Genomic DNA, 56,871 nt, shown 5'->3' with positions numbered 1-56,871 from the left:
TTGGTAAAAATACCAATTTTAAAGGCAATCCCTTCCACTCGGCTAAGCTCCAGGGAATGGGATGAAACCTCCATGACACAGCTATCCAGTCCATAATCAAGCATTTTTCTAAATTGCCGCTGAATATCAATTGATTCTGGTGTTGTTCTGGATTGAACGACCCTTTCATCTCCCATCAGCGTGGCCAGCGTCCCCATTAATCCAGGCCTTCGGCCCGCTTCCTCCAATATTGCCTTAATCATATAAGTAATTGAGGTTTTTCCATTGGTTCCCGTAACACCAATTACATCTAATATTTCACTGGGTCGATGATAAAAATTCGTTGCAATTTGTGCCATGGCCCTTCTGCAATCTCTTACCCGTATCACGGTTGCATCTTCCGCTTGAATCGGTACTTCGCAGAGGATCGCCTTTGCTCCCCTTTGAATGGCTTCACTTACGTATAGGTGTCCATCCGTTTGAAAGCCCCGAATACATATAAATAAGCTATTTTCTGTAACATCCTTTGAATTATTATGTATGTTGTCTATCTCTAAATCATCATTTCCGTCCAGCTTGACGATATCCAGCCCCTGAATCAATTCCTTTAATATCATAGGTATCCATCCCTTCTATTGCTATTATTAACGTTTCTTGAGCTTTTTAAAAGGCAACATAAAATTAAAGGTTGATTACCCAATAATTTTAGTTGCCCATTTCATTATAAATCCATTAGCTTATATTTTCTAGTATTAAATTTTATGGAAATAGGCTTAATTAAATTCTACACTCACAATGGTTCCAGCCTCAACCTGTTCATTCATCTCTGGATATTGCTTCGTCGCCTGCCCACTTCCTGTAATTTTTAATCTTAACCCAAGATTAGAGAGAATTGTATTGGCTTCACGGATGGTCTTTCCTGTCAGGTCTGGTACGGTAACAGAAGCTGAATCGGTACCTTTCCCTTGTGTAGAGCAAAATAATTGATTTTTCCGGTACTGATGCCCCCGGCTTGGGAAACATATCGACCACAATATCATTCTGATGCTCTTCATTAACGGTTTCTATATCATATTGAAGGTTATGCTGACCTAATATTTCGATGCTTCACTCAGAGACATATCCCGTACCTCCGGAACAGTGACCTTAGGCTTTACAAGCTCCTTTGCCTCTTCTTCATTATAGCTGGGCTGAATATCTAAATATCTTAAGGTTTCCTCTAAGATTTCCTTTGCCGCCGGTGCTGCCGTGGTGCTACCGAAATGGCTTGCTCCATTGGGCTCATCCACTACAACCAAAATAGCCAGCTTTGGATCATCTATGGGAGCAACGCCTATAAAGGAGGAGATGTACAGTCCGGCTGATAGCCTCCATCCTTGGCCTTCTGAGCCGTTCCTGTCTTTCCGCCTATACGATAGCCCGGAATGTAGACTGAATTTCCTCCTCCCTCTGAAACGACAGATTCCATAATTTCAAGCATTTCCTTTGAAGTTTTTCTGAAATAACCTGTCGAATAAAGGTCTCTTCAAATTGATGAATCACCTTACCCTCTTGATCAATCAGTTCCTTCACAAGCCTTGGCTGCATCAATTTTCCATCGTTGGCTATGGCAGCACGGCTGTTAGTAGCTGTAATTGTGTTACCGAAATACTTTGCCCGAAGGACATGGTGGCCAGTTCTACCGGCCCTGTTTGGGGCACCGAATACATAATTGCACTCCGCTCGCCGGGCAAATCAATTCCTGTTGTGTTTGAAAATCCAAAGGCATTAATATATTTATGAAAGGTTTCGGCTCCAAGTCGTTGAGCTAATTCAACAAATACCGGGTTATCAGAATTTTGTACTGCTTCTGTTAGGGTTTGATGCCCAAAGGATTATACCAACGCCAGCTTTTAATGATTCGACCTGCAACATTGATGGTACCGCTGGAATAAAAGGTGCTTTGGGGAGTGGCTACCCCTTCCTCCAAGGCAGCAGAGGTAGTAACCAGCTTAAAGGTAGAGCCTGGCTCATAGGTATCATTAATGACTGGGATTTCGCCACATGGCATACCATTCGTTGAGCTTTTCGTCATCGGTCAATTCCTCCAGCTGGGCCCTTAAAGCTTCATCAAGGGGTACTCTGGCTCATTGGGATCATAGTCTGGCTTAATTGCCATGGCCAATATTTCTCCGGTTTTAACGTCCATTACTGTGGCTGAAACCCTGAGGGCCTGGTTAACTTCAAGGGCATTTTGCACTGCCTTTTCAGCAAAGTGCTGTATTACTTCATCAATGGTTAAAACGACACTTAAACCATCCTCTGGAGGATGATATCGCTCAACACTGAAGGGAAGCTGCCGGCCTGCCCCATCGGTGTTCTTGATCCATCGACCGGGTAAACCGCTTAAATACTTATCGTATTCCAATTCTATGCCGGCCATCCCCCTATTGTCATTGGTAATATGACCTATTATGTAAGAAGCAAAATTACCATAGGGGTAATATCGTTTATTATCATCAGCAATCCAAACGCCCTTCAACTTTGCCTGACGAACCTTCAGGGCCAGGTCGTCATCGATCCAGCGAATAAGTGTAACAATATAGCTTTTTTTAGTTAAATCGGTTTTTTAGCTTTTCTTCATCAAGACCCAATATTACCGACAATTCCTTGGCTGTTTTATCTACATCTTCTATTTCGCTAGGCTTGGCATATACCGTATTGCTGCTGGCACTAATTGCCAATTCCTTTCCATTGCGATCATATATGATTCCTCGCTTGGCAGGAATGGGAATATCCCTGGTCTGCTGGGCATTGGCAAGCTCCTTGTACCTTTCGCCGTTTACGATTTGAATCCAGCCAAGGCGAACGATTAAAGAGAACATCACCACATTTACAACGATAAATATAAACAACAATCTTTTTTTACTTGATATACTAGGCTGAGACAAAGCTCTTCCTCCTTTAAAAATTCAACAGGGCTGTAAATTTATGAACTACCCTCTTTAATGGGCTTATCCTTGGTTGTTCCAGGTTTTCTTCCAGTTTTATGCGATTATTTAATTCATTGGTCAGAAGATCTACCTTGGTTTGATTGATGACAATGTATTGGGTATTTTCGGGGGAAGGATACTGCATTTTCAGCCGTTCTAATGCTTCCTGCTCAATTGCCCTTGACTTTGAAACCCGTTCAAGCTCTATTTTCAGTTTTTCTCTTTGCATTTCCATTTGCTCAAGGGTATTATTTTGAGCATGAACATGATGCCTTAGCTCCGTTATGGCAGCGTATCTTAATAGGAGAAATAAGCTCAATACCAAAAGCCCACAAATTGATAAAGCAACAGCTGCTTTTTCCAAGCGGTAGCTTTTTTGGGGCATACCTTTCTTTTTAGGTGTTGGCTTCTCTCGTCTTTCGGGCTGTAATTGGGGATATTCTTTTCTTATTACTTCCAAATTTATTCATCCTTTCTCCCATTTAGAACAATTCTATACCTTTTCCGCCACCCTTAGCTTGGCACTTCTGCCCTTGGGTTTATTTCCAATTCCTCATCAGAGGGAACGATCGGTTTCCTTGTGATAATTTCCAGCTCCTGCTTTTTGTTACACTGGCAAACTGGAAACTGAGGGGGACAAACACATGGATTTTGCAATTTTTTAAAGGCATTTTTTACAATCCTGTCCTCCAGTGAATGGAAGGTGATGATACAGATTCTACCACCCGGTCTTAAATATTGAGTGGCCGCAATAATGGTTTCTTCGATAATTTCCAGTTCTCGATTGACTTCAATACGAATGGCCTGAAAGGTTCTTTTGGCCGGGTGGGGTCCATCCATTCGGGCTCCCTTGGGAATGGCCCCTTTTATTATATCCACCAGCTGATAGGTGGTTTCTATAGGTTCTGATCTTCTGTGGTTTACAATAAATTGGGCGATACGCTTTGCCCATTTTTCTTCACCATAGTCTTTTATAATTTGATAGAGGGCTTCTTCACTGTAACCATTGACAACCTCCCTGGCAGTCAATGGACTGCGGTTATCCATTCTCATATCCAGGGGAGCATCATGCATGTAGGAAAAGCCCCTTTCCGCTTCATCCAATTGATGGGATGAAACACCTAAATCCAGCAATAGGCCGTCTATTTCTGCAATTTCCAGTTGCTCCAGTACATCTGACAGATGACTGAAATTGCTTCTTACGGCTTTAAAACGATCAGTATAATCTTTAAGCCTTTCACCGGCAGCCTTTAGGGCATTTTCATCCTGGTCAATTCCAATCAGCAGGCCTTTTTCATTAAGTCTTTTGGCAATCTCCAAGGAGTGGCCGCCGCCCCCCAGGGTGCCATCTACGTAAGTCCCCTGAGGCTTTATGTTTAAATATTCAATTGATTCCTCCAACAGTACGGAAACATGTTTAAAATTCATTTTATCACCTTCATTTTAGATTCCCAGCTCTGCCATTTTTGAAGCAATTTCATCATAGCTTAAATTAGCATCGCTGTTATATTCCTGCCACTCAGCCAGGCTCCACACCTCGATACGGGTGGCAACCCCTATCATAACCGCTTCCTTTTCGAGGTGGGCGTATTCCCTTAGGTTATTGGGAATTCTTATTCTTCCCTGATTATCCAGTTCACATTCCGTGGCACCTGAAAAAAAGAATCTTACAAAGGCTCTGGCATCCTTATTGGTAAGGGGGAGCTGCTTTAGCTTATTTTCCATAACCCTCCATTCCTCAAGGGTATAGATAAACCAGACAGTTGTCTAAGCCCTTTGTTAAAATAAAGCTCTCTCCCAACTGTTCTCTGTATTTAGCGGGTATACTGACACGACCCTTTGTATCAATTGTATCATCACACAATTGATACAAAGGGTCGTGTCAGTATACCCGCTAAATACAGAGAACAGTTGGGAGAGAGCTTTATTTTAACAAAGGGCTTAGACAACTGTCTGTTTATCTATACCCTTGAGGAATGGAGGGTTATGGAAAATAAGCTAAAGCAGCTCCCCTTACCAATAAGGATGCCAGAGCCTTTGTAAGATTCTTTTTTTCAGGTGCCACGGAATGTGAACTGGATAATCAGGGAAGAATAAGAATTCCCAATAACCTAAGGGAATACGCCCACCTCGAAAAGGAAGCGGTTATGATAGGGGTTGCCACCCGTATCGAGGTGTGGAGCCTGGCTGAGTGGCAGGAATATAACAGCGATGCTAATTTAAGCTATGATGAAATTGCTTCAAAAATGGCAGAGCTGGGAATCTAAAATGAAGGTGATAAAATGAATTTTAAACATGTTTCCGTACTGTTGGAGGAATCAATTGAATATTTAAACATAAAGCCTCAGGGGACTTACGTAGATGGCACCCTGGGGGGCGGCGGCCACTCCTTGGAGATTGCCAAAAGACTTAATGAAAAAGGCCTGCTGATTGGAATTGACCAGGATGAAAATGCCCTAAAGGCTGCCGGTGAAAGGCTTAAAGATTATACTGATCGTTTTAAAGCCGTAAGAAGCAATTTCAGTCATCTGTCAGATGTACTGGAGCAACTGGAAATTGCAGAAATAGACGGCCTATTGCTGGATTTAGGTTGTTTCATCCCATCAATTGGATGAAGCGGAAAGGGGCTTTTCCTACATGCATGATGCTCCCCTGGATATGAGAATGGATAACCGCAGTCCATTGACTGCCAGGGAGGTTGTCAATGGTTACAGTGAAGAAGCCCTCTATCAAATTATAAAAGACTATGGTGAAGAAAAATGGGCAAAGCGTATCGCCCAATTTATTGTAAACCACAGAAGATCAGAACCTATAGAAACCACCTATCAGCTGGTGGATATAATAAAAGGGGCCATTCCCAAGGGAGCCCGAATGGATGGACCCCACCCGGCCAAAAGAACCTTTCAGGCCATTCGTATTGAAGTCAATCGAGAACTGGAAATTATCGAAGAAACCATTATTGCGGCCACTCAATATTTAAGACCGGGTGGTAGAATCTGTATCATCACCTTCCATTCACTGGAGGACAGGATTGTAAAAAATGCCTTTAAAAATTGCAAAATCCATGTGTTTGTCCCCCTCAGTTTCCAGTTGCCAGTGTAACAAAAAGCAGGAGCTGGAAATTATCACAAGGAAACCGATCGTTCCCTCTGATGAGGAATTGGAAATAAACCCAAGGGCAAGAAGTGCCAAGCTAAGGGTGGCGGAAAAGGTATAGAATTGTTCTAAATGGGAGAAAGGATGAATAAATTTGGAAGTAATAAGAAAAGAATATCCCCAATTACAGCCCGAAAGACGAGAGAAGCCAACACCTAAAAAGAAAGGTATGCCCCAAAAAAAGCTACCGCTTGGAAAAAGCAGCTGTTGCTTTATCAATTTGTGGGCTTTTGGTATTGAGCTTATTTCTCCTATTAAGATACGCTGCCATAACGGAGCTAAGGCATCAGTTCATGCTCAAAATAATACCCTTGAGCAAATGGAAATGCAAAGAGAAAAACTGAAAATAGAGCTTGAACGGGTTTCAAAGTCAAGGGCAATTGAGCAGGAAGCATTAGAACGGCTGAAAATGCAGTATCCTTCCCCCGAAAATACCCAATACATTGTCATCAATCAAACCAAGGTAGATCTTCTGACCAATGAATTAAATAATCGCATAAAACTGGAAGAAAACCTGGAACAACCAAGGATAAGCCCATTAAAGAGGGTAGTTCATAAATTTACAGCCCTGTTGAATTTTTAAAGGAGGAAGAGCTTTGTCTCAGCCTAGTATATCAAGTAAAAAAAGATTGTTGTTTATATTTATCGTTGTAAATGTGGTGATGTTCTCTTTAATCGTTCGCCTTGGCTGGATTCAAATCGTAAACGGCGAAAGGTACAAGGAGCTTGCCAATGCCCAGCAGACCAGGGATATTCCCATTCCTGCCAAGCGAGGAATCATATATGATCGCAATGGAAAGGAATTGGCAATTAGTGCCAGCAGCAATACGGTATATGCCAAGCCTAGCGAAATAGAAGATGTAGATAAAACAGCCAAGGAATTGTCGGTAATATTGGGTCTTGATGAAGAAAAGCTAAAAACCGATTAACTAAAAAAAGCTATATTGTTACACTTATTCGCTGGATCGATGACGACCTGGCCCTGAAGGTTCGTCAGGCAAAGTTGAAGGGCGTTTGGATTGCTGATGATAATAAACGATATTACCCCTATGGTAATTTTGCTTCTTACATAATAGGTCATATTACCAATGGACAATAGGGGGATGGCCGGCATAGAATTGGAATACGATAAGTATTTAAGCGGTTTACCCGGTCGATGGATCAAGAACACCGATGGGGCAGGCCGGCAGCTTCCCTTCAGTGTTGAGCGATATCATCCTCCAGAGGATGGTTTAAGTGTCGTTTTAACCATTGGATGAAGTAATACAGCACTTTGCTGAAAAGGCAGTGCAAAATGCCCTTGAAGTTAACCAGGCCCTCAGGGTTTCAGCCACAGTAATGGACGTTAAAACCGGAGAAATATTGGCCATGGCAATTAAGCCAGACTATGATCCCAATGAGCCCAGAGTACCCCTTGATGAAGCTTTAAGGGCCCAGCTGGAGGAATTGACCGATGACGAAAAGCTCAACGAATGGTATGCCATGTGGCGAAATCCAGTCATTAATGATACCTATGAGCCAGGCTCTACCTTTAAGCTGGTTACTACCTCTGCTGCCTTGGAGGAAGGGGTAGCCACTCCCCAAAGCACCTTTTATTCCAGCGGTACCATCAATGTTGCAGGTCGAATCATTAAAAGCTGGCGTTGGTATAATCCCTTTGGGCATCAAACCCTAACAGAAGCAGTACAAAATTCTGATAACCCGGTATTTGTTGAATTAGCTCAACGACTTGGAGCCGAAACCTTTCATAAATATATTAATGCCTTTGGATTTTCAAACACAACAGGAATTGATTTGCCCGGCGAGCGGAGTGCAATTATGTATTCGGTGCCCCAAACAGGGCCGGTAGAACTGGCCACCATGTCCTTCGGCAAAGTATTTCGGTAACACAATTACAGCTACTAACAGCCGTTGCTGCCATAGCCAACGATGGAAAATTGATGCAGCCAAGGCTTGTGAAGGAACTGATTGATCAAGAGGGTAAGGTGATTCATCAATTTGAAGAGACCTTTATTCGACAGGTTATTTCAGAAAAAACTTCAAAGGAAATGCTTGAAATTATGGAATCTGTCGTTTCAGAGGGAGGAGGAAATTCAGTCTACATTCCGGGCTATCGTATAGGCGGAAAGACAGGAACGGCTCAGAAGGCCAAGGATGGAGGCTATCCAGCCGGACTGTACATCTCCTCCTTTATAGGCGTTGCTCCCATAGATGATCCAAAGCTGGCTATTTTGGTTGTAGTGGATGAGCCCAATGGAGCAAGCCATTTCGGTAGCACCACGGCAGCACCGGCGGCAAAGGAAATCTTAGAGGAAACCTTAAGATATTTAGATATTCAGCCCAGCTATAATGAAGAAGAGGCAAAGGAGCTTGTAAAGCCTAAGGTCACTGTTCCGGAGGTACGGGATATGTCTCTGAGTGAAGCATCGAAAATATTAGGTCAGCATAACCTTCAATATGATATAGAAACCGTTAATGAAGAGCATCAGAATGATATTGTGGTCGATATGTTTCCCAAGCCGGGGGCATCAGTACCGGAAAAATCAATTATTTTGCTCTACACAAGGAAAGGTACCGATTCAGCTTCTGTTACCGTACCAGACCTGACAGGAAAGACCATCCGTGAAGCCAATACAATTCTCTCTAATCTTGGGTTAAGATTAAAAATTACAGGAAGTGGGCAGGCGACGAAGCAATATCCAGAGATGAATGAACAGGTTGAGGCTGGAACCATTGTGAGTGTAGAATTTAATTAAGCCTATTTCCATAAAATTTAATACTAGAAAATATAAGCTAATGGATTTATAATGAAATGGGCAACTAAAATTATTGGGTAATCAACCTTTAATTTTATGTTGCCTTTTAAAAAGCTCAAGAAACGTTAATAATAGCAATAGAAGGGATGGATACCTATGATATTAAAGGAATTGATTCAGGGGCTGGATATCGTCAAGCTGGACGGAAATGATGATTTAGAGATAGACAACATACATAATAATTCAAAGGATGTTACAGAAAATAGCTTATTTATATGTATTCGGGGCTTTCAAACGGATGGACACCTATACGTAAGTGAAGCCATTCAAAGGGGAGCAAAGGCGATCCTCTGCGAAGTACCGATTCAAGCGGAAGATGCAACCGTGATACGGGTAAGAGATTGCAGAAGGGCCATGGCACAAATTGCAACGAATTTTTATCATCGACCCAGTGAAATATTAGATGTAATTGGTGTTACGGGAACCAATGGAAAAACCTCAATTACTTATATGATTAAGGCAATATTGGAGGAAGCGGGCCGAAGGCCTGGATTAATGGGGACGCTGGCCACGCTGATGGGAGATGAAAGGGTCGTTCAATCCAGAACAACACCAGAATCAATTGATATTCAGCGGCAATTTAGAAAAATGCTTGATTATGGACTGGATAGCTGTGTCATGGAGGTTTCATCCCATTCCCTGGAGCTTAGCCGAGTGGAAGGGATTGCCTTTAAAATTGGTATTTTTACCAATCTCACACCTGATCACCTGGACTTTCACCTAAATTTAAGATAATTATCGAAGGTCAAAAAAGAAATTATTTTATCAGACCCAGACTGGGAATATTATTAATATTGATGACTCCCATGGTCAGATCATAGCAGAAGAAATCAGAAATTTAGCAGTTCCCCTTTATACCTATGGAATAAATCAGTCAGCTGATTTTAAGGCAGAGAATGTCAAAATCGGCCTTAAGGGTGTCAGCTTTGAGGTGGTGGGGCCCGATTTCAGGGAAGCCTTTACCCTTAAAATCCCAGCCCTTTTTGCTGTTTACAATGCCCTGGCGGCCATATCGGCCTGCTATGCCCTGGGGATACCTGTTGAATCAATGGTTTCAGCCCTAAAGCAGTTTAAAGGAGTAAAGGGAAGGTTTGAAGTGATCGAAGAAATCAAAAAGGCAGCAGTGATTGTAGACTTCGCCCATACGCCTGATGCCCTGGAAAATGTTTTAAAAGCAGCCAAGACCTTTGCAAAGGATAATAGATTGATTACCGTATTGGGCTGCGGTGGCGATCGGGATAAAACAAAAAGACCCGTGATGGGTGAAATCGCCGGAAGATACAGCGATATATCGATTCTAACATCTGATAACCCTCGAACCGAGGATCCTAATCAAATAATAGAAATGGTTGAACAAGGGATTCAAAAATCCAAGAGCTGTTATTATGTAAGGCCAGATAGACGGGAGGCCATTAAATTGGCCCTTAAGACAGCCCGTAGGAATGATATCGTCATTATTGCAGGAAAGGGTCACGAGACAACCCAAATTGTAGGGAGCCAGGTGCTGCCCTTTGACGACCGGCAGGTTGCAATTGAAATCGCTAGAGAGGAAGGAATTGAGTAATGCTGCTGACCGTTGAACAAATCATCCAAGCCACAGGAGGCCGTCTATTGCAAGCTGGAAAAAACCCTTCAAGTCTGGGAATTTCCACCGATACCCGAACCCTTAAAGTAGGACAGCTTTTTATTCCCCTCGACGGAGCAAATTATAGAGGGCATGATTTTATTCCCAAGGCCAAGACCAAGGGGGCATGGGGCAGCCTTTGCTGCAAAGGACAACCAAATTAATTTGAAGGAACTGGAAGGAATTTTTGTTATCGAAGTGGAAGATATCCTGGTTGCCCTGAGAAAAATCAGTACTTATTATCGTAATCAGTTTCATATCCCCTTTGTGGCGGTAACCGGCAGTACAGGTAAAACCAGCACGAAGGATTTGATCAGCAGCATCCTGTCAGAAAAATATCAGGTTCTAAAAAATATGGGTAATTTAAATAACCAAATCGGTTTGCCCATGACGCTGTTCAACCTGTCAAAAAGCCATGAGGTTGGTGTATTGGAAATGGGGATGTCATCCTTTGGTGAAATTCATAATCTGGTTGAAGTTGTCAGGCCCCATGTGGCGGTGATCACCAATATTGGTATGTCTCATATAGAACACTTAGGAAGCAGAGAGAACATCCTGAAGGCGAAGCTGGAAATAGCCGGCTTCCTGCAAGGGACCGATTATCTGCTGATCAATGGAGATGATCCCTATCTTCAAAAAGTAAAGGAGCAGCAAAGATCCTATCAGTGCATATCCTATGGATTATCGAAGGAGAATGACTTTTATCCCCAACGGGTAATTGATCATGGTGAAGCAGGCTTCACCATCTCCATTAAAATAATGGAAGAAGTTCATGATTTTCAATTTAAATATCCTGGTATTCATAATGTTTACAATGCTCTGGTAGCCCTATGGATTGGACTGAACTTTAAAATGACCCCTGAGGAATTACAAAAAGGTCTGAATCATTATATTCCTTCAAAGATGAGGTTTGAAATCCATGAAAAACATAATCTTAAAATCATTAATGATGCCTATAATGCCAGCCCGGATTCCATGAAGGCATCCCTTAAGGTACTTGATGATATGAAGGGAAAAAGAAAAATTGCACTGCTGGGAGATATGTTTGAAATGGGCAGTTTTTCAGAGGAGGGTCATCGCATGGTTGGCCGGGATTTTGCAAATACCAATATAAATATATTGATTTCTGTAGGAAACATGGCCCGATGGATTGCAGAGGAAGCAGAAACCTTAGCAAATGAAAAATTGATTATCTCAGTTTCTAATAATCAACAGGCCATAGAAAAACTGGAAGAACTCATACAGCCAGAGGATATTATTTTAATTAAGGGCTCAAGAGGTATGAAGATGGAAGAAATCGTTAATTATTTACTAGAGAGGAGCTAATATAATGATACAGCATAAGCAGCTTATTTATACAATTATTATTGGTTTTGCCATCACATTACTATTGGGACCTTTAATTATTCCCTATTTAAAAAGGTTGAAGGTGGGCCAAACGATTCGGGAGGAAGGCCCCCAAAGCCATAAGTCCAAGAGTGGAACCCCCACAATCGGCGGTATTATCATTATTGCGTCAATCCTGATCACTTCCTTGACAGCTGGTGTCATGAATCGTGATCTTTTGGTGGCCCTGGCGGCAACCACCGCCTTTGGCCTAATTGGTTTTTTAGATGATTTTATTAAAGTAGTTTTAAAGCGATCACTGGGCTTAAGGGCCTATCAAAAACTAATACTGCAGGTCATTATTGCCCTATTGCTTGCCGTTTATCAATCCAATGTGTCGATTATGGGTACCAAGGTGATTATTCCCTTTATCCAAGGAAGCTTCACCATTGGCGGTTTAACGATTCCCCAATATCTGGATCTAGGAATCCTTTATAAACCCTTTATCGCCTTTGTTGTGGTGGCCACAGTAAATGGTGCTAACCTAACGGATGGTTTAGACGGTTTGGCCGCAGGTGTAACCTTAATTATTGCTGCTTTCTTTAGCTTAATTGCCTTAAATTGGGGCTATACCAGCCTGGCGATTTTTTCAGGGGCTGTTACCGGAGCCTGCCTGGGCTTTTTAAGGTTTAATTCCCATCCTGCCCAGGTATTTATGGGAGACACAGGTTCCTTAGCCCTGGGGGGAGCTGTAGCAACAGTGGCAATACTAATGAATGTTTCGTTAATTATTCCCATTGTAGGCGGTATTTATTTTGCTGAAACATTATCAGTTATTTTACAAGTGGCCTCATATAAATTAACAGGGAAACGTATATTTAAAATGAGTCCCCTTCATCACCATTATGAATTGAGTGGTTGGGCAGAAACGAAGGTAGTAATCGTTTTTTGGATTACCACAGTCATTCTATGCTTAATAGGAATTGTCGGCTTGAATTAAGAAAGCGGGTGAAAGAATGAATTTAAAAAATAAGGTAGTATTGGTCATAGGTCTTGCCATAACCGGTATTCCCTTAGTTAAGGCATTAGACAAATTAGGGGCAAGGGTCATTGTCAATGATCTAAAGATGAAAGAACAATTAACCGATGCCCTAGATGAATTAAAGGGCCTAAGGGTGGAATACATATTGGGTAAGCATCCTGAAAAAATAGATGACTTGGCCATTGATTTAGTAATTGTTTCACCTGGGGTTCCATTGGAGCTGCCCTTTATTAAGGCCTTACGGGAGGCTGGGAAAGAGATTATCGGAGAAATTGAGCTGGCCTATCGTTTGGCAGAAGGTCAAATCGTGGCCATAACAGGTACCAATGGAAAGACCACCACCACCAGCCTGACAGGAGAAATATTTAAAAATGCAGGAAAAAATACCTACGTAGTGGGAAACATTGGTGTGGCGGCTATTTCTAAAGCCCTGGAGATAAAAAAAGAAGATTACATGGTAATGGAGGTCAGCAGCTTTCAGTTGGAGAGTATCGTGACCTTTCGCCCTCAAATAGCTGCTATATTAAATTTAACACCAGACCACTTGAATCGCCATAAGACCATGGAAAACTATAAAAATGCCAAATTTAATCTATTCAAAAATCAACAACCCTCAGATTTTGCCATCATCAATTACGATGATGAAGCCCTAAAAGAGGAAAGCCAAGGCTTGAAGGCCAAAAAGGTTTTCTTTAGCCGGAAAACTCAACTATCTGAGGGGGTATATGTTGACCAAAATAAAGTTGTCGTTCATTTCAATGGCAAAAGGGAAGAGATTATCGCTATTAACGAAATTAACATTCCAGGAAATCATAATTTAGAAAATGCCCTGGCGGCGGTGGCCATGGCCTATGTAGCTGGAATCGAACCCAGCATTATCGCCCATACCTTAAAAACCTTCCAGGGAGTGGAGCATCGTCTTGAATATGTCGATACCGTCAGCGGTGTGGCATTTATTAATGATTCAAAGGGTACCAATCCCGATGCATCAATAAAAGCCCTTGAGGCTGTTAAAGGACCTATTGTACTTTTGGCGGGCGGAATGGATAAGGGAAGTGATTTTTCTGCCTTTATTGATGCCTTCCAGGGAAAAGTAAAGGAAATGATTGTTTATGGAGAAACTGCGCTGAAATTGCAGCAGGCGGCAAGGGATCGGGGATTTTTGGGGGTTCAACCGGTAAAGGATTTGGAGGAAGCAGTGACTTTGGCCTTTAGTCATGCCAGTGAGGGAGATACCATATTGTTATCACCGGCCTGTGCCAGTTGGGATATGTACCCTAATTTTGAGGAAAGAGGAAGGCATTTTAAGAATCTTGTTTCAAACCTAAGGGGGGCTTAAAATGGGAAAGAAGAAAAATCCCTTTGACTCCGTATTGCTTCTTTCGGTTTCAGCCCTGGTGGCTATAGGCATTATCATGATCTTCAGTTCAAGCTTCTCCTACTCTTTAGTCAATTATAAAGATGGCTATTATTTTTTAAAGCGGGTTTTTATATGGGCAGTGGTGGGAACCATGGCAATGGTATTTTGCTCCCGCTTCCCCTATTGGCAATGGAAGCGCTTTGCCAATATGATCATGCTCATCAGCTTAGGACTTTTAGTCGTGGTTTTAACGCCCCTCGGCAAGGAGGTAAATGGCGCCCAACGCTGGATCGGAGTAGGGGATTCCCTCACCATTATGCCTTCTGAGGTGGCGAAGTTTGCGGTCATTTTATTTGTTGCCACCAGTATTGAAAGGAAAAAAGAAAAAATGCAAAGCTTCCTCTATGGTGTGGTGCCCTACCTGATGCTAATCGGACTGTGCTTTGGCTTGATCTATAAACAGCCTGACTTCAGTACTGCCTTTGTGGTGGCGGTTATCATTGTAGCCATGGTTTTTGTGGGGGGAATGAAGCTCTCCCATTTTATCGGCTTAGCTGGTGCAGGTGTGGGGGGAATGATTGCCCTAATTGGGTACATCTTTATTAGTGGAAGCTCCTATAAGGCCGCCCGAATTACAGCTTTTCTTGATCCCTGGGCAGATCCCACAGATACGGGCTTTCAAGTGGTTCAATCGCTATTGGCCTTAGGGTCAGGGGGGTTATTTGGCCGGGGGCTGGGAAGAAGTGTACAAAAGCACTTTTATCTGCCCGAACCCCAGAATGATTTCATATTTGCTATTATAGGCGAAGAATTGGGCTTCATTGGTGGCGCAGTCATATTGTTGTTATTTATGATACTGATCTGGCGAGGGATTCGAATTGCCATTAATGCGCCCGATGTGTTTAGCTGCCTATTTACAACGGGTTATGTATCGATGATCACAGTTCAGGTGATTATCAATATTGCCGTTGCCACCTCATCCATGCCGGTGACGGGTATGCCACTGCCTTTCATCAGCTATGGCGGAAATACCTTGGTTATTTTTATGGCAATGACCGGTATATTATTAAATATTTCTCGATATACCAATCTTGATAGGAGTTGAAAAAATGAAGGTAGTAATCAGCGGTGGTGGTACAGGGGGGCATATTTATCCGGCCATAGCCATTGCCAACAAAATCAAAGAAACCAATCCCCATGCACAAATCCTGTTCATTGGAACCAAACAGGGGTTAGAAAGGGAAATTGTGCCAAAGGAAGGGTATCCAATACATTTTATTCCCGTAAGTTACTTAAAAAGAAAGCTTTCCTTCCATAATCTAAAAAGTGCTGCCCTATTAATGAAGGGACTGCTGGAGGCTAGAAGGATCCTTAAGGAATATCAACCCGATGTAGTGATTGGTACAGGGGGCTTTGTATGTGGTCCAGTCCTTTATATGGCCACAAAGCTTGGCTTTAAAACCCTGATCCATGAGCAGAATGTGTTTCCAGGGCTGACTAATCGAATCCTGGCAAAGCATGTAGATTGTATTGCCCTGAGCTTTGAGGAGGCAAAAAAATATCTCAAGCAGTATAAAAAAATTGTCGTCACAGGAAATCCCATAAGGGGCGATTTTTTAACCATATCAGAGGAGGATGCTGCCAGACGCTATCAGAAAAAAAGGCCTATTGTTTTGGTTGTAGGAGGCAGCGGGGGCTCACGAAGGTTAAATGAGGCAACCTTAGAGATGCTGAAGGAGCACCCCCAGAATCCCTTTGAAGTCATCTGGGCAACAGGCAAGGGTCATTATGAAGGAATAGCAGAAGGGCTAAAGGCGTACCCAGAGGTCGAAAAGTACAATCGAATTGTACCCTATATTAATGACATGCCTTATGGTCTTAAGGCCAGCGATCTAATGATTTGCAGCGCCGGAGCCATTACCATTGCTGAAATAACCGGGGCAGGGAAGGCATCGATTTTAATTCCCAAGGCCTATACGGCAGAAAACCATCAGGAATATAATGCCCGGGCCCTTTCCGAAAAGGGAGCTGCCATGATGATCAAGGAAAATGAGCTTTCCGGAACATTGCTTTTTGAAAAAATAAGTTATATATTTAATCAGCCTTCCGTCTTAAAAGAAATGCAAAGGGCCAGCAAGGCAGAAGCCAAGCTTCAGGCCATTGACACCATCTATGAAGAAATACGGCTATTGCTAAAATAGTTTGTTCTGAAAGGAACACCTCTAGTGACTCCTTCATAATATGATTATATATTTGGCTTAAATCTATGCTTTGCTACGATTTGATATAAAGTGTATGATCATAAAGAACTCTGGAGGTGACTTCCTAGTGGGTAAGTTTGTAATCATTGGAGGAAATAAAATAACCGGTGAAGCTAGGGTGAGTGGGGCGAAGAATTCGGTTTTACCGATTATGGCAGCAACTGTTTTGAATGGTAAGTTAAATGTACTTCATGACATACCTAGATTATCTGATGTGGAGGTTATGACCAAAATTCTGCTGGCCATTGGCTGTACCGTTAAACGCCAGGGAAACACAATTATTGTCGATTCCAGTGGGCTAAATCATGATGAAATTCCAGAAGAATGGGTCAGGGAAATGAGATCTTCTATTATTTTTTTGGGTGCCATGCTTTCTCGATGTGGCAGAGTTAAAATTAGCTATCCAGGTGGATATGAGTACCAATTGTAAATGATCTGGCAGCAGTTAATCAAGCGTCCCTTAAGGATGCTTTTATTATTGGAAAATTCTGAAACGTAACGGGACAAGCTATTGACTTTTTTTATGAGAAGGGTTACTATGGTCTATAAATAAAAAAAGTACTAGATTAGAAAGAGGGGTTGTAATGACAAAAGTACCAACAAGAGAAGAGGCCTTTGAATTATTTAGAAAATACAACAGCAACGACAGCTTAATTAAGCATGGACTGGCTGTTGAGGCGGTTATGAGGCATTTCGCTGTTCTATTGGGGCAGCAGGATGTAGAGAAATGGGGAATTATCGGATTAATCCATGACATTGACTATGAAATGTACCCCGATGAACACTGTATAAAGGCTAAGGAGATATTGGCCCAAAATCACTATCCAGAGGATTACATCCATGCCGTTGTCAGCCACGGATGGGGCATATGTGTTGATGTAGAGCCTGTAGAGCAAATGGAAAAGGTACTTTACACCATTGATGAATTAACAGGATTGATTGCAGCTACGGCCCTATTGAGACCCAGTAAAAGTATATTGGATCTTGAGGTGAAATCAGTCAAAAAGAAGTGGAAGCAAAAAGGCTTTGCTGCCGGCGTCAATCGAGAGGTAATTGAAAAGGGTGCAGCATTGTTGGGAATGGAAATGGACGAAATCATTAAAGAAACCATTCAGGGAATGCGTCAGGTGGCCCGGGAAATTGGACTTGAGGGAGACCTTGCTTCTTCTTAGATTAGTGTTGTAAAACAGTCAATTCAGCGTAGCATTACGATGATGGCTGTTTTTTTTGCCCAGAAATCATTGCCTCCTGAGCTGGAATAGGACAATGTCAGCGGATCATAGTCTGTATTAGAAGCCAGCAGGAGGGGATTCAAGGTATGGAGAAAAAGATGGAGTGTTTAACAGCCGGGCCAAATATCCAAAGGAAAAGACCAGGTATTGTAAAGGTACATCACCAATTCAACGGAAATATTCCATTGGAGAGGGTATTGGAAAAAATTCTGATTGACCGCCTGAAACAGGAGGAAAATGCCCCTGACCAGAGTAAAGGGGATCGGCCATGAAGAATATGATCAATATTTATGGCTATGCCCGCTTATCCAGGGATGAGGACAGAGAAAATTACTCGTCTATTGATAATCAAATTAATATTATAAAGGAATGGGCAGAATTCACTGCCATGGAGCTAAAAAATAAAGGACTTTCAGGAAAATTAATTAAGATTTTTATTGATGACAATGCTTCCGGCTATACCCTTGACAGACCGGAATTTAACCAGCTCAAGAATAAGATCACCGGCAATGGCCCCGATAAAGCCCATATCGTCATCGCCAAGGACAGCTCAAGAATTGGTCGGCATAATGCCAAAACACTGCTGTTCTTTGAGCTTCTCCAGGAGCACGGTGTAAGAATTATTTTGGCATCGGACGGCTATGACAGTGAAAAAGACAATGATGATGTGCTGGGGATTAAAACCTGGTACAATGAAATGTATGTAAAGGATATTTCAAGAAAAATAAGAGATAGTATTCATAGTAAACAAAAAAACGGTGGATTAATCGTAAAGAATATTTATGGCTACGAAAAATGTCCCCGTAATAAACATCAATTGGTGATTGATCAAGAGGCGGCTTCAGTGGTACAATACATATTCCAAAGCTATTTAAAGGGAAGCGGCTATCGAAGAATTGCCGATGCCCTAAACAATAAGGGTATTAAAACCCCTTCTCAATATCATCAAATCAAAACGGGGGGGAAATTTAAGGTGGCAGAGTCATGGAATGCTGTTCATGTACAGCGGATTATTGCCAATGATGTTTATACAGGGGTTTTACGATGTGGTAAAACCAAAAAGAAAAGGATTAAAGGCCCCTCGGTGAAAACCCAAGAGGAAGATCAGATTGTTTATTCCGATCATCATCCTGCCATTATCAGCAGGGCTGATTTTCAGCTGGCCCAGGAGATTGCCAGAAGAAGGTCAACCAGAAACATTCATAGTACAAGAAAAGGTATAAATCTCTTTTCGGGCTTCCTGTTTTGCGGCGATTGCGGCAGCTATCTGGTGGCCAGAAAAAGGGCCAATAAGCCTACAACCTATTGCTGCAGCAGTTACCACAGCCAGGGGAAAAAGGCCTGCAGTACCCATCTGGTTTCTGAAGAGGAGCTGCTAAATATATTAAAGATCAAGATAGGTGAAATTTTAAAGGCCGATGCCTTAGATTATCAAGGGCTGGAGAGGAAGATTAAGGAGCTTAAGGTGGATGAAGGGGGGGTAGACGATATTAAAAAGGATATCAAGGCAAAGCAGCTTGAACTAAAGGGATATGCCCGGCAACGGGCCCGTAGACAAATCAGTGAAGATCTGTATCAAGAATTAATCGAAGAAGTCAATAAAAGTATAGAGGTATTGAATTTGTATCTTCAGAAAATGCTGAAATATCAAAGGGAGATAGAGCAATTCAATGAAAAAATACCAATTAAAACTCAAATTGAAAGGCTGCTGACAGAGCAGCCCCTAACTCGACTCGATATGGAACTGCTGATTGATAAAATAATTGTGAAGGAAGCTAGGGAGGGGGATCATCATCAATCGAGTGGCTTAGTATTGGATGTCTATTGGAACTTTTTTATTCCCCACGGCATATCATAACCAGGTGGCTGTGAAATTGGCCCAAGGCCCATTGATTTACATTTAAGATCCCTGAAGGAACTGGGGGCTAAAATAGAAGAAAAGCATGGTTTTTTAATATGTGAAGCTAAAGAGCTGAGGGGAACGGAAATACAGTTGGATTTCCCCAGTGTAGGAGCCACAGAAAATCTTATTTTATCGGCGGTTTTTGCCAAGGGTACGACGGTCATTAGAAATGCCGCCCGGGAACCGGAAATTGTTGACTTGGCAAGCTTTATTAATGCCATGGGAGGAAAGGTGTCGGGGGCAGGAAGTGCTACAATTGTCATTGAAGGGGTAAAGGAATTGTCTAATGTGGAGCATCAAATTATACCTGACCGCATTGTAGCTGGTACTTACTTAACCGCAGCAGCCATCACCAGAGGCGATATTTTGCTGACAAATGTTATTCCCGAGCACGTTCAATCTATATTGTATAAATTAAAGGAAAGTGGTTGTCATATTACCTGTAAAAATAATACAATAAGATTAGAGTCTCCTGATCGAATCACAGCCATTGACACCGTTAAAACCTTACCGTACCCTGGATTTCCAACGGATATGCAGTCTCAGCTGATGGCCTTAATGACCATGAGTGATGGCATTACAGTTTTTATAGAAACAATTTTTGAAAATCGTTTTAAACATGCAGAGGAATTAACCAGGATGGGGGCGAACATAAAGGTAGATGGAAGGGTTGCGATTGTCAAGGGTATGAAAAGATTGACGGGGGCTACAGTCACAGCAAAGGATCTTCGAGGTGGAGCAGCATTGATATTATCTGCCCTGGCAGCAGAAGGGAAGACCATTGTTGAAAATGCCAAGCATGTAGAACGGGGATACGACCATTTTCACCAGGTGCTACGAAGCCTGGGGGGAAATATTACCCTGATCGATTAAAGAAATTTTTAGATAAAATAGATTGATAGCAGTAGAATTGCTGCTATTAATTTAAATAGCTTTTATGGACAAGCAAAGGAGGGATGTAGATTGAGTCAATATGAAGCAATAAAAAGAAAGAAGCTGATACGAAGAAAAATGAAACAGATTTTGACTTCCCTTCTATTAGTTATTGTTTTTATATTATGGGGAATCTATGGATTGCTGCAATCGGATTTCTTCAACCTGAAAAATATCCAGATCAACGGCATAGAGACGATTACAGCGGAAGAAATTATTCAGGCTTCAGGATTAATCAAAGAGAGGAACCTGTTTAAATATAACCTGACAGATGTGGGCAACAACATAGTGAAGCATCCCTATGTGGAGTCTGTAAATCTGGAAAGAAAGCTGCCGAATGAGATGATCATCAATATAACAGAACGTTCAGAGTATGCTATAATAGCCTATATGGGCTCCTATTTGTTTATCGATTCCCAAGGTGTGGTTTTAAAGGTAGAGGACAGCTATATTTCCCAGGAGCTGCCCTTGATTACCGGCGCAGTCTTTGACAGCTTTGTACTGGGTCAAAAGGCAGATGTATTGAACCCCCAGGATTTAATGAAGGCCTTAAACCTGTTGGAAGCTGCCAGGCTGACAGATATGATAGACAATATTTCTGAAATTAATATAGCAGAAAAAGACAATGTCAGATTAATTACCTTTGATGGAATTGAGGTATTAATGGGGGAGGCCACGGACCCTGTCTATTTAATATTGGCATTACAGGAAGTTTTAGTTAACCTATATACAAATAATCGGCGAAATGTTATGATTGACATGAGGTACGAGGGGAACATTACGGTAAAGCAGCGAAACCAGCAGTAGGAGGAAGGCAAATGAAAGATGTAAAGGGAAAAATTGCCCTTGGAATACTATGTGGAATTTTGGGCTTAATTATATCGATGCAGTTAAAAACCATCAGAATCACTACAGGAGGCGATCTGCTTTCTCCCCAAAGGGCTCAGCAGTTAACGGCAGAGCTTCGTTCCCTAAAACAAGAAAAAGAAGTGTTGAATCAGAATTTAACGGAGCTGGAAAAACGCTTAAAGGAGTATGAAATATCTGAGGCAGATGAAAATACCATTATAAGAAATTTACAGAGCGACCTGGAGCGATACCAGATTTTAACGGGTTATCGTACCCTTGAAGGGCCAGGGGTTATCGTAACCCTAGAGGACCATCCCAGTGATAATCCTGCTGAGGGAAGCTATCTTTTATATAACTATAACGAAATTTTAGATATCATCAACAAGCTGAATGCCTCTGGTGCAGAGGCAATTTCCATTAACGACCAGCGATATACGGCCACGACCGAGATCTATTATACCACCAATAATGGACTTCAAGTGAATGGTGTACCCATTACCTTGCCAATTCAAATAAAGGCCATTGGCAATCCGGAAAGTATGGAGGCCGGCCTCAACATGCGTTTTGGAGTAGTATGGTTGATTAGGGAAAATAATCAATTTCGGATCAATGTGAAAAAACAAAATCAAATCACCATCCCCAGACAAACAAAAATAAACAATTTTGATTATGCAAAGCCCATTGAGCTTTCCCAATAGATTTGAGGTGGATAAGAAATGAAAAAAACCTATAATCAGCTTATACTTGGAACGGTCTTTGCTCTTTTAGGCTTCTTTATCACCTTTCAACTGATCCATATGAAGGATGATTACAGCTTTGTCAGTTTAAAAACAATCAATGATCTCCAAAATGAGATTACCAGAGAAAAAAGTGAAATTAATAATATCAAGGAGCTTATTGAAAACCACAACAGTCGATTAAAGGATTATCAAAGTGCTATTGAAAATGAAGGAAGTATCAGCGATGTTATTAAGGCTGAAATAGAGACCTTAAAGATTATTGGAGGCTTTACAGATTTAGAAGGGCCCGGGGTGACCGTAAAGATCAGCGACAGTGAAAGGGAGCTTTACCCCTGGGAAGAACCGAAGGATTTGGTGGTGCATGAGCAAGACATTATAACGATTATTAACGATTTAAAATTTGCCGGTGCCGAGGCTTTATCCATCAATGGACAGCGAGTCATGCCCCATACTGAGATCAAATGTTCAGGACCTACCATTACAATTAATAATCATACCTATGGTCAGCCCTTTATCATCAAGGCCATCGGAGACCCCGCCACCCTGGAAGCCGCTTTGAAATCACCAGATTCCCATGCCTATATGATTAAGGAATTCTATGGCGTGGTCATTGATACCATGGTGAGCCCCTGGGTTCGGATTCCCAGGTATCAAGGCGACATTTCCACCAATTTCATAACACCTAAGGAGGGTGAATAGAATGATTGTTGCATTAATCGGTTTATTAATTGGTATAATTTTAGGGCTTTATTTAGATATCAGCTATCCTGTCAGCTATTCCTTGTATATTTCAGTGGCAATTCTAGCTGCCCTTGATTCTGTCTTTGGGGCTGTACGGGCCAATATGGAGAAAAAATTTAATACAGAAATTTTTGTATCGGGTTTTTTTGGAAATGCCCTTTTGGCTGGGGTGTTGGCCTACATAGGGGATCGTATAGGAGTGCCCCTTTACTATGCAGCCATCTTTGCCTTTGGAAACCGACTTTTCCAAAATTTTGCAATGATTAGAAGATACCTGGTGGATAAGAGCAGACATCATCAATCATAGATAATCATACAAAATATACCACCTGAAGAAAATAAAGCTAAAAAAGCGCTTCTCCTATGAAAATAGGAGATTTTTTTTATATTTATTTCATCAATAAAAAAGGAAATACAATTTTTTTGTTGAATTATAAACTCATAATCTGATAGAAAGTAATTCCCATCATTACCGGTCTAACAATAAAACTATAAATTGAGCTTATAAACCTATGGTGAAAATTAAAATCATGTGATAAAGTTGTAATGGGAATTGTCTGTTCAAGGATAAGAACAAGCTGTGGAGGCTTATATACATAATAAGGGGGTAATACTGTGTTAGAATTTGATGTGGATATGGAACAATTTGCTCAGATAAAGGTAGTAGGCGTCGGTGGTGGAGGCAATAATGCTGTTAATCGAATGATAGAATCAGGCTTGCGGGGTGTTGAATTTATTGCGATTAATACAGACAAGCAGGCATTATATACCTCAAAGGCTGAGCAAAAAATACAAATTGGTGAAAAGCTGACAAAGGGCCTTGGGGCGGGAGCCAATCCAGAAGTAGGTAGAAAGGCTGCTGAAGAAAGTCGTGATGATATTTTGAAGCTGCTGCAGGGAGCTGATATGGTTTTTGTTACTGCAGGTATGGGCGGTGGAACTGGAACCGGGGCTGCACCCATTGTAGCAGAGATTGCAAAGGAAATGGGAATTTTAACGGTAGGGGTAGTGACCAAGCCCTTTACCTTTGAAGGGAAAAGAAGGATGTCCCATGCTGAAATGGGAATACAAGATCTGAAAGGCCGAGTCGATACGCTGGTAACGATTCCCAATGACAGATTATTACAGGTGATAGAAAAGAAAACAACCATGCTGGATGCCTTTCGAATTGCTGATGATATCCTTAAACAAGGGGTACAGGGCATTTCGGATTTAATTGCTGTTCCCGGCCTAGTGAACCTTGATTTTGCTGATGTGAAAACCATCATGCTGGAGCAGGGCTTGGCCCATATGGGAATTGGCAGGGCCAGCGGTGAAAACAGGGCTGTTGAAGCAGCCAAGCAGGCGATTCAAAGCCCCCTTTTAGAAACTTCTATTCAAGGGGCCAAGGGCGTCTTATTAAACATCACCGGTGGAGCGGGTCTTGGATTGTTTGAAGTGAACGAAGCTGCCGAAATGGTTACCCAGGCAGCAGATCAAGATGCCAATATCATTTTTGGTGCCGTAATTAATGAAGATTTAAAGGATGAAATTCAAATTACTGTTATAGCTACCGGCTTTGAGAAGGACTTAATGAAATTTGTTGATAAGGATAATAAGAGCCTTCTGTCAGATGCTGCAAAGGAGGTAGCCAGTACAGTAGAGGAAAAAGTAAAAAGTGACGAATTGGATATACCCATTTTTCTAAGAAGAAGAAAATAAAAATTTTTTTCAAACCTAAAGCCCTGGGCGTTTGCCCGGGGCTTTGTGTTTTGGGAATAGGCAAATAAATTACCTTCAAAATTCTAAGTCAATATCAATAGAAACTAACTTTTCGACTTCACAAAATGACAGAAAAATAGCATAACATTATATATAATATTCATAAAGCATCTGGCTTGTGAATAATTGTATAGTATCAGGATTATGCCCCTTTCCGGGAGGAGAAAAAATGGTCGTTTATGCAGAGTATGTTTTTTTAGAGAACTTTATTATGAATTATATTATCCTTTCCTTGACAAAACGATTTGGAAAAGCTGGGGCGAAGAAGCTAAGATTAGCCATGGCTGCATCTGTGGGAGCCCTTTATGCTTTTATCATTTTTTTTCCGTCCTTGCATTTTCTATTTTCTGCTATGATGAAATTTGCATGCTCTATGCTGATTATTGTCATTGCCTTTAACCCTTATCGGTTTAAGGATTTTTTAAGGCTGCTGGGGATTTTTTATTTAATCACCATGATTTTTGGGGGGGCGGGGTTTGCTTTATTTTATTTTACCAGCTTTAACGGAATTATCAGCAACGGCGTCTTCTATATTTCAAATATCTCAATGAAGCTGATTCTGCTATCCTGTGGTGTAGGATACATATTAATAGAATTTTGTTGGGGTTATATACAAAATCAGCTTTCGAGGGAAAAGATTTATACCCAGGTTAAGATCCAAATGGGCGATACTATGGTGGAGGTTAGGGGTCTGGTGGATACTGGAAACTCCTTAACTGACCCTATTACCCGGTATCCGGTCATGATAGTGGAATATGATGCAATATTGGATCTGCTGCCAATACGGCTTCAGGAGCTCTTTAAGGGGTCAAGGCTTCCCAGTATTGACGAAATTACACTGAAGCTGGAAAATACCCTATGGATGACAAGATTGAGAATCATTCCTTATCAAGCCTTGGGTACAGAAAATGGAATGTTAATGGGCTTCAAGCCGGATTCAGTGATTGTGGAGAAGGAAAGCGAAAAAAAATGCTTTGAAGAAATTATCATTGCAATTTACAGTAAAAAGCTATCTAAGTCGGGAGACTACAAAGCATTATTACATCCAGATTTAGTATAATACACTTGGGAGGTTGGCAAGATGACGAGATTCATATCAAGGGCAAGAATTGTGATGCAGTTTTATCTGATTAAGCTATTGAAAAGACTAAGCCTGTTTAATGAAGAAAGTATATATTATATTGGGGGAAGCGAAGCACTGCCACCACCCCTTTCAAATGATGAAGAAAATTATTTGATTGCAAAGCTTCGAGAGGATGAAAGCACCGTTAGAACCATTCTAATAGAAAGAAATTTACGGCTGGTGGTTTATATTGCCAGAAAATTTGAAAATACCGGGGTCGGTGTGGAGGATTTAATCTCCATCGGAACTATAGGTTTGATCAAGGCTGTTAATACTTTTAATCCAGATAAAAATATTAAGCTGGCCACCTATGCCTCCAGATGTATTGAAAATGAAATTTTAATGTATTTAAGAAGAAACAATAAGGTAAGGATGGAGGTTTCCTTTGACGAACCCCTTAATATAGATTGGGATGGTAATGAACTATTGTTGTCTGACATATTAGGAACAGAAAATGATATTATTTATCGCTTTCTTGAGGAAGAGGTAGATAGGGAGCTATTAAAAATAGCCCTCAATAAGCTGTCGAAAAGAGAGAAGAAAATTATGGAGCTTCGTTTTGGTCTCTATTCGGGACAAGAAAAGACCCAAAAAGAGGTGGCTGATATTTTGGGAATCTCACAATCCTATATTTCACGCCTGGAAAAAAGGATCATCATTCGATTAAAGAAGGAAATTAATCGAATGGTTTAAGCCTCCTGGTTGCTGCTCAAGAGAAAAGAGGCTCCTTAACTACATAAATTACTAAATATTGCTAATCCCCTTACGGGAGACTATAAATCCTTTGTTTTCAATGTTTATAGTCTCCCGATTTTTTTTTATCATTTTTAAGCCATATCTTCCCCAGGTCAATCGTATAAAAAAGGACAAAGCGTCAATAATTTTAATAGGAAAAGGGGTAATTCATTTCGAAAGGACTGAAATTTACAATGCATATTAATAAGGTAGAAATTTGCGGAGTGAATACATCAGAATTACCGGTATTAACAAACCAACAAATGAGAAAGCTCTTTGACAGAATCAATGAAGGGGATCAATCGGCCCGTGAAGAGTTTATCCAAGGAAATCTCAGGCTTGTATTAAGTGTCATACAGCGCTTTAATAATCGTGGTGAGCATGTGGATGACTTATTTCAAGTGGGCTGTATCGGCTTAATCAAAGCCATCGATAATTTTGATTTGAGCCAAAATGTCCGGTTTTCCACCTATGCAGTTCCAATGATTATCGGAGAAATCAGAAGATATCTTAGAGATAATAACGCCATAAGAGTGAGTCGGTCTCTACGGGATACAGCCTATAAGGCCCTTCAGGTTCGTGATCAGTTGACCAATAAAAATGGAAAGGAACCGACCATAACGGAAATTGCCCAACAATTAAACATTCCCAGGGAGGACGTGGTATTTGCCCTGGATGCAATACAAGACCCTGTCTCGCTTTTTGAACCGATTTATCATGATAGCGGCGATGCCATTTTTGTGATGGATCAGGTCAGTGATGAGAAAAGTGAGGATGAAACCTGGATTGATAACATTGCATTGAATGAGGCCATGAGGCGGTTAAATGACAGAGAAAAGCTGATTTTATCCCTTCGATTTTTTGAAGGAAGAACCCAAATGGAGGTGGCCGATGAAATTGGTATTTCCCAGGCCCAGGTTTCTCGCTTAGAAAAGACTGCCCTAAAGCATATGAGAAAATATATTTAATCATTCAAGTCACCAGTAGGTGGCTTTTTCTTTTTTTATCAACTCAATAGGAATAAATTCGAGAAAAGAACGATAAACATAATACATGGATAAGCTTTCGTTATAGGATTATTTTATAATCTATGGGGAAGGTCCTCACTAAAATTATAAATTAAAGAGAACTTTCCGTATATAGATTGCAACAAAGATGTTCTATACAAGACTTTATTTCAAATATTAGGAAAAAGCAGGAGGTTGATTAATGTGTTAAGGGCATCAGATTTGACACAAAAAGAGGTAATTAATATCACCGATGGCAGAAGGGTTGGGCTTATTACCGACCTGGAGGTGGACTTAAATAAAGGTAAGATTAATGCAATAATAATTCCCAGCGCAGGAAAGTTTTTAGGAATATTTGGAAAAGAATTTGATTATGAAATTTCATGGGATCAAATAAAAAAGATTGGTGAGGACGTTATACTTGTTGAAATAACCAGTATTGTTGAGCCTAGTCGCTATCGTGATGAAGAGCCGCCAAGGGCAATCATCTATCAACCTGAATTTATAAAAAAGGAGTTTAATAATGAAGATTAATCACAATATTGGTATAGAAGCCTGAAATTGCAAATTTTATTAGACAACCACAGTATCCTATATTATAATAAAGACAGATAAGCCAGGTATTTAGCCATATGTACAGGAGGAGAGAGAATGAATTGTCCTTTTTGTGCTCATCAAGAATCAAAGGTGGTGGATTCCAGACCAACGGATGAAGGACAAGCCATCAGAAGAAGACGTGAGTGTATACAATGCGGAAAGCGTTTCACCACCTATGAAAAAATCGAGGAGCTTCCCCTGATTGTAGTAAAGAAAAGCGGAGACAGGGAAGCCTTTAATCGAAACAAGGTCTTAAACGGAATTATCAGGGCCTGTGAGAAAAGGCCTGTAGCCCTAAGCCAAATCGAGGGAATTGTTGATGATATTGAAAAGCATCTATATAATTCAATGGAGAAGGAAATTACCACTGAATTAATTGGCAGAATGGTTATGGACAGGATCAAAGCCCTGGATGAGGTGGCCTACGTTCGTTTTGCTTCGGTATATCGTGAATTTAAGGATATTAATACCTTTATGGAGGAATTAAAAAAGCTGTTGAAGGAGCATTAAAAAAGCCCCTAGTACCCCATCGTAGTTAAAACTGGAGTGATTCCCTGAGGGATAACCGAAATTTAATTACGATGGGGTATTTTGACTTAAAGAAGTAGGGTATCTATAGAATATCCATGGAAGCATAGGGGTTTAATTTTCAGGTTATGGAGGTGTGGCTATTGAATTACGATGTAATTAAGAGAAATCAAGTAGAATTTTTAACATTCCGAGCCATAAGTCAATTTGATTTTATTGATCATGGATTCAGTACCCGTAAAGGTGGTGTAAGTCAGGGAGCCTTTTCCAGTTTAAATTTAGGAATAAAGACAGAGGATTCACCAGAGAATATACAGGAAAATATAAAACGTTTTTGTGATTGTGTGGGAGTTTGTGCAGAAGATTTAGTAATGGCCGACCAGGTCCATCGGGATTCAGTTAAGGTTGTGACCCTTCAAGACCGGGGAAAGCCCTTTGGTCAGGGGGCTTTAAAAGCAGTTGACGCGTTGATTACTAACGTTCCCCAAATTCCCCTCTTTACCTATTATGCCGATTGTGTCCCCCTGCTGATTGTTGACCCCGTCAAGAGAGCTGTAGGTCTTGCCCATGCCGGCTGGCCTGGAACCCAGATGAAAATCGGACAAAAAGCCATTCAAAAAATGTTGGATATCTACGGAAGCCATCCCGAGGACATTATCGTAGTCATTGGACCCTCCATTGGTCAATGCTGCTATGAGGTATCAGAGGATGTGGTAATGAAATTTAACGAAAATTTTACAGAGATTTCAACCTTTGTAATGGCAAAGGGTCAGGGTAAGTACATGCTGGATTTATGGCAGGCCAATCGAATCAGTCTAAAGGAAATCGGCTTGTTAGAAAGAAATATAATAAATAGTAATCTATGTACAGGCTGTCATTTGCAGCAGTTTTATTCCCATCGAAGGGAAGCGCCTACAGGAAGAATGGCTGCTGTGATTCAACTTAGGAATTAGGAGGATTTCAAATGAATCAGAAACGGATTTTAATTGTGGACGATGAAGAGCATATTTTAGAATTAATTCGGTTCAATCTTGAAAAAAATGGATACGAGGTTTTTGTTAGTGATAATGGTGAAGATTGTATTCAGTTTCTGAAGGAAAACAGTGTGGATCTGGTGGTGTTAGATTTAATGCTTCCAGGAATCGACGGCCTGGAGGTTTGTAAGGAAATCAGAAGGATAGATGCACTGGAAAAGCTGCCTATTATCATGCTCACTGCCAGAAGTGAAGAAACCGATCGAATTTTGGGCCTGGAGCTGGGGGCAGATGATTATATCCCTAAACCCTTCAGCGTCAGGGAGCTTGTGGCCAGAATCAAGGCGGTTCTAAGGCGCTCCGAGGACCGACAGCCGGTAAAGACTAGAATTCTCAAGGTGAAGGAGCTTACCATGGATACCGAAAAGCATGAAGTGACATTGGGAGGCAGGCCTATTGAACTGACCCTGAAGGAATTCGAGTTACTGAAAATATTGATTGAAAACCGGGGAAAGGTCTTATCAAGAAATCTACTGCTAGATGAGGTTTGGGGGTATGATTACTTCGGTGAAACCAGAACTGTAGATGTTCACATTCGACACCTTAGAAAAAAAATTGGTGACGATGAAAGTGGCGAATATATTGAAACCATCAGGGGTGTAGGGTATAAGATGAAGTAGGTGAAGGTATGCAAAAAAAAATCTTGGGGGCTTTTTTCATCGTCTTACTGCTGGGAATCCTTTTAACTGGCTCTTTGTTTATGGGGCTGATTCGCAGCAGCTATATGAATGAGCTTGAGGCCAGGTTGATTTCAAATGGTAAACTAATTGAGCAGTTTTTAACCGAGACAGAGCTGTCCCTGGCAGAAGGGGAGCTGAATAAAATTGTTAAGGAATATGGTGATCGGATAGAAGCTAGGATCACCTTGATTAATGGCCAGGGGGTGGTGGTGGCCGACAACGCCGCAGAAAAATCTAATATGGAAAATCATCGGGAGCGGCAAGAGGTCAAGCGGGCCCTGGAAGGAGAAATTGGTACGACTACCCGATATAGTAGCACCCTGGGAGCTGATATGTTTTATGTGGCAATTCCTGTGACCTCCAGGGAGTTACCCTTTCAAGTGATTCGCTTGGCTGTGGGTCTTAACCAAATACAGGCCATCAGCCGAAGTCTCTATTATTATATCGGTATTTCCATCATTGTGGGTCTATTGGCTTCCTTAATATTAGGCTATCGATTTATTCGTCAATTAATGGTGCCCATAAAAGACATAACCGATGCCAGTCAGAAAATTGCCTCGGGGGGCTTTGATCGAAGGGTGACGGTAACATCAGATGATGAAATTGGTGAATTGGCAAACAACTTTAACCATATGGCCGCCCGGCTAAAGGATATGGTGGGAAAACTTTCAGAAAGCAATACAAAGTTTAAAGCACTATTAACCAGTATTAAAAACCCAATCATCGCTGTAGATAACAAGCATAGAATTATATTATTGAATCCTGCCGCTGAGGCGCTCTTTCATATTAAGCTGGAAAATACCCTGGGAAAGCATCTCTTAGAGGTAATTAGGAATAATGTATTGGATGAGCATATTAAGGCTATTTTGGTTCAAAATCAGGAAACCCAAATTGAAATTCATCTTCATGACCCGGAGAAAATCCTTAAAATCTATTCCAATCCCATTACCATGGAGGAGGACCCCACCAAGGTTATGGGTATTGTGGCTCTGATTGAGGATGTAACTGAAATACGGAAGCTGGAAAAGATTCGTTCCGATTTTGTCGCCAATGTTTCCCATGAATTGAAGACCCCCCTAACTTCCATCAGTGGCTTTGTAGAGACCCTAAAGTCTGGAACCATAGAGGATGAAACCGTCAAAATGCGGTTCTTAGACATAATTGATATTGAAACAGAAAGGTTAACCCGATTAATAGATGATATTCTCACCCTTTCAGAGATAGAGAATATCCAGTCAAAGACAGTCAACCAGGAAATTAATACCTATAAGATGATTCAAGAGGTAGAGATGATGATCAGACCCATTGCTGTCAATAAGGGGTTAACCCTGATGGCAGAGGTTGATTCTAATTTGCCGCCATTAATTGCAAATCGGGACTGGTTTAAGCAAATGCTGATTAATCTGTTGGATAATGCCATAAAATATACTCCCCAGGGGGGAAAGATTCATTTAAATGCCTTTCAAAAATATAATAATATCATTATCAATGTCAAGGATACAGGCATTGGAATCCCCAAAAAAGATATACCAAGGCTTTTTGAACGCTTTTATCGGGTCGATAAGGCCCGTTCAAGGAAAGTGGGGGGAACTGGCCTTGGGCTGGCCATTGTTAAGCATATTGTTCTTTCTTTGGGAGGAAAAATCAAGGTTAATAGTGATATAAGCAAAGGGACAGAATTTACGGTGATCATACCAATTAAAAAAAATTAGAAATTTAATTTAAAAGTATTTGGAAGGGCTTTCGGCCCTTCCTTTTTTTGTGTATTGCCTACAATCGTATAGTTTTAAAATGGAAAGGGAAAGATAATGGCAAATAAAGCCTTAGAAAAATTGTAGTCAACAATTGAGGAGGAATTAAGATGTCTATAGGTATGATTATCCTGATAGCCATTTCTGTATTGATTTTTATGGGATTAGCAGAAAGGGTGCTGGACAGATTAAGATTGAACGATAAGGCAGCCATTGCCATTATTATTGCCATTATCATCTCTACCATATTGATTCCCAATATTTCATTGACAGAACGGGTTTCAATCAATATTGGCGGCTTTGTGATTCCTCTGGGGTTAGCCATCTATTTATTTGTAAAGGCTGAAACCTCAAAGGAAAGGGTGAGGGCAATTGCAGCAGCCATTATTGCCGGCGGATTAATCTACGGCGTTCAAAGATTTATACTTCCAGCTGAACCCGAGGCCCAAAATATTGATCCAAACTATGTATACGCCATCATTGGAGGGTTAACAGCCTATGTGATCGGTCGTTCCCGCAGGGCGGCCTTCATAGCCGGGGTAGTGGGAGTTATTATCAGTGATTTAATACAAATGATATTAAATTATATCAATAATATTCCTGCTCCGACTCAATTTGGCGGTGCAGGTGGAGTGGATACCACTGTGATTGCAGGAATATTGGGCGTTTTAATTGCGGAAATAATCGGAGAAATACGAGAGCATTTACAGGGAGGAACCGCAAAGAAGCGACTTCATTTTGACAAGGGGCATTTTGTCAGTACCCTTGGACAGGAACCAAAAGAGGATCACAAACACCGAAAAGATGGAGGTGAAGGGGATGAAAAATAAGTTCATAAAGGGCTTTTTAGTGGCATTGCTATTAATTGCTTCAACCCTTTCTTCAGCCCATGGAGATGATTGGTTTGAGGAGTATGGTGGCTATTACCGGGTCTATGAGGTAAAGAGCGAGGATTTACTATTTGAGACCGCCCGAGAAGTGTCAAAGGGGGATCAGTATTTAAGTGGTGACAATAAAATGTATGAGGTAATACGGGTCAATACCAAAAATAAAATCGCCTATGCAGAATTTAAAAAGGATGTAACCCTGCCTGAAATAGACAAGGTGGCCCTGGAGGAATTCGTCACAGCAATGCGCAGTACAGACGGTTTGGCAGCCTCTCTGCTGGCCCAGAATGAGTCTCGGCGGGTAGGCATCTATTGTACCCATACGGCAGAATCCTATGTGCCCACCGATGGCAGCGAAAGTATAGAGAGCGGCGGCGGAATACTAAAGGTCGCTGAGGCTTTAAAGGAGAATTTCAGTAAGGTTGGTGTTGAGGCCATACTAAATGATACCTCCCATGTCCCCCACGATGCAGGGGCCTATAAACGTTCAAGGAGAACGGCAGTGGAGCTTTTGAGAGAACAGCCCAATGCCCTCTTTGATGTACATCGTGATGCCACACCGGCGGAACCCTATTTAACAGAAATTAATGGTGAACCAGCCTCCAAGGTTAGGTTGGTAGTGGGAAGAAGAAATCAAAACTTTCAAGCCAATGAAGAAACAGCCCAAAAAGTAAAGGCTGTAGCGGATGAAATGTATCCGGGTCTAGTGAAAGACATATTTTATGCCAAGGGAGACTATAACCAGGACCTGACACCCCGGGCAATGCTGCTTGAAATGGGAACCTATCAGCATTCCCGTCAGAGGGCAGAAAAATCAACGGCATTCTTATCTGAGGTGTTAACCACAGTTGTCTTCGGGGGAACCTTTAAAGAAGAAGAAACAGGTCAGACCAAGCAAGTAACACCTCAACAAAGAAGTGGAGGAGGATCAGGCCTTGGAATTGCAGCTCTGTTGGCAGTTGTCGGGGGCGGTGGATTAGCCTTTCTGTTTCTGAGCAGCGGTGGAAGGGAATGGAAGTCGAAAATTTCTAATTTTAAAGAAGAATTCAATAGCTTTCTTGGTCGAAAACGAAAAAAATAAATGGGGGCGGATGCCTTGAACAGATATTATTTAATCTTTACTGTTGCCTTTGTGATGGGGACCGTTGCAAGGCTTTTGATGATGAGGGTGGATTATCGTCAATATCCCACCTACCCCCAGGCCTATTTAAGCCATATTACCCTGGGAATGCTGGCAGCAGGATTGGGGGCGGTGGCAATTCCAGCATTTCTTGAAAAGGAATATGCAGCCATCACCTTTTTGTCCCTGGCGGCGCAGCAGTTCAGAGAGGTTAGAAATATGGAGAGACAAAGCCTCGATAATATTGAACCGACAGAGCTGGTGGCCAGGGGCACAGCCTACATTGAAGACATTGCTAAGGCCTTTGAGGCTAGAAATTATCTGGCCCTATTGACAGCACTGACAACGGGTGCCGGAGTTGTGCTGGGGGGCTATTTTAAGCTGGGGAATGTATTTCAGATTCTATGCGGCATTATTGCCGGCAGTATGGTAATTTTAATCGTACAGAAATTACTTAGGGGCCAGGCCATTGAAGACATAGCAGAGGTTCGGCCGGCAAAAATTACTTTTGACGGCCCTCTTTTAGAAATTGCCGGTGTTAAGGTCATGAATATTGGTTTAATCGCTTCCAGAAAAATTTTTTTAGAAAGGGGAACAGCGGTGGAAATTGTTCCAAAGGACGAGGTGGCTGCCGCCATTCTTGCCAATGTTGGACAAAGGCAAGCCATTCAACATAATGCTTCCACCCAGCTGGGCATCAGAAAGGATTTAGATGAACCGGATTTTACCCCCATTGCCAGAAGAAACCCCGAAAATGGCAATGTTGTTATGGCGATTATCACCATGACCCCCAACACCCAATGTTTGATCGAGGCTGTTAAGCGAACCCCGGTACTTGAATCCTCCAAGCGAAAGCCCTTAGACATAGCAGGAAGAAGAATAGAAAAGAACAGGGGGAAATCATAATGGAATTTGGCCTTACAGAATTTATTATTGCTGTCGTCACCACCAACAAAGAAATGGTTTCCAGTGCCATGACGCCGGTATTTTATGCCCGTGACGAGGAGCATAAGGAACGATTGGCCTTGTTAATCGCCAAAACCACCCGAGGTATGGTACATGACCTGGAATCTGGAACCTATATTATTGTTAAGCATTAAGGGGTTGCCTATGAAACTAATTTATATCTATAGACATAACGATTATGCAGCTATTACGGCTGCATATCTTCGTTTAAAAGTTCAACCCGCCAAACCTGTAAGACTTAAAGAAATGAAGCTTTACTTTTTAGGAACCGACCAGAAGCTAAATGAAGTTTACCTACTCAGGTATACCATCAAGAAGCATATTCTCATGAATCTTTTAGAGGGATTAAGTGAAATGTTCAAAGATGAACTGGCTGTTATTGACTTAAGCTTATACGATCAGTGGTATATCAGGCTGTTAACCCGGTTAAGACCTAAAGCCACGCTTAAAATTATGGAGGGAAACAAACATGAAGGTTGTCTATAGCTGTTACGGCGGAGCCCATACTTCCATTGTGGCCGCAGCCATACATTTAGGTTTCTTATCGGATAAAGAGGTACCCAGCAGTCAGTCAATCATGAAAGTACCCTTTTATGATAAAGCTGAAAATAAAAACATAGGAAAACCTCTATTTATGGGATTAGACCAGAATGGCCATGAAATATATGTATGGGGAATGGGTGCCAACCGTAGTGCCTGCAGCAATTTGATCTATGATTATGCCAATCTGATGGGCGTAAGGGGACCGGTATTGATTGTTAACTCCATTGCATTAATCAATCTGCCCATTAGAATTGGTGGCTTTTTATCTAAGAAATTAAAGCTGGTGGCCCTGGGAAAGCCCTTAACTGCCATGGGAATCAAAAAAAAATACCATCGCTTCGTAGGCCTGGTAGGTAATGTAAAGGCTTTTCTTGATAATTAACTCGAGGCCCTTATTTATTGCTTGACGCTTCAAAGAGCGGATGGTATGATAATTTGATGTAATAGTAGACAAAATTATGATAAAATAGGACTAGTACAGGAAATATATAATTTAAAGTAGGTGTTTTTTTGAAGGAGACAAAGTCCAAGAACATCATTAGCTATGTTTTACCCAATAGTATTGCTGCCGAGGCGGGAATCGAGGTAGGTGACGTGCTCATAAGTATCAATGGGCAGCCCGTTGAGGATATCATAGCGTATAAGTTTTACTTAGCCGATGAGTACCTGGAAATAGAAATTGAAAAACCCGATGGTGAACAATGGATTATTGAGGTGGATAAGGAATACGATGAGGATTTAGGAATTGATTTTGAAAACCCAATACTTAGTCATATGAAAAGCTGTCATAATCAGTGTATTTTTTGCTTTATTGATCAGCTTCCTCCCAACATGAGAGAAAGCCTCTATTTTAAGGATGATGATTCCCGTTTATCCTTTCTCCATGGAAATTACATCACCCTAACCAACATGAAGGAGACTGACATTGATAAAATTATTCAGTATCGAATTAGTCCCATCAATGTATCGGTCCATACCACCAATGGTGAATTAAGAAAGAAAATGCTGAATAATCGTTTTGCAGGTAATATTTTAGACATATTGAAACGTCTGGCAGAGAATGATATTCTAATGAACTGTCAAATTGTTTTGTGCCCTGATGTCAATGATCAGAAGGAATTGGACAATACCCTTCAAGACCTGGAAAAATTAAGCTTATCCATTGAAAGTATTGCCGTGGTACCCGTTGGGTTAACCAGGTACAGAGACCATCTGCCCTTGATCAAACCCTTTAGCCAGGCCATGGCCCAGGCAACCATTCAGCAGATACAAGGATGGCAGCAGCATTTTAGGGAAAAACTAAATAAGAGCTTTGTACATCTTTCCGATGAGTTTTATATTTTAGCCCAAGCCCCCTTTCCCGGTTATGACAGCTATGATAGTTTTCCCCAGCTTGAAAATGGAGTTGGAATGGTGGTTAAGCTAAGGCATGATTTTTTAAAGGAGCTTTCTCAGGTAAGGGTATCTTTTAAAAAACCCAGAAGGATAACCGTCATAACGGGAGTTCTGGCAGAACCTTTGATGAAGGAGCTGTGTCATAGCTTGATGGGGGCAGTCAATAATTTGAAAATAGATGTTATCTGCGTCAGAAATGACTTTTTTGGCGGCCATGTATCGGTCAGCGGCTTAATTACCGGGGGAGACATCGTAAAAACCCTTGAAACCATGCCCCTGGGCGACGTGATCATCATAGGAGAGAACATGCTTAAATCAGAAGAGCCAATATTTTTAGACGATATGACGATTCAGGAGCTGGAAAATCAAATCAAAAGACCTGTAAGGGTCAGCCCGGTTGATGGGAAAGCCTTGATTAAAACCATATTAGAATTGTAATAATAAAGAGAGGTGATAAGGTATGGCAAAGCCAGTTGTTGCCATCGTTGGCAGGCCCAATGTGGGTAAGTCGACGTTATTTAATAGAATTGCAGGAAAAAGAATTTCCATTGTAGAAGATCACCCCGGTGTAACCAGGGACAGGATCTATGCCGAGGCGGAATGGCTTGATCGTAAATTTACCCTAATCGATACAGGGGGAATCGAGCCGGAGTCAACAGAGCTGATTCCTGCCCAAATGAGAAGACAGGCCCAGATTGCCATTGAAACCGCCGACGTCATTATTTTTATGCTTGATGGCCGACAGGGGTTGACAGCTTCAGACCGGGAGGTGGCATCCCTTTTAAGGCGATCCAACAAGCCCATTGTTTTAGCCCTTAATAAGGTTGATACCGCTACCCAATCGGACTATTACTATGATTTTTTTGAGCTGGGTTTTTCAGATCAAATAGAGATATCCTCTACATTGGCCCTGGGCATCGGAGATTTATTAGATGCCGTAGCCGCCCATTTTCCGCCCAAAAACCCTGATGAAGATGAAGATGAAACCATTAAGGTGGCCATCATTGGAAAGCCCAATGTAGGGAAATCATCCATTATCAATCGAATTTTGGGGGAAGATCGGGTTATCGTCAGTGAAATTGCAGGTACCACCCGTGATGCTATCGACACCCCCTTTACCTACGGAGAGGATCAATACGTATTAATTGATACTGCTGGAATACGAAGAAAAAGCCGTATAAAAGAAAATATTGAAAGATACAGCGTCATCCGTTCCTTTACGGCGGTGGAAAGGGCCGATGTATGTCTGCTGGTCATTGATGCCGCTGAAGGAGTAACCGAGCAGGACAAAAAAATAGCCGGATATAGCCATGAAAATGGAAAAGCAATGGTAATCGTTGTAAACAAATGGGATGTGATTGAGAAGGAAACCAATACCATGAATGTGTTTACAAAGAAAGTCAGGGAAGAGCTGGCCTACCTGGAATATGCGCCGATCTTGTTTGTTTCCGCCCTGACAGGGCAGCGGATGGACCGTATTTTAGGCACGGTAAAGCATGTGGCAAATCAAAATGCCATGAGAATTCCTACCGGCAGCCTGAACGAAATTATTGGGGAAGCCACCCTGTTAAATCAACCTCCTTCAGATAAAGGAAAAAGGTTGAAGATATTCTATGCCACCCAGGCATCGGTGAAGCCCCCCACCTTTATTCTGTTCATTAATGATAAGGAATTAATGCATTTTTCCTATCAACGATATCTTGAGAATCGAATTCGAGAAAGCTATGGATTTGAAGGAACACCAGTACGCTTTATGCTGAGGGAAAAGACAAAGGGGGATTAATCAGTGCTACAATGGGCGATTGTGATTTTAGCATACTTAATTGGTAATTTCGCAACTTCTTATCTGGTGGGAAAGCTGATAGGCAACATTGATATTCGACATCATGGCAGTGGTAATGCAGGCTCCACCAATGTATTACGTACCCTGGGCCTTAAGGCGGGAGCCTTAACCTTTTTAGGGGATAGCCTAAAGGGAATCCTGGCAGTAATTCTTGGCAGGGCCTACGGAGGAGAAGCCCTTGCCTTAATCTGCGGTGTTGCTGTGGTCATTGGCCATAACTGGCCTGTTTTTTTAAAGTTTAAGGGAGGAAAGGGAATTGCTACCTCCATTGGGGTAGGGTTAATGATCCATCCCCCATCGGCTTTAATTTGTATTGCCATTGGTTTGTTCATTTTAGCAATTACTAAATACGTATCCCTTGCCTCTATTTCGGCCATTACATTGCTGCCCTTGGTTCTCTATATACTGAAGGGAAAGGATTTTATTCTCTTTGGTCTGATCCTGGCAATGATGGCCCTCTATCGCCATCGTAGCAATATAAAAAGATTATTAAGCGGCACAGAACGTAAAATTACCGAAAAATCAAAATAAAAGGGGCGTTAGACATGAATCATTCTACAATTGCAGTGCTGGGTGCAGGTAGCTGGGGAACAGCCCTGGGTCTTGTGCTTCACAGCAAAGGGTATACCGTCAATCTATGGATGAAGGACCAGGAGCAATATGAAAAAATCCTGACCACCAGGGAAAATACCCAATATTTGCCCGGCATTGCCATTTCGGAAAAAATAAACCTGTTTACCGATATAGAAGCAGCCATAAGGGGGGCTGATTCAATTTTAATTGCGGTTCCCTCCCAGGCTGTCAGGAGTGTACTGAAATTAATGAAGGGCAGTATTATGCCCCAGCAGGTGATTATTAATGCCGCCAAGGGACTGGAGCAGCAGACCCTGCTTAGAATTTCAGAGGTGGTAGAGGAGGAATTACCTGGGCAACCCTTTGCGGTATTGTCAGGACCTTCCCATGCTGAAGAGGTATCTAAAAAAATGCCCACCACCGTTGTGGCGGCCTCTAAGGAAAGGGCCGTAGCAGAATTTGTCCAGGATCTCTTTATTACCCCTACCTTTCGGGTTTATACCAATCCCGATTTAAGCGGTGTTGAGCTGGGAGGGGCCTTAAAAAATGTCATCGCCTTTGGGGCGGGTATTTCTGACGGCCTAGGCTTTGGTGACAATGCCAAGGCAGCTCTAATGACCAGGGGAATTAGAGAAATTGCCCGGTTAGGTGCTGCCATGGGGGCCAATATCGATACCTTTGCCGGACTTTCAGGTATAGGGGATTTGATTGTGACCTGTACCAGTATCCATAGCCGAAATCGCCGGGCGGGAATATTGATGGGTCAGGGCAAGGATTTAGATACAACCCTCAGGGAAATCGGTATGGTGGTGGAGGGAATTACCACCACCAGGGCAGCCTATGCCCTGTCAAAAAAATATGAGGTAGAAATGCCCATTACTGAAGAAATCTATGGAATACTATATAATAATACCAATGCAAAGAATGCGGTGACCAATCTCATGACACGAAATCGAACCCATGAGATGGAGGAAATTGTTGATGAAAAAAATATCTGCTGGTAAAGGTAAAATCGTCACCAGCTTGGGGCTGACTCATGGGGCTGACTCATAGGGAGTCGGCTTTTTTCTTTTTTGTCCCTCCAAAGACTAAAAACCTGTCATAAAACATAGACAAAATAAATATAAAGTATTAGACAACGATAAAGGGGCTGATTAGTCATATTATATAGGTTTGTTCATATATTTATAATGTTAGACAGGTATAAAAAGATACTGATATAAAAAGGAGGGAAAAGCATGGAAAACTTTGACATCTACAGAGATATAGCGCAGCGGACCCAGGGGGACATTTACATAGGCGTTGTTGGTCCTGTTCGAACTGGAAAGTCTACCTTCATTAAAAGGGTTATGGACTTATTTGTTTTACCTAATATAGAAAACACCTATAAAAAGGAAAGGGCAAAGGACGAATTACCCCAGAGCGGAACAGGAAAAACCATTACAACAACAGAGCCCAAATTTGTTCCTAATGAAGCGGTCGAACTGGTCTTAAAGGAAAATGCCTCCTTTAAGATGCGAATGATAGACTGTGTGGGCTATTTGGTAAAGGGAGCCCTAGGCCATCAAGAGGACGGAAGGCCTCGAATGGTCAATACACCATGGTTTGAAAAACAAATTCCCTTTGAGGAGGCCGCTGAAATTGGCACAAGGAAGGTTATCAAAGAGCATTCCACCATCGGGATTGTGGTGACCACTGATGGATCGATTACAGAAATTCCAAGGGAAGATTATGTTGAAGCTGAGGAACGGGTTATCTATGAGCTAAAGGAGATTAATAAGCCCTTTATTATTCTTTTAAACTCGAGAACGCCCGATTCTGATGAAACCCTTAATCTTCGATATAAACTGGCAGAGAAGTACCAGGTGCCTGTACTGGTAAAGGACTGTGCCAGATTGGATATGTCAGGAATCAATGAAATACTTGAGCATATTCTATTTGAATTCCCGGTAACAGAGGTGAATATCAACCTGCCGGGCTGGCTTGAAAGTATTGAATCTACCCATTGGCTAAAGGCTTCAATTATCAATGAAATTAAAGAGGCCGCCAGGGAAATGAAACGGCTTCGAGATGTCAACAGTATGGTTGGAAGACTGGGTGGCATTGAAAGTATAAAAAGAGTTAATTTGGAAAATATGCGGATGGGCGAAGGGGTTGCCCTAATTGACCTGATGACCAATGATAACCTCTTTTATGAGGTACTCAAGGAAAAAACAGGCTATACCATTGAGGGTGATCACCAGCTGCTAGGTCTGATCATGGAGCTGGCAAAGGCCAAGAATGAGTATGATAAAATTGACAAGGCCCTTAAGGATGTTAAGAGCATGGGCTATGGCTTGGTACCGCCATCCCTTGATGAGCTGACCCTGGAGCAGCCTGAAATCTTTAGACAGGGAAATCAATTTGGCGTGAAGCTAAGGGCTAACGCTCCGTCGCTGCACTTTATCCGGGCCGATATTTCAACCGAGGTATCACCGGTGGTGGGTACAGAGAAACAAAGTGAGGAGCTGGTCAAATACCTGCTGGAGGAATTTGAACAAAATCCTGATTCCATTTGGGATACCAACATGTTTGGAAAATCCCTGCATGATATGGTCAAGGAGCAGCTGCAAAATAAGCTCTATATGATGCCTGAGGATACTCGAATCAAACTTCAAAAAACCCTTCAAAAGCTGATCAATGAGGGCAGCGGGGGATTAATTGCCATCATTTTATAGGGGCCAGGTAGGGGATTTTTCAATGAACTGGGTGGGGTATAGAAATATACCCCACAAAATATTTTAAAAAAGCCTTGACATTTAGTCCGTTTCGCCATAAAATATTATTTGTACCGCTTGAGGCAACAACAAAATATCTGGCTGTGGCGCAGTTTGGTAGCGCGCCAGACTGGGGGTCTGGAGGTCGCAGGTTCAAGTCCTGTCAGCCAGACCAGTTAAAACTCTTGTATTTATTTTAAGTACGAGGGTTTTTTTATTTGTCATTAAGTTAAAATAAATCGGTTGTCAATGACAACAACATTTCTCTTTAACCTTGCATTTAACCACTCTGAGGGGCTGTCTCCTTTCTTTACAGGTGTTACCCCTGCACCTGGAAATAAGTCTCGGCATAACGTGTGCTATAAGAGTGTAAATAAGTAATGCAGTATTAAAAAATTTGTTATACTATAATAATATAGAAAATAAGTATAATCTTTTTGTTAATTCGGGCAGGTTGATAAATCAGTAGATACCAAAATTGATAAAATCAATTTTTCAAGAAATTAAGTTCTATTTAATGACTATTGGAGTCCGAAAATATTTATTGAGGGGGATATATATGAACTGCCCATTTTGCGGAGAAGTAATGAAACCTGGCTCGATTGATGTGTTCGATACCTTAAGCTGGACTCCAAAGGGTGAAAAGAGAAGGGGCTTAACTAAATTTGCCATTGCCCAGAATGGCATTAAACTGGCAGGGCTTTCTATTACTCTTCAAGCATCGAAAGAGGCCTTTCTTTGTCCAGGGTGTCAAAAAATTGTAATTGACCTGCAAGAAGAACATAATTAATTTTTTAGGCAGCTGTATACAGATATGAAGACCCTTTTATCTAGGGTGTGTCTGAATACTCCGAAGGGTGCAGATTTTACTGAATTTTTGTTCCAAGCAAGGCGCTTTTTTGAAGGCATACCAGGGGTACGTCAAGGAAAAGCAACGCTGCGTGGGACAAAAAAGCGGTGAAAGATGCCCTTGAGTGGGTTTTCAGACACGCCCTAATCTAATGAAGCAAAAATTAAGCCAAATGGAACCAGTTAAACCAGACAGACAGCTGTCCTATTATACATGATAAAATAAATAAAAAAGCTAAAGGGAGCTGATGAAATTGGTTGCACCTGAAAAGCAGGAGCTAAAGTCATTATTGGCGGATAAGTGGACAACCTGGGAGGATGTTACAGGATTTATTGAAGACAATTATGAGATGGATAAGCTATGGTCTCAGGATAAATCTGGGGAATATGAGTTAAAATATCGAAGGAGCGGAAGGACCCTCTGTGGCCTGTACCCAAAGGCTGGGACCTTAGAAATCTTGATTATCTTTGGTAAAGCAGAAAGGGATAAATTTGAAGGTCAGAGGGCTGATTTTACGGCTTACATAAATGATCTCTATGATCAAACCAAACAATATCACGATGGTCGATGGATGTACATTCCCCTGGAGGCATCAATTGTAGATGACATTAAAGGGTTAATCAGGATTAAAAAACGACCCAATAAAAAGAAGGCTCTGATTTGATTAAAATTGAAGCATATAAATGGGAATGCTATCTTACAAAGGCGGCATTCCTTTTTCTTTATAAAAATTGCTCTGGAAGGGAAAAGTACATATAGCTGTAGGGGCTTTGATAGCAAGAAAAGAAAAAATCAATGAATCCAAATAGAATTCATCGATTTTTTCAGGGAGAATGAAAAATATGAATAAATGAAAAAGCCAAATTATAGATTAATCATTCCGGTTAAATCGGCTAAGGCAATTCCGATTAGGAAAATACCAATTAAAATATAAACCAACGAGGCCCCGGTATCCCCCAAGAGTCTGCGTAATTGTCTTGCTTTTCTACTTTGCCAATAAAAGCCAGGTCTGATAATTGTACAGGTTATGGCGAATAATCCAATTAAAATAAAGGCGACTGACATGGTGTTCTTCCTTTCCGTTAACCTGATAAATTAATTATAACAATTATATCGTCAAAATGGCATAGTGAAAAAGACCCAACAATAATAAAAAACAATATTTTACAATTTACAACGAACACATGTTCTGATACAATGTATTTGAGAACCATAAAGGGGCTGATGAAATGATAGATTATGTATTGAAATACTCCTTAAATAATCGATTTCCTGTATTTATTATTTATCAAAAAGGAATAGAAATTAATCAAAGAAAAATACAGGTTTTCAAAATGGAAGGGGCTTCTGTTTTGGCCTATTGTTATTTAAAAAGGGGAATACGCAGCTTTAAAAGGGAATCTATTCTCTCTGCCCAGATTCCAGAAAACAAAAGATGTGAAAAGGAATTTATCAAAAAAGGAACAATACCAATAGTTCATGAAGATAACTTGATAAATAGTACCCTTGTTGATTAACAAATTCTACTGTGTCAATTACCGGGCCTTAAAAGAAAACCTAAATAACTCAACGAAAATACTATTTAATTTTTTTACCTTAAAATGATATAATATAATAAAGATATCTAAAATATGCAGGCTTAAGGAAGTGATTAGAATGATGCTGATTTACCTGATTCATATCGCCATTGGGTTGTGGCTGTTGTCGATAATGGGATATTTCCTTGTCGTTATGAAGGAAAAGTACTATTTAAAAAATCATATTGTATTAATTGATCATAAGGATTTAGAGCCCGAGGTTTTAAAAAATATAGATATTAAGCATTTCATGTTGGGCAGTACAGAAGTCATGGCAGGGGACGAGGTTAAAATTCAGCTTGAAAATACCCTCTCAATTAAGGGAACCGTATTGGGGGTCATCAAGGCTGAAAACAGCATTGCTCTCATCACCAGAAGCCAGGGAGTAAAAAACCTAAAGGTTAATTCCATCAAAAAGCTAAAGGTAATTAGTCGCTACGGTAAATTTTTTAGTCGTTTTTAATCGTTTTTACCGATAACTCAGCAAAGCGTGAAGTAACGTTTGCTGGGTTTTTTTAATGCCTTTAATCCTATCCAAACAAAATTTTGTTATTTAGTACTTTTTGTCGAGTCTTTTGGGACCCTGGAATCAGAAAATATCTGCAAAAGATGAAGGACTTTCGTAGTATATAGAGAATTATAATACAGAGTAAAATTGAGTAGGTGGTATTGTTTGCAATCCAAAACAAAAAAAAGAAAAAAAAAACAAGGAATGAAATTCTCAAGAATTATTATCAGCACCATTGTGATTCTCTATTTCCTGGCAAGGGTGTTTCCGCTCATCGGTACCACCAGTCAAAAAACGGTGGTTGCTGAATATGGTAAAATAGAAGAGCTTATTGCTGTGACGGGATTGATTGCCAGAGATGAAAGGGTTCTTGCAGATATAAACCAGGGAGAAGCAAATTTTTTTGTTTCAGAGGGCGAAAAGGTTGCAAAGGGCCAAAAACTGGCAGAAATCTATCGAGAAAAGCTTGATGAAAGATATCAGCAGGAATTAGAGATCATTAATGAAAGAATCGAGGGAATTCAGGACCAGCAGGAGGAAACTTCCATTTTTCAAAAGGATATAGAAAAAATAGATGCTCAAATCAGCGATCTGCTTAAGAAAATCCAGCAGGAAATTAAGCAAGGGAACTATGATAAAATTCAGCAGTATCAAAGTCAGGTTGAGGAATTGGCCAAGAAAAAAAATGTGATCATAGGAGAAAATAGCTTTGCCGGGAAAAATTTATCCGAGCTGATGGTACAGAAGGACGAGATTGAAAAAAAGCTAAATACCGCCCTCAATGTAATTGTCAGTGAAACCCCGGGCACCATTGCCTTTGGAAGCGATGGTCTGGAGGAGCTAATTACGCCCAATAGTATCATCCATTTTACCGCCAGTGATTTAGAGGCCATTGAAAAAAATCATCTTCAGCCAAAGGAAAAGGAAGCGGAAGAGACTGGCTTTAACGAAAATGTAATGAAGATAATTAATAATTTTCAATGGAGTATCCTTTGTAAACTGACGGAGGAAGAGGCTTCGGGGCTGGAGGCCGGACGCAGAATCGACATTCGTATTCGAGGAGAAGAGCGGGATTATTCTGCTAGAATCAGGCAAATCGTTGAGGATGAGGACCAATGGCTTATGGTGTTGGATCTAACAGATACCTTTGATGGCTTGTATCAGTTAAGAACCTTAGAGATCGATATAGTTAAAAATCGATTCGAAGGAGCAATGTTGCCTAAGGAGGCAATTGTTGAGACAAACCAGGGAACGGGGGTCTATCGGGTGAATATCAATGGGATTGTCAGGTTTGTTCCTGTTCAGGTTAAAGGAAGAAACGAGGACTATGCTATTTTGCATGATGGCTCCTTTGCTCAAAAAGACCCTGATACTGGGGAATCAAAAAACGTCAGTACCATTAATTTATATGATGAAATTGTGTTGAATGGTAGTAAAATAAATGAAGGACAAAAAATTCGCTAAATATTGAGGAGGGAAACAATTGAAGCTTGCAGAAAATCTTAACAGAACTCATAACCAGATCCTACAAACTGCCAAAAGGGCTGGTAGAAGTCCTGAAACAATTACCTTGGTGGCAGTAACCAAAAAAAGGTCTGTTGACGAAATTAAAACCCTTGTTTCCCTGGGAGTTAACCACATCGGTGAGAATAAGGTCCAGGAGCTGGTACAAAAATATGAAGAAATAGGGGACGCTGTTACCTGGCATATGATTGGCCACCTTCAAAGAAATAAGGTGAAATATATTGTTGACAAGGTGACCTATATTCACTCTCTGGATTCCCTTGAATTAGCCAGAGAAATCGAAAGGCGAGCAGGAAAAATCAATCGAAAGATCAAGTGCCTTCTAGAGGTGAATATTTCTGGGGAAGAAAGCAAATACGGGCTGGCCCCCCATGAGGTAAAGTCACTGCTGACCGAGCTGGAAGCCTTTCAATATGTAGAAATTGTAGGATTAATGACGATGGCCCCCTATACAGAAAACCCTGAAGAAATTAGGTTTGTATTTCATGGTCTTAGGGAGCTGGCCCAGGAAATTAAAGCGCTGAACTTTAGCAATATAAAAATGGATCACCTTTCAATGGGAATGTCAAACGACTATCCAATCGCCATTGAAGAAGGGGCTACCATGGTTCGAATAGGCAGCAGATTGTTTGAGGAAGAATAAAAATACGTAAGGAGGACAAGCTATGTCTGGTAAAATTATGGATAAGGTTAAATATTTTATAGGATTAGATGTATTTGAAGAGGAAGAAGAGCAGGATGAGGAGGAAGTACAAATCGAACAGGATGATTTGTACCCTGTTGTCAATAATAAAAAAAATAAGGTAGTGAATATCCATACAAAAACTCAAATGAAGGTGGTTATCTATGAGCCCACCAACTTTGATGAGGCACCCAGTATTGTAGATAACCTAAAAAACAGGAAACCGGTAATCATTAATTTGGAAAATATTGAACCAGAGCTGGCAAAGAAATTTTTTGATTTCTTAAACGGCGCCATATATGCCCTTGATGGCAATATTCAAAAGGTTTCTGCGGGAATTTTTATTTTAGCCCCCAATAATGTAGATATTTCTGGTAATATTAGAGAAGAATTAAAAAATAAAGGGGTATTTCCCTGGCAGAAATAATAGGAGTGTGATAATTTGTATAGCTTAATAAGGAGTATTGTTTATGCAATGGATTGGCTGGTTCAGATCATTAACCTGTTAATCCTGGTAAGGGTGATTTTATCCTGGATAAATATAAGCCCTTATAGCGGGCTGGGGCGGTTTATTTATAGTGTGACTGAGCCTATTATGGCACCCATACGTAATTTAATCTATGGGCGCTTTGGCTACAGTGGCATGATAGATTTTACACCCTTTGTGGCGGTTCTGTTGGTGAATGCTCTTTACAACTATATACTTAGAAACTTGATTGTTAGATTGCTACTATTATTAGTATAAGGATGGATCAGATTGTTGGACAGAGAAAAAATAACACAGCATGTGGAGGATCCCCAGGTCAGACAGGTGCTGGTAAAGGTATTGGACAAGGCCGAAGCCGTTTTACGGAAGCATGAAGTTAAAATGACTGATTTCCTGACACCTTACCAGATAAAAATGGCGACCAATATGCTTAGCACCCTTTCAGAAATTGATTTTTTAGTAACAGGAGGCTATGACGGGGCTGAAAGATGTGTCATGATCATTTACCCTGATTATCTTGATCCCCTTCAGCTCGATATTCCACTGGTGGCGCTGGAGACCAGGGGGACATCCCAATTCAGACAGGTCTCTCACCGAGATTATCTGGGTGCCATAATGGGACTGGGCATCAGGCGGGAAAAAATCGGAGACATTATACTTCACCAAGAGGGGAATCATCATTTTTGTCATATTATTCTTCACGAAGAACTCAGGGATTACATTGGCTTTCATTTAGAAAAGGTGGGAAGCACTGGTGTATCGCTAAAGGAAATTCCCCTAACTCAAATCAAGCCGCCCCTCATAGAATATAAAGAGGGGGCAGGTACTGTTAAATCATTAAGATTAGATGCTGTTATTGGGTTAGGCTTCAAGCTTTCCAGGGCTGATGCCCAGTCATTCATTTCAAGAGAGCTGGTGTCTGTAAACTGGGAAGTCATTCCCAGAAACCACTATGAGGTGGCTCCGGGAGATAATATTTCCGTAAGGGGAAAGGGAAGAATGGAAATATTGTCGGTAGAAGGCAATACCCGTTCAGGGCGCATACGAATTATTTATCGAAAACCCATATAAAATAAGCGAGGTGGAAGCATGATTACGCCCTTAGATATTCAGAACAAAGAGTTTAAAAGAGGAATGAGAGGCTACCGGGAGGACGAGGTGGACGAGTTTTTAGATTTAGTCATGATAGACTATGAAAAGCTCTATAAAGAAAATGCCGAACTAAAGGATAAGCTGGAAAGAACATCGCAGCAAATGGAACAGTATAAAAATATTGAAGAAACCCTTAAAAATACTCTGGTGGTGGCTCAAAATACCGCCGAGGAGGTTCGATCCAATGCCTTAAAAAAGGCGGAGCTGATTTTGCAGGATGCAGAAAATGAAGGAAAGGAAATCATTAAAAGGGCCCATGAGGAAGTGAATGAGGTTAAACAGGAATATGCAGAGATCAAAAAGCAAATGCAAATTTTCAAAACGAGATATAAAACCCTGCTGCAGTCTCAGATTGATGCAGTATTAAATATTTGTGAGGATATTGAGGGAACAGAGGAAAGCCAGTAGGGGTTATCACATAACAGGTCTCGCTGCCATTAAACTAATGGACGGGGCTTTTTTATTCAACTTTGATATTAAATTGAATCCTATATAATAGTATATGAAATTCATTGTAATGGAAAAATATTAGGGAGGTAACCGGGATGAATCGAATTGGTATTATTGGTGCGATGGAGGAAGAAATTGAAATTCTGAAAAATGAGATGGAGCTAAGGAAAACCATAAAAATTGCCCATATGGAGTTCTATCAAGGTATTCTTGGTTCCAAGGAGATAATTCTTGTACGCTGCGGGATCGGTAAGGTGAATGCAGCCATTTGTACCCAAATTTTAATTGGTCAATTGGGCGTCACCCATGTAATTAATACCGGCGTGGCCGGGGCTATTCATGACTCATTGAATGTGCTGGATGTAGTGATTTCCACCGATGTTCAACAGCATGATTTTGACGTAACAGGCTTTGGCTACCCAATTGGGGTGATTCCACGGATGGACTGCTCTATTTTTCCAGCCCATGGGGAGCTGGTTAAGCTGGCCAGGGAGGCTGCAAAGGAGTTTATTAACGAGCATCAGGTTCTGACCGGAAGAATTGTATCAGGCGATGTTTTTGTAAGCAGCAGCCAATTGAAGGATAAAATATGGAATCAATTTAAAGGGCTATGCACTGAGATGGAGGGAGCTGCTATTGGGCATACCTGCCATGTCAATGGAATCCCCTTTGTTATCATTCGAACCATGTCTGATAGGGCCGACGGCTCTGCCCACGATAATTTTAACGAATTTGTCAATCAGGCAGCCATCTACTCTAAACAAATCGTAAAGGGTATGCTGGCAGCCATGAAGTAAGAAAAGGGAAGGTAAGATGAAGCTAAAGCTGATAAACAGACAAGACAAATCACATCAAAAAATGATCAAAGTAAAGAATATTATTATAGGCGACAGTGAAAAGGTGATTATTGCGGGGCCCTGTGCCATAGAGGGAAGGGACCAAATTTTCAAAACAGCTGAAATAGTAAAGAAAAGTGGCGCCCATATATTAAGGGGAGGTGCCTTTAAGCCCAGAACCTCCCCCTATTCCTTTCAAGGCTTGGGGGAGGAAGGACTTAAGCTCATGAAGGAAGCCGGAGACCACTATGAGCTGCCCATTATTTCAGAGGTGATGGATACCCGGGAGGTAGCATTACTGAATGAATATGTGGATATACTTCAAATTGGCTCTCGGAACATGCAAAATTATAGTCTATTGCGGGAGGTTGGAAAGGGCTCAAAACCTGTACTATTAAAGCGAGGTATGGCCGCCACAATAGAAGATTGGTTGATGGCTGCCGAATATATAGCTGCTGAAGGAAATGATAATATTATCCTGTGTGAACGGGGGATCAGAACCTTTTCATCCCACACCCGAAACACCCTCGATCTTTCCTGTGTACCAATTATTAAGCGGCTTTCCTGCCTGCCCATCATAGTAGACCCCAGCCATGGCACTGGTATAAGGGAGCTGGTTACTCCCATGGCCTTGGCCTCCATTGCTGCAGGGGCCGACGGAATCATGGTGGAAATCCATCCTAATCCTACCGAGGCCCTTTCAGATGGCCCTCAATCATTAACCTTGGGTGATTTCCAGGAATTAAGCAGCGAAATCAAGGCATTGGATCAGTATTTTAGGGGGGCCAGATAACCAACCATAGGCCGCTAAATATCTATGTTTTTTAACTATCAATAGGAAAGCTCCCACTTATCAATATTAAATAGAGCTTTCAGAATATGGCTTTCAATAAAGTCGTCCTTAAATTCTTCAAAGGAGCTCAATTATTTTTTCTGTGATACTTTTCCTGGAAATAAATTTTAATAATCGGGAAAAATAAGATTAGGGCGTGTCTGAAAACCCACTCAAGGGCATCTTTCACCGCTTAAATCTGCACCCTTCGGAGTATTCAGACACACCCTAACTGATCAGAAAAAATTCCAGAGTTAGGAGGATTTCAATTGAAATCACACCAATTAATCTATTTTAAAGGGCGTTTACTGGAGGAAAAACAATCTATTCTAAAAACCCTGGAAAGAATGGAGGCCCATGAAACCAATCAAGGCTCCTTAAGGGAATATACCGAAGAGCTTTCTGCCTATGATAATCATCCCGGCGACCTGGGAACCGAAACCTTTATGGTGGAAATGAATGCCAATCTAGAGAACCATGAGCGATATCGCCTGGCTGAAATTGACCGTGCCCTTGAAAAAATTGAAAAGGGAACCTATGGAAGCTGTAGTCTTTGTGGAACTGAAATCCCTACCGAGAGGCTGGACTTAATTCCAGAGGTAAGCCTTTGCATGGAATGTGCCAAGGAAAAACTTCCCCTCGAAGACCTTCAGGGAGACAGAGGAAGGCCAGGGGAGGAATCCCGGTTGTATCCAGCCTTCGAAAGAACCAATATGGACGAAAAGGATTACACCGGCTTTGATGGAGAAGACAGCTATCAACAGGTGGCTAAATTTAATGAGGTGAAAAATGACCCCTCCTTTTCAACAGGTGACCATTTTGGTATTTTTGATGAAGACTCCGAGGGAATTGTTCAGGAGGTGGAGGGGATCTCTGAGGAGGAGTATAGAAATCAGCTCTATTATCAAGGCGGAGTCAAAAAATTTCGTAGAAAAAGATAAGAACAGATCAAATTTATTTAGAAAAAGGTACTTTGGGTATCTTTTTTCTTTATGTAATGTTATAATCAGAAAGGATTTAATTGAATTAAGGAGGGTTTAATATGGGTATAATGATCCTGACAGTGGTGTTAATTGTAGATCAATTGACCAAAAATTGGGCACTAAATTCTCTCAAACCCCTTAGAGATTTACCCGTCATTCAAAACATTTTTCATCTAACCTATGTAGAAAATAGGGGAGCCGCCTTTGGAATGCTTCAAAATCAAAAACTGTTTTTTATTATCACCACGCTGCTGGTGGTAGGGGGCGTTCTTATTTTCATGATCAAGAATAAAAATAACATGCATATACTGTTGAAAATCAGCCTTAGTCTGATCGTTGGCGGAGCCCTGGGAAACTTCCTTGATCGGATACGCCATGGCTTTGTAGTAGATTTTTTTCGTATTGCCTGGTTTGATTTTCCTGTATTTAATGTGGCAGATAGCGCCATTGTGGTGGGGGCCATATTGGTTTCTTATTATGTGATTAAATATGATTCTGTTAAAACTAAGGAGATGTAGCGGTGGAAAGGGAAAGATTTTTTGTTTCTGAGGAAGAAGAAGGAATCAGATTAGATGTCTTTGCGGCGGAGCAATTGAATTCCTTTAGCAGGAGCTATATACAAAAACTTATTAAAGATCAAATGGTTTTGGTGAATGGCAGTGTAGAAAAAAGCAAGTACCAGGTGAGAACTGGCGATGAGATAGAAATCAATATTCCCAAGGCTACAGAGCTTGATATAAAGCCCCAGAAAATACCCTTGGAGGTGGTTTATGAAGATGATGATCTGCTGGTGATTAATAAGCCAAAAGGGATGGTGGTTCACCCTGCCCCAGGCAATTATGAAAATACCCTTGTCAACGGCCTCCTTGAATATTGTAAAGGACAGCTTTCCTCTATTAATGGCGTCATTCGACCGGGAATTGTTCATCGAATTGATAAAGACACCTCTGGGCTTTTAATGGTAGCCAAAAACAATGAAGCCCATCGATCCTTGGCAGAGCAGCTAAGAGAACACAGTATTACCAGAAGATATCACGCATTGGTAATGGGGAATATTAAAGAAAATCAGGCCACTGTTGATGCACCCATTGGCCGGCACCCGGTGGATCGTCTAAAAATGACTGTAATACAGGGAGGCAGAGAAGCTGTAACACATTTTAATGTATTGGAGCGATTTTTCGATTATACACATATTGAGGCTCGGTTAGAAACCGGCCGAACCCACCAGATTCGTGTTCATCTTTCCTATATACAGCATCCCCTGCTGGGGGATGATTTATATGGCGGTAAAACCAATAAGTTTAATTTGCAGGGTCAGACCCTCCATGCTAAAATTTTGGGATTTCAGCACCCCACCAGGAAGGAATATATGGAATTTGATACCGAACTGCCTTCCTATTTTCAAAAACTTTTACAGGTGCTGCGGGCCAATCGACTGAAGGAAAATCGTTAGCGAATAAACAGATGTATTTTTGGTAGACAATGCCGAAGGCATGTGATATACTATAAAAAATTAAACAAAGAACCTTTAAACTGGTCCTGTGAGGCTGGTAAGGAAAAAACTTCATTGTAATTCAATGATATAATTGTGTTTGATGAAGCATAATAACTCTTACCAGCTGGTAGGAGTTTTTTTATGGGATGGAGGTGAAGCAGGTTGATAGAAGAAAGTAAAGAAAAAAAGGTACAGCTATTGGATGAAAAAGGCATAGCAAGGTCTATTACCAGAATCGCCCATGAAATTTTAGAAAAAAATAAGGGGGCCAAAAATCTTGTATTGGTGGGGATAAAAACCAGAGGAGTGCCATTGGCCCAAAGATTGGCCGAAAAGATCAACGACATAGAAGAGATAAAGGTCCCCGTGGGAACCCTGGATATTACCCTTTATCGGGATGATCTTTCAGAAATCCAATCGTCACCGGTGGTTCATGGTTCAGAAATACCAGATACAATAGAAGGTAAGATCATCGTTTTGGTGGATGACGTACTTTTTACAGGACGCACCGTCAGGGCGGCCCTGGATGCCATTATGGATATTGGGCGCCCCAAGGCAATTCAATTGGCCGTTTTAGTAGACCGTGGTCATCGGGAGCTGCCCATCAGGGCAGATTATGTGGGGAAAAATGTTCCCACCTCCACCAGTGAGGTAGTCAAGGTGAAGCTGGTGGAGACCGACGATGAAAATATTGTCATTATAGAAAATTCATAGGAACATAATGACCTTTAAACCAGTCCTGCGAGGCTGAAAAGGAGGATATACTTGAAAAAGATATATACCCTCCAAAATAAAAAGGAGGAAAAAATATGGCTGATAAGACCTTAGATCAAACAACAGCATTACAAAATTTACCCGTTTCTAGAAAGCTGGTGCTGGCACTACAGCATATTTTAGCAATGTTCGGGGCAACGGTTCTGGTGCCCATGCTGACGGGCCTTAATCCTTCAGTGGCCCTTCTGGCTGCCGGAGGAGGAACTTTAATTTTTCATTTCCTTACCAAGGGAATGGTACCAGCCTTTTTAGGCTCCAGCTTTGCCTTCATTGCAGTCATTATATCTGTTAAGGAGCTTTACGGGCTCCAGTATGTCCAAGGGGGAATCATTGCTGCGGGTCTTTTATATGTTGTCATGGCCGGCTGCGTTAAGGTATTTGGGTTAAAAAAGGTAAAATCCTTTTTTCCACCCATTGTTACAGGGCCTATGATTGTGGTAATTGGTTTGAATCTAAGCCCGGTGGCCATTGAAATGGCAGCTGAAAATTGGATGCTTGCCATTATTGTACTCATTACAGTGCTTGCAGTTTCCCTATATGCAAAGGGCTTCTTTAAATTGCTTCCCATCCTAATGGGCGTAACCGTAGGCTATATTTCAGCCATTGCCCTGGGTGCCATTAATCTGGGTGAATTAGTTATTAAGCTAAAGGAAGCAAGTCTTTTGGCAGTGCCAGGTATAACCATGCCTAAATTTGGGCTGGGGGCGATATTAACCATTGCACCGGTAGTACTGGTGGTCTTTATGGAGCATATAGGCGATATTACCACCAATGGCGCTGTTGTTGGGAAGGACTTCATGAAGGAGCCCGGTCTCCATCGAACCCTGCTGGGAGACGGAATTGCAACCCTGTTTGCAGGACTCATTGGAGGCCCAGCCAACACCACCTATGGTGAAAATACAGGGGTATTGGCCGTAACAAAGGTGTATGATCCATCGATTATTCGCTTGGCAGCCTTAATCACCGTGGTACTGAGCTTTATCGGAAAATTTGCAGTCATTTTGCAATCCATACCAGGTGCAGTAATGGGAGGAATCAGTATCGTACTCTTTGGTATGATATCCAGTGTGGGCCTAAGGACCATAGTCGAGGCGGAAATTGATTTTACTGAGAGCAGAAACCTTTTAATTGCCGCTTTGATTCTTGTAATTGGTATTGGTACCGCCGTTGCAACGGATGCCGCAGGAAACCCCCTTGGATTAAACATTGCCGAAAATATACAGTTATCTGGCCTAAGCCTGGCAGCCCTGGTTGGAATCATTGCCAATAAGGTATTGCCTCAAAAATAAAAGATATCGAGTAGGAGGTGAAAGATTATTTCTTTTACCCTCCTACTCGATTTATTTGATTTCCTCAACTTTAAGATCAGATAGTATTGCATCTACGTAAAGCGTCTGATAGCCTTCGTAAATTACCATGCCGGGTTTGGCCCCAGAGGGCTTTTTCACATTTTTTCTTAAGGTATAATCCACTGCTACCTTGGTGGCACCCTTGGCCTTGCTGTAGAAGGCAGCCAGGGTGGCGGCTTCCAGCAGAGCCTGATGGGTATAATTTCCCTCCTTTAGTTTTAGAATGGCATGGGACCCAGGCTGATCCTTCACATGGAGCCATAGATCATTTTTAGAGGATATTTTAAAGGTAATTTCATCATTTTGCTTGTTGTTTTTCCCTACTAAAACCTCAAAGCCGTCGGAGGTTTGAAAGTGAAGATGGCTCCTTTTATTTTGCTGCTTGTTTACCTTTTTACCAATTTTTCGCTTCAAGTAGCCAGTTTCCATTAACTCCCCTTGAATCTCCTCAATATCGGAAAGCTGAGAAGCATGATCAATGCTTACTAATATTTGCTCCAGATATTGAACCTCCTCAAGGGCCAGCTCCATTTGATGAGCCACCTCCTTGATGGCGGTTTTATATTTATTATACTGCTTATAGAATTTTTGTGCATTTTGAGCAGGGGTCAGGCGCTTGTCGAGGGGAATGGTAATCTCGGAAAGACTGGGGTCATAGTAATTAACTACCTTAATCTCAGCTTGTTTTTCCTTCAATAGGTGAATATTAGCGGTGACCAGATCGCCCAATAATTTTAATTCTTCAGCCTTTTCAGCCGCCTTAAGGTCCTGCTTCAGATTCTCAATTTTATGAAGCAATCGCTCTAGCTTCAAAGCAATATTCTTTCTGAGCTCTTGACTTTTTTGCTTCATTCTTTCTCGGGAATCATTGTGATGATAGAAAGTCTCCAGCAGTTCACTGACAGTGTCAAAGGATTGCTGCCGATAGTATGATAGATGACTGCAGTCAATTACGTGGAAATCCACATATTTTCCCGAGGCGGCATCTATATAAAGCCTTGGGTCAAAGCTTAACTCCCTGGTCCCTTGCATGACCTCCAGAAAGCTTTGATATAAACCCTCATATTGAGGAGGCTCCAGGGCCAAAATAGGAGTATCCTCTGAAATTTCTGCCCGAAAACAAATCTCCCGGGCGATGA

At 41.3% G+C, this 56,871-nt stretch carries 71 protein-coding genes, 1 tRNA gene and 6 pseudogenes (2 of these 78 only partly in view); 65 read left to right on the top strand and 13 right to left on the bottom strand.

All coding sequences use genetic code 11. From position 1 onward, the window contains the following. The 11 genes and pseudogenes from ACYQ1I_RS18915 to ACYQ1I_RS18865 form a co-directional block, all read right to left on the bottom strand. Positions 1–596, bottom strand: partial view of a Mur ligase family protein gene (locus ACYQ1I_RS18915; protein ID WP_459768134.1) — the 5' portion only. 100 nt of this gene lie to the left of the window's left edge; 596 of the gene's 696 nt are visible here — the first part of the coding sequence; its start codon is at positions 594–596; its stop codon lies off the left edge, out of view. Between the two features lie 156 nt (positions 597–752). Further along, positions 753–1,034 (bottom strand): PASTA domain-containing protein, encoded by a 282-nt coding sequence (locus ACYQ1I_RS18910; protein WP_459768132.1) that lies wholly within the window; start codon positions 1,032–1,034, stop codon positions 753–755. 36 nt (positions 1,035–1,070) lie between these two features. After that, positions 1,071–1,277: a hypothetical protein gene (locus tag ACYQ1I_RS18905; protein ID WP_459768130.1), complete on the bottom strand. Its 207-nt coding sequence runs from the start codon at positions 1,275–1,277 to the stop codon at positions 1,071–1,073. A 35-nt stretch (positions 1,278–1,312) separates the two neighbouring features. After that, complete coding sequence (locus ACYQ1I_RS18900; protein WP_459768128.1) at positions 1,313–1,459, bottom strand: penicillin-binding transpeptidase domain-containing protein; 147 nt, start codon at positions 1,457–1,459, stop codon at positions 1,313–1,315. A 124-nt stretch (positions 1,460–1,583) separates the two neighbouring features. Beyond that, positions 1,584–1,784, bottom strand: a pseudogene (locus ACYQ1I_RS18895) (penicillin-binding transpeptidase domain-containing protein); the annotation flags it as partial. Between the two features lie 47 nt (positions 1,785–1,831). After that, a pseudogene (locus tag ACYQ1I_RS18890) lies at positions 1,832–2,500 on the bottom strand (penicillin-binding transpeptidase domain-containing protein). Positions 2,501–2,570: 70 nt separating this feature from the next. Beyond that, positions 2,571–2,909, bottom strand: a complete 339-nt coding sequence (locus tag ACYQ1I_RS18885) for a hypothetical protein (RefSeq protein WP_459768126.1) — start codon at positions 2,907–2,909, stop codon at positions 2,571–2,573. 13 nt (positions 2,910–2,922) lie between these two features. Then, positions 2,923–3,411: a hypothetical protein gene (locus ACYQ1I_RS18880; protein WP_459761704.1), complete on the bottom strand. Its 489-nt coding sequence runs from the start codon at positions 3,409–3,411 to the stop codon at positions 2,923–2,925. A gap of 33 nt (positions 3,412–3,444) precedes the next feature. Beyond that, positions 3,445–4,379: pseudogene (gene rsmH, locus ACYQ1I_RS18875) on the bottom strand (16S rRNA (cytosine(1402)-N(4))-methyltransferase RsmH). A gap of 15 nt (positions 4,380–4,394) precedes the next feature. Continuing rightward, positions 4,395–4,676 carry a division/cell wall cluster transcriptional repressor MraZ gene (locus ACYQ1I_RS18870; protein ID WP_459768124.1) on the bottom strand — a complete coding sequence of 94 codons (282 nt, stop codon included), beginning with the start codon at positions 4,674–4,676 and terminating at the stop codon, positions 4,395–4,397. Between the two features lie 13 nt (positions 4,677–4,689). Continuing rightward, a complete protein-coding gene (locus ACYQ1I_RS18865) occupies positions 4,690–4,815 on the bottom strand; it encodes a division/cell wall cluster transcriptional repressor MraZ (protein WP_459768122.1) in 126 nt (41 codons plus the stop codon). On the opposite strand from ACYQ1I_RS18865, the gene ACYQ1I_RS18860 reads away from it, so the two are divergent. From ACYQ1I_RS18860 to ACYQ1I_RS18620, 50 genes and pseudogenes are all read left to right on the top strand, one after another. Then, positions 4,800–4,994, top strand: coding sequence for a division/cell wall cluster transcriptional repressor MraZ (locus ACYQ1I_RS18860; RefSeq protein WP_459768120.1), 195 nt, complete (start codon positions 4,800–4,802; stop codon positions 4,992–4,994). The genes ACYQ1I_RS18865 and ACYQ1I_RS18860 overlap by 16 nt on opposite strands. A 32-nt stretch (positions 4,995–5,026) precedes the next feature. Then, on the top strand, positions 5,027–5,218 hold the full coding sequence (locus tag ACYQ1I_RS18855; RefSeq protein WP_459768212.1) for a division/cell wall cluster transcriptional repressor MraZ: 192 nt from the start codon (positions 5,027–5,029) through the stop codon (positions 5,216–5,218). Positions 5,219–5,233: 15 nt separating this feature from the next. Next, the gene (gene mraW / locus ACYQ1I_RS18850) at positions 5,234–5,566 is read left to right on the top strand and encodes a 16S rRNA (cytosine(1402)-N(4))-methyltransferase (RefSeq protein WP_459768118.1); all 333 of its coding nucleotides are present in this window, start codon (positions 5,234–5,236) and stop codon (positions 5,564–5,566) included. A gap of 22 nt (positions 5,567–5,588) precedes the next feature. After that, a pseudogene (gene rsmH / locus ACYQ1I_RS18845) lies at positions 5,589–6,168 on the top strand (16S rRNA (cytosine(1402)-N(4))-methyltransferase RsmH). Between the two features lie 33 nt (positions 6,169–6,201). Then, positions 6,202–6,690: a hypothetical protein gene (locus ACYQ1I_RS18840; RefSeq protein ID WP_459768116.1), complete on the top strand. Its 489-nt coding sequence runs from the start codon at positions 6,202–6,204 to the stop codon at positions 6,688–6,690. Between the two features lie 13 nt (positions 6,691–6,703). After that, positions 6,704–7,036, top strand: coding sequence for a hypothetical protein (locus ACYQ1I_RS19035; RefSeq protein ID WP_488193076.1), 333 nt, complete (start codon positions 6,704–6,706; stop codon positions 7,034–7,036). A 74-nt stretch (positions 7,037–7,110) separates the two neighbouring features. After that, positions 7,111–7,206, top strand: coding sequence for a hypothetical protein (locus ACYQ1I_RS19030; protein ID WP_488193075.1), 96 nt, complete (start codon positions 7,111–7,113; stop codon positions 7,204–7,206). 4 nt (positions 7,207–7,210) lie between these two features. Beyond that, entirely contained in the window at positions 7,211–7,366 is a 156-nt protein-coding gene (locus ACYQ1I_RS18830; protein WP_459768114.1) for a hypothetical protein, read from the top strand. 79 nt (positions 7,367–7,445) lie between these two features. Further along, a pseudogene (locus tag ACYQ1I_RS18825) lies at positions 7,446–8,359 on the top strand (peptidoglycan D,D-transpeptidase FtsI family protein); the annotation flags it as partial. Then, a complete protein-coding gene (locus ACYQ1I_RS18820) occupies positions 8,348–8,863 on the top strand; it encodes a PASTA domain-containing protein (RefSeq protein ID WP_459768210.1) in 516 nt (171 codons plus the stop codon). The pseudogene ACYQ1I_RS18825 and the gene ACYQ1I_RS18820, both read left to right, overlap by 12 nt. A 156-nt stretch (positions 8,864–9,019) precedes the next feature. Continuing rightward, on the top strand, positions 9,020–9,658 hold the full coding sequence (locus ACYQ1I_RS18815; RefSeq protein WP_459768112.1) for a Mur ligase family protein: 639 nt from the start codon (positions 9,020–9,022) through the stop codon (positions 9,656–9,658). 49 nt (positions 9,659–9,707) lie between these two features. Continuing rightward, entirely contained in the window at positions 9,708–10,487 is a 780-nt protein-coding gene (locus tag ACYQ1I_RS18810) for a Mur ligase family protein (RefSeq protein WP_459768208.1), read from the top strand. Continuing rightward, positions 10,487–10,711, top strand: coding sequence for a Mur ligase domain-containing protein (locus tag ACYQ1I_RS18805; protein WP_459768110.1), 225 nt, complete (start codon positions 10,487–10,489; stop codon positions 10,709–10,711). The genes ACYQ1I_RS18810 and ACYQ1I_RS18805 overlap by 1 nt, the downstream gene beginning before the upstream one ends. A gap of 1 nt (position 10,712) precedes the next feature. Further along, positions 10,713–11,873: a UDP-N-acetylmuramoyl-tripeptide--D-alanyl-D-alanine ligase gene (locus tag ACYQ1I_RS18800; protein ID WP_459768108.1), complete on the top strand. Its 1,161-nt coding sequence runs from the start codon at positions 10,713–10,715 to the stop codon at positions 11,871–11,873. Between the two features lie 4 nt (positions 11,874–11,877). Further along, positions 11,878–12,873, top strand: coding sequence for a phospho-N-acetylmuramoyl-pentapeptide-transferase (mraY, locus tag ACYQ1I_RS18795; protein ID WP_459768106.1), 996 nt, complete (start codon positions 11,878–11,880; stop codon positions 12,871–12,873). Between the two features lie 16 nt (positions 12,874–12,889). Then, complete coding sequence (gene murD / locus ACYQ1I_RS18790) at positions 12,890–14,254, top strand: UDP-N-acetylmuramoyl-L-alanine--D-glutamate ligase (RefSeq protein WP_459768104.1); 1,365 nt, start codon at positions 12,890–12,892, stop codon at positions 14,252–14,254. 1 nt (position 14,255) lies between these two features. Continuing rightward, a complete protein-coding gene (spoVE, locus tag ACYQ1I_RS18785) occupies positions 14,256–15,380 on the top strand; it encodes a stage V sporulation protein E (protein WP_459768102.1) in 1,125 nt (374 codons plus the stop codon). A gap of 4 nt (positions 15,381–15,384) precedes the next feature. Further along, positions 15,385–16,476: an undecaprenyldiphospho-muramoylpentapeptide beta-N-acetylglucosaminyltransferase gene (murG, locus tag ACYQ1I_RS18780; RefSeq protein ID WP_459768100.1), complete on the top strand. Its 1,092-nt coding sequence runs from the start codon at positions 15,385–15,387 to the stop codon at positions 16,474–16,476. Between the two features lie 127 nt (positions 16,477–16,603). Further along, the gene (locus ACYQ1I_RS18775; protein WP_459768098.1) at positions 16,604–16,966 is read left to right on the top strand and encodes a hypothetical protein; all 363 of its coding nucleotides are present in this window, start codon (positions 16,604–16,606) and stop codon (positions 16,964–16,966) included. A gap of 154 nt (positions 16,967–17,120) precedes the next feature. Further along, positions 17,121–17,708 carry an HD domain-containing protein gene (locus tag ACYQ1I_RS18770; RefSeq protein WP_459768096.1) on the top strand — a complete coding sequence of 196 codons (588 nt, stop codon included), beginning with the start codon at positions 17,121–17,123 and terminating at the stop codon, positions 17,706–17,708. A gap of 146 nt (positions 17,709–17,854) precedes the next feature. Further along, positions 17,855–18,040: a hypothetical protein gene (locus ACYQ1I_RS18765; RefSeq protein ID WP_459768094.1), complete on the top strand. Its 186-nt coding sequence runs from the start codon at positions 17,855–17,857 to the stop codon at positions 18,038–18,040. Beyond that, positions 18,037–19,626: a recombinase family protein gene (locus ACYQ1I_RS18760; protein ID WP_459768092.1), complete on the top strand. Its 1,590-nt coding sequence runs from the start codon at positions 18,037–18,039 to the stop codon at positions 19,624–19,626. The genes ACYQ1I_RS18765 and ACYQ1I_RS18760 overlap by 4 nt, the downstream gene beginning before the upstream one ends. A gap of 12 nt (positions 19,627–19,638) precedes the next feature. Next, positions 19,639–20,544: pseudogene (gene murA, locus ACYQ1I_RS18755) on the top strand (UDP-N-acetylglucosamine 1-carboxyvinyltransferase); the annotation flags it as partial. A 90-nt stretch (positions 20,545–20,634) separates the two neighbouring features. After that, complete coding sequence (locus tag ACYQ1I_RS18750) at positions 20,635–21,411, top strand: cell division protein FtsQ/DivIB (protein WP_459768090.1); 777 nt, start codon at positions 20,635–20,637, stop codon at positions 21,409–21,411. An 11-nt stretch (positions 21,412–21,422) separates the two neighbouring features. Further along, positions 21,423–22,151 carry a DUF881 domain-containing protein gene (locus tag ACYQ1I_RS18745; protein WP_459768088.1) on the top strand — a complete coding sequence of 243 codons (729 nt, stop codon included), beginning with the start codon at positions 21,423–21,425 and terminating at the stop codon, positions 22,149–22,151. Positions 22,152–22,169: 18 nt separating this feature from the next. Next, on the top strand, positions 22,170–22,892 hold the full coding sequence (locus ACYQ1I_RS18740; RefSeq protein ID WP_459768086.1) for a DUF881 domain-containing protein: 723 nt from the start codon (positions 22,170–22,172) through the stop codon (positions 22,890–22,892). Position 22,893: 1 nt separating this feature from the next. Beyond that, entirely contained in the window at positions 22,894–23,241 is a 348-nt protein-coding gene (locus tag ACYQ1I_RS18735; protein WP_459768084.1) for a small basic family protein, read from the top strand. 308 nt (positions 23,242–23,549) lie between these two features. Further along, positions 23,550–24,635, top strand: a complete 1,086-nt coding sequence (gene ftsZ, locus ACYQ1I_RS18730) for a cell division protein FtsZ (protein WP_459768082.1) — start codon at positions 23,550–23,552, stop codon at positions 24,633–24,635. 229 nt (positions 24,636–24,864) lie between these two features. Then, a complete protein-coding gene (gene spoIIGA / locus ACYQ1I_RS18725) occupies positions 24,865–25,755 on the top strand; it encodes a sigma-E processing peptidase SpoIIGA (protein WP_459768081.1) in 891 nt (296 codons plus the stop codon). 21 nt (positions 25,756–25,776) lie between these two features. After that, positions 25,777–26,511, top strand: a complete 735-nt coding sequence (gene sigE, locus ACYQ1I_RS18720) for an RNA polymerase sporulation sigma factor SigE (protein WP_459768079.1) — start codon at positions 25,777–25,779, stop codon at positions 26,509–26,511. A gap of 236 nt (positions 26,512–26,747) precedes the next feature. Beyond that, a complete protein-coding gene (gene sigG, locus ACYQ1I_RS18715) occupies positions 26,748–27,521 on the top strand; it encodes an RNA polymerase sporulation sigma factor SigG (RefSeq protein WP_459768077.1) in 774 nt (257 codons plus the stop codon). Between the two features lie 243 nt (positions 27,522–27,764). Further along, complete coding sequence (locus tag ACYQ1I_RS18710) at positions 27,765–28,094, top strand: YlmC/YmxH family sporulation protein (protein WP_459768075.1); 330 nt, start codon at positions 27,765–27,767, stop codon at positions 28,092–28,094. 117 nt (positions 28,095–28,211) lie between these two features. After that, positions 28,212–28,667, top strand: a complete 456-nt coding sequence (nrdR, locus tag ACYQ1I_RS18705) for a transcriptional regulator NrdR (protein ID WP_459768073.1) — start codon at positions 28,212–28,214, stop codon at positions 28,665–28,667. 161 nt (positions 28,668–28,828) lie between these two features. Further along, positions 28,829–29,638, top strand: a complete 810-nt coding sequence (gene pgeF, locus ACYQ1I_RS18700; protein WP_459768071.1) for a peptidoglycan editing factor PgeF — start codon at positions 28,829–28,831, stop codon at positions 29,636–29,638. A gap of 11 nt (positions 29,639–29,649) precedes the next feature. After that, positions 29,650–30,339 carry a response regulator transcription factor gene (locus ACYQ1I_RS18695; protein ID WP_459768069.1) on the top strand — a complete coding sequence of 230 codons (690 nt, stop codon included), beginning with the start codon at positions 29,650–29,652 and terminating at the stop codon, positions 30,337–30,339. 8 nt (positions 30,340–30,347) lie between these two features. After that, positions 30,348–32,111, top strand: a complete 1,764-nt coding sequence (gene pnpS, locus ACYQ1I_RS18690) for a two-component system histidine kinase PnpS (RefSeq protein ID WP_459768067.1) — start codon at positions 30,348–30,350, stop codon at positions 32,109–32,111. A 149-nt stretch (positions 32,112–32,260) separates the two neighbouring features. Next, the gene (locus ACYQ1I_RS18685) at positions 32,261–32,980 is read left to right on the top strand and encodes a DUF1614 domain-containing protein (protein WP_459768065.1); all 720 of its coding nucleotides are present in this window, start codon (positions 32,261–32,263) and stop codon (positions 32,978–32,980) included. Continuing rightward, entirely contained in the window at positions 32,970–34,118 is a 1,149-nt protein-coding gene (gene spoIIP, locus ACYQ1I_RS18680; RefSeq protein ID WP_459768063.1) for a stage II sporulation protein P, read from the top strand. The genes ACYQ1I_RS18685 and spoIIP overlap by 11 nt, the downstream gene beginning before the upstream one ends. A gap of 15 nt (positions 34,119–34,133) precedes the next feature. Then, positions 34,134–35,063 (top strand): YIEGIA family protein, encoded by a 930-nt coding sequence (locus ACYQ1I_RS18675; protein WP_459768061.1) that lies wholly within the window; start codon positions 34,134–34,136, stop codon positions 35,061–35,063. Beyond that, positions 35,063–35,257, top strand: a complete 195-nt coding sequence (locus tag ACYQ1I_RS18670) for a capping complex subunit for YIEGIA (RefSeq protein ID WP_459768059.1) — start codon at positions 35,063–35,065, stop codon at positions 35,255–35,257. Before ACYQ1I_RS18675 ends, ACYQ1I_RS18670 begins: the two co-directional genes overlap by 1 nt. A 10-nt stretch (positions 35,258–35,267) precedes the next feature. Further along, on the top strand, positions 35,268–35,609 hold the full coding sequence (locus ACYQ1I_RS18665) for a DUF3189 family protein (RefSeq protein ID WP_459768057.1): 342 nt from the start codon (positions 35,268–35,270) through the stop codon (positions 35,607–35,609). Further along, on the top strand, positions 35,593–36,048 hold the full coding sequence (locus ACYQ1I_RS18660) for a DUF3189 family protein (protein WP_459768056.1): 456 nt from the start codon (positions 35,593–35,595) through the stop codon (positions 36,046–36,048). The genes ACYQ1I_RS18665 and ACYQ1I_RS18660 overlap by 17 nt, the downstream gene beginning before the upstream one ends. A 128-nt stretch (positions 36,049–36,176) precedes the next feature. Further along, entirely contained in the window at positions 36,177–37,499 is a 1,323-nt protein-coding gene (locus ACYQ1I_RS18655) for a DUF512 domain-containing protein (protein WP_459768054.1), read from the top strand. A gap of 22 nt (positions 37,500–37,521) precedes the next feature. Next, positions 37,522–38,844 (top strand): ribosome biogenesis GTPase Der, encoded by a 1,323-nt coding sequence (gene der / locus ACYQ1I_RS18650; RefSeq protein WP_459768053.1) that lies wholly within the window; start codon positions 37,522–37,524, stop codon positions 38,842–38,844. Between the two features lie 3 nt (positions 38,845–38,847). After that, positions 38,848–39,435, top strand: coding sequence for a glycerol-3-phosphate 1-O-acyltransferase PlsY (gene plsY, locus ACYQ1I_RS18645; protein ID WP_459768052.1), 588 nt, complete (start codon positions 38,848–38,850; stop codon positions 39,433–39,435). Between the two features lie 14 nt (positions 39,436–39,449). Then, positions 39,450–40,481 carry an NAD(P)H-dependent glycerol-3-phosphate dehydrogenase gene (locus ACYQ1I_RS18640; RefSeq protein WP_459768051.1) on the top strand — a complete coding sequence of 344 codons (1,032 nt, stop codon included), beginning with the start codon at positions 39,450–39,452 and terminating at the stop codon, positions 40,479–40,481. A gap of 234 nt (positions 40,482–40,715) precedes the next feature. Next, the gene (gene spoIVA, locus ACYQ1I_RS18635; RefSeq protein WP_459768050.1) at positions 40,716–42,194 is read left to right on the top strand and encodes a stage IV sporulation protein A; all 1,479 of its coding nucleotides are present in this window, start codon (positions 40,716–40,718) and stop codon (positions 42,192–42,194) included. A 137-nt stretch (positions 42,195–42,331) separates the two neighbouring features. After that, positions 42,332–42,408, top strand: a tRNA-Pro gene (locus ACYQ1I_RS18630). A gap of 384 nt (positions 42,409–42,792) precedes the next feature. Then, the gene (locus tag ACYQ1I_RS18625) at positions 42,793–43,023 is read left to right on the top strand and encodes a PF20097 family protein (RefSeq protein ID WP_459768049.1); all 231 of its coding nucleotides are present in this window, start codon (positions 42,793–42,795) and stop codon (positions 43,021–43,023) included. Positions 43,024–43,330: 307 nt separating this feature from the next. Next, positions 43,331–43,747, top strand: a complete 417-nt coding sequence (locus tag ACYQ1I_RS18620; protein WP_459768047.1) for a DUF3788 family protein — start codon at positions 43,331–43,333, stop codon at positions 43,745–43,747. A gap of 200 nt (positions 43,748–43,947) precedes the next feature. Here ACYQ1I_RS18620 and ACYQ1I_RS18615 read toward each other — a convergent pair whose 3' ends face one another. After that, on the bottom strand, positions 43,948–44,148 hold the full coding sequence (locus ACYQ1I_RS18615) for a hypothetical protein (RefSeq protein WP_459768045.1): 201 nt from the start codon (positions 44,146–44,148) through the stop codon (positions 43,948–43,950). Between the two features lie 164 nt (positions 44,149–44,312). On the opposite strand from ACYQ1I_RS18615, the gene ACYQ1I_RS18610 reads away from it, so the two are divergent. From ACYQ1I_RS18610 to ACYQ1I_RS18540, 15 genes are all read left to right on the top strand, one after another. Then, positions 44,313–44,600 carry a hypothetical protein gene (locus ACYQ1I_RS18610; protein ID WP_459768043.1) on the top strand — a complete coding sequence of 96 codons (288 nt, stop codon included), beginning with the start codon at positions 44,313–44,315 and terminating at the stop codon, positions 44,598–44,600. Positions 44,601–44,739: 139 nt separating this feature from the next. After that, on the top strand, positions 44,740–45,123 hold the full coding sequence (locus ACYQ1I_RS18605; protein ID WP_459768041.1) for a hypothetical protein: 384 nt from the start codon (positions 44,740–44,742) through the stop codon (positions 45,121–45,123). Positions 45,124–45,333: 210 nt separating this feature from the next. Next, positions 45,334–46,632 (top strand): biotin/lipoyl attachment domain-containing protein, encoded by a 1,299-nt coding sequence (locus tag ACYQ1I_RS18600; protein WP_459768039.1) that lies wholly within the window; start codon positions 45,334–45,336, stop codon positions 46,630–46,632. 19 nt (positions 46,633–46,651) lie between these two features. Continuing rightward, complete coding sequence (locus ACYQ1I_RS18595) at positions 46,652–47,335, top strand: YggS family pyridoxal phosphate-dependent enzyme (RefSeq protein ID WP_459768037.1); 684 nt, start codon at positions 46,652–46,654, stop codon at positions 47,333–47,335. A 22-nt stretch (positions 47,336–47,357) separates the two neighbouring features. Next, on the top strand, positions 47,358–47,801 hold the full coding sequence (locus tag ACYQ1I_RS18590; protein ID WP_459768035.1) for a cell division protein SepF: 444 nt from the start codon (positions 47,358–47,360) through the stop codon (positions 47,799–47,801). Between the two features lie 15 nt (positions 47,802–47,816). Continuing rightward, positions 47,817–48,119 carry a YggT family protein gene (locus ACYQ1I_RS18585; protein ID WP_459768033.1) on the top strand — a complete coding sequence of 101 codons (303 nt, stop codon included), beginning with the start codon at positions 47,817–47,819 and terminating at the stop codon, positions 48,117–48,119. A 12-nt stretch (positions 48,120–48,131) separates the two neighbouring features. Further along, the gene (locus tag ACYQ1I_RS18580) at positions 48,132–48,932 is read left to right on the top strand and encodes a YlmH family RNA-binding protein (RefSeq protein WP_459768031.1); all 801 of its coding nucleotides are present in this window, start codon (positions 48,132–48,134) and stop codon (positions 48,930–48,932) included. Positions 48,933–48,950: 18 nt separating this feature from the next. Then, positions 48,951–49,421 (top strand): DivIVA domain-containing protein, encoded by a 471-nt coding sequence (locus ACYQ1I_RS18575; RefSeq protein ID WP_459768029.1) that lies wholly within the window; start codon positions 48,951–48,953, stop codon positions 49,419–49,421. Between the two features lie 137 nt (positions 49,422–49,558). Further along, positions 49,559–50,260: a 5'-methylthioadenosine/adenosylhomocysteine nucleosidase gene (locus ACYQ1I_RS18570; protein WP_459768027.1), complete on the top strand. Its 702-nt coding sequence runs from the start codon at positions 49,559–49,561 to the stop codon at positions 50,258–50,260. Positions 50,261–50,276: 16 nt separating this feature from the next. Then, a complete protein-coding gene (aroF, locus tag ACYQ1I_RS18565; RefSeq protein ID WP_459768025.1) occupies positions 50,277–51,092 on the top strand; it encodes a 3-deoxy-7-phosphoheptulonate synthase in 816 nt (271 codons plus the stop codon). A gap of 308 nt (positions 51,093–51,400) precedes the next feature. Further along, entirely contained in the window at positions 51,401–52,072 is a 672-nt protein-coding gene (locus ACYQ1I_RS18560; protein ID WP_459768023.1) for a TraR/DksA C4-type zinc finger protein, read from the top strand. Positions 52,073–52,173: 101 nt separating this feature from the next. Beyond that, on the top strand, positions 52,174–52,632 hold the full coding sequence (gene lspA / locus ACYQ1I_RS18555) for a signal peptidase II (RefSeq protein ID WP_459768021.1): 459 nt from the start codon (positions 52,174–52,176) through the stop codon (positions 52,630–52,632). 2 nt (positions 52,633–52,634) lie between these two features. Next, positions 52,635–53,567: an RluA family pseudouridine synthase gene (locus ACYQ1I_RS18550; protein WP_459768019.1), complete on the top strand. Its 933-nt coding sequence runs from the start codon at positions 52,635–52,637 to the stop codon at positions 53,565–53,567. Positions 53,568–53,771: 204 nt separating this feature from the next. Further along, positions 53,772–54,323 carry a bifunctional pyr operon transcriptional regulator/uracil phosphoribosyltransferase PyrR gene (pyrR, locus tag ACYQ1I_RS18545; protein WP_459768018.1) on the top strand — a complete coding sequence of 184 codons (552 nt, stop codon included), beginning with the start codon at positions 53,772–53,774 and terminating at the stop codon, positions 54,321–54,323. A 95-nt stretch (positions 54,324–54,418) separates the two neighbouring features. Then, positions 54,419–55,672: a uracil-xanthine permease family protein gene (locus ACYQ1I_RS18540; RefSeq protein WP_459768016.1), complete on the top strand. Its 1,254-nt coding sequence runs from the start codon at positions 54,419–54,421 to the stop codon at positions 55,670–55,672. Positions 55,673–55,723: 51 nt separating this feature from the next. Here the strand turns inward: ACYQ1I_RS18540 and ACYQ1I_RS18535 are convergent, their stop codons facing one another. After that, positions 55,724–56,871, bottom strand: partial view of an Rqc2 family fibronectin-binding protein gene (locus ACYQ1I_RS18535; RefSeq protein WP_459768014.1) — the 3' portion only. The gene runs 622 nt beyond the window's last position; 1,148 of the gene's 1,770 nt are visible here — the last part of the coding sequence; its start codon lies beyond the right edge, outside the window; its stop codon occupies positions 55,724–55,726.

Source organism: Alkaliphilus crotonatoxidans (assembly GCF_054658015.1).
Note: the sequence above shows the minus strand (reverse complement) of the source record. Positions and strands in the feature narration are given on the sequence as shown.

Coding starts and splice junctions, on each gene's coding strand:
- ACYQ1I_RS18910 (WP_459768132.1), bottom strand. CDS start 1,034: ATGAAGAGCATCAGAATGATATTGTGGTCGATATGTTTCCCAAGCCGG.
- ACYQ1I_RS18900 (WP_459768128.1), bottom strand. CDS start 1,459: ATGCTTGAAATTATGGAATCTGTCGTTTCAGAGGGAGGAGGAAATTCA.
- ACYQ1I_RS18870 (WP_459768124.1), bottom strand. CDS start 4,676: ATGGAAAATAAGCTAAAGCAGCTCCCCCTTACCAATAAGGATGCCAGA.
- mraW (WP_459768118.1), top strand. CDS start 5,234: ATGAATTTTAAACATGTTTCCGTACTGTTGGAGGAATCAATTGAATAT.
- ACYQ1I_RS18830 (WP_459768114.1), top strand. CDS start 7,211: ATGGCCGGCATAGAATTGGAATACGATAAGTATTTAAGCGGTTTACCC.
- ACYQ1I_RS18815 (WP_459768112.1), top strand. CDS start 9,020: ATGATATTAAAGGAATTGATTCAGGGGCTGGATATCGTCAAGCTGGAC.
- ACYQ1I_RS18805 (WP_459768110.1), top strand. CDS start 10,487: ATGCTGCTGACCGTTGAACAAATCATCCAAGCCACAGGAGGCCGTCTA.
- mraY (WP_459768106.1), top strand. CDS start 11,878: ATGATACAGCATAAGCAGCTTATTTATACAATTATTATTGGTTTTGCC.
- murD (WP_459768104.1), top strand. CDS start 12,890: ATGAATTTAAAAAATAAGGTAGTATTGGTCATAGGTCTTGCCATAACC.
- spoVE (WP_459768102.1), top strand. CDS start 14,256: ATGGGAAAGAAGAAAAATCCCTTTGACTCCGTATTGCTTCTTTCGGTT.
- murG (WP_459768100.1), top strand. CDS start 15,385: ATGAAGGTAGTAATCAGCGGTGGTGGTACAGGGGGGCATATTTATCCG.
- ACYQ1I_RS18770 (WP_459768096.1), top strand. CDS start 17,121: ATGACAAAAGTACCAACAAGAGAAGAGGCCTTTGAATTATTTAGAAAA.
- ACYQ1I_RS18765 (WP_459768094.1), top strand. CDS start 17,855: ATGGAGAAAAAGATGGAGTGTTTAACAGCCGGGCCAAATATCCAAAGG.
- ACYQ1I_RS18760 (WP_459768092.1), top strand. CDS start 18,037: ATGAAGAATATGATCAATATTTATGGCTATGCCCGCTTATCCAGGGAT.
- ACYQ1I_RS18745 (WP_459768088.1), top strand. CDS start 21,423: ATGAAAGATGTAAAGGGAAAAATTGCCCTTGGAATACTATGTGGAATT.
- ACYQ1I_RS18740 (WP_459768086.1), top strand. CDS start 22,170: ATGAAAAAAACCTATAATCAGCTTATACTTGGAACGGTCTTTGCTCTT.
- ACYQ1I_RS18735 (WP_459768084.1), top strand. CDS start 22,894: ATGATTGTTGCATTAATCGGTTTATTAATTGGTATAATTTTAGGGCTT.
- spoIIGA (WP_459768081.1), top strand. CDS start 24,865: ATGGTCGTTTATGCAGAGTATGTTTTTTTAGAGAACTTTATTATGAAT.
- sigE (WP_459768079.1), top strand. CDS start 25,777: ATGACGAGATTCATATCAAGGGCAAGAATTGTGATGCAGTTTTATCTG.
- sigG (WP_459768077.1), top strand. CDS start 26,748: ATGCATATTAATAAGGTAGAAATTTGCGGAGTGAATACATCAGAATTA.
- nrdR (WP_459768073.1), top strand. CDS start 28,212: ATGAATTGTCCTTTTTGTGCTCATCAAGAATCAAAGGTGGTGGATTCC.
- ACYQ1I_RS18695 (WP_459768069.1), top strand. CDS start 29,650: ATGAATCAGAAACGGATTTTAATTGTGGACGATGAAGAGCATATTTTA.
- pnpS (WP_459768067.1), top strand. CDS start 30,348: ATGCAAAAAAAAATCTTGGGGGCTTTTTTCATCGTCTTACTGCTGGGA.
- ACYQ1I_RS18685 (WP_459768065.1), top strand. CDS start 32,261: ATGTCTATAGGTATGATTATCCTGATAGCCATTTCTGTATTGATTTTT.
- spoIIP (WP_459768063.1), top strand. CDS start 32,970: ATGAAAAATAAGTTCATAAAGGGCTTTTTAGTGGCATTGCTATTAATT.
- ACYQ1I_RS18670 (WP_459768059.1), top strand. CDS start 35,063: ATGGAATTTGGCCTTACAGAATTTATTATTGCTGTCGTCACCACCAAC.
- ACYQ1I_RS18665 (WP_459768057.1), top strand. CDS start 35,268: ATGAAACTAATTTATATCTATAGACATAACGATTATGCAGCTATTACG.
- ACYQ1I_RS18660 (WP_459768056.1), top strand. CDS start 35,593: ATGAAGGTTGTCTATAGCTGTTACGGCGGAGCCCATACTTCCATTGTG.
- der (WP_459768053.1), top strand. CDS start 37,522: ATGGCAAAGCCAGTTGTTGCCATCGTTGGCAGGCCCAATGTGGGTAAG.
- ACYQ1I_RS18640 (WP_459768051.1), top strand. CDS start 39,450: ATGAATCATTCTACAATTGCAGTGCTGGGTGCAGGTAGCTGGGGAACA.
- spoIVA (WP_459768050.1), top strand. CDS start 40,716: ATGGAAAACTTTGACATCTACAGAGATATAGCGCAGCGGACCCAGGGG.
- ACYQ1I_RS18625 (WP_459768049.1), top strand. CDS start 42,793: ATGAACTGCCCATTTTGCGGAGAAGTAATGAAACCTGGCTCGATTGAT.
- ACYQ1I_RS18620 (WP_459768047.1), top strand. CDS start 43,331: ATGAAATTGGTTGCACCTGAAAAGCAGGAGCTAAAGTCATTATTGGCG.
- ACYQ1I_RS18615 (WP_459768045.1), bottom strand. CDS start 44,148: ATGTCAGTCGCCTTTATTTTAATTGGATTATTCGCCATAACCTGTACA.
- ACYQ1I_RS18610 (WP_459768043.1), top strand. CDS start 44,313: ATGATAGATTATGTATTGAAATACTCCTTAAATAATCGATTTCCTGTA.
- ACYQ1I_RS18605 (WP_459768041.1), top strand. CDS start 44,740: ATGATGCTGATTTACCTGATTCATATCGCCATTGGGTTGTGGCTGTTG.
- ACYQ1I_RS18590 (WP_459768035.1), top strand. CDS start 47,358: ATGTCTGGTAAAATTATGGATAAGGTTAAATATTTTATAGGATTAGAT.
- ACYQ1I_RS18575 (WP_459768029.1), top strand. CDS start 48,951: ATGATTACGCCCTTAGATATTCAGAACAAAGAGTTTAAAAGAGGAATG.
- ACYQ1I_RS18570 (WP_459768027.1), top strand. CDS start 49,559: ATGAATCGAATTGGTATTATTGGTGCGATGGAGGAAGAAATTGAAATT.
- aroF (WP_459768025.1), top strand. CDS start 50,277: ATGAAGCTAAAGCTGATAAACAGACAAGACAAATCACATCAAAAAATG.
- lspA (WP_459768021.1), top strand. CDS start 52,174: ATGGGTATAATGATCCTGACAGTGGTGTTAATTGTAGATCAATTGACC.
- ACYQ1I_RS18540 (WP_459768016.1), top strand. CDS start 54,419: ATGGCTGATAAGACCTTAGATCAAACAACAGCATTACAAAATTTACCC.